48 protein-coding genes are annotated in these 57671 nt (G+C 58.5%); 18 read left to right on the plus strand and 30 right to left on the minus strand.

All coding sequences use genetic code 11. The annotated features are described in order from the left end of the window. Window positions 1–138: 138 nt before the first annotated feature. From ACA056_RS10130 to ACA056_RS10150, 5 genes are all read left to right on the plus strand, one after another. On the plus strand, window positions 139–1410 hold the full coding sequence (locus ACA056_RS10130) for a TolC family protein (protein ID WP_497272378.1): 1272 nt from the start codon (window positions 139–141) through the stop codon (window positions 1408–1410). A gap of 49 nt (window positions 1411–1459) precedes the next feature. After that, entirely contained in the window at window positions 1460–2659 is a 1200-nt protein-coding gene (locus tag ACA056_RS10135) for an efflux RND transporter periplasmic adaptor subunit (protein ID WP_497272380.1), read from the plus strand. A gap of 64 nt (window positions 2660–2723) precedes the next feature. Beyond that, window positions 2724–5876, plus strand: coding sequence for a CusA/CzcA family heavy metal efflux RND transporter (locus tag ACA056_RS10140; RefSeq protein ID WP_497272382.1), 3153 nt, complete (start codon window positions 2724–2726; stop codon window positions 5874–5876). A 131-nt stretch (window positions 5877–6007) separates the two neighbouring features. After that, entirely contained in the window at window positions 6008–6208 is a 201-nt protein-coding gene (locus tag ACA056_RS10145; RefSeq protein ID WP_497272384.1) for a co-regulatory protein PtrA N-terminal domain-containing protein, read from the plus strand. A gap of 79 nt (window positions 6209–6287) precedes the next feature. Next, window positions 6288–6620, plus strand: coding sequence for a DUF2790 domain-containing protein (locus ACA056_RS10150; protein WP_497272386.1), 333 nt, complete (start codon window positions 6288–6290; stop codon window positions 6618–6620). A gap of 172 nt (window positions 6621–6792) precedes the next feature. Here the strand turns inward: ACA056_RS10150 and ACA056_RS10155 are convergent, their stop codons facing one another. The 15 genes from ACA056_RS10155 to ACA056_RS10225 all read right to left on the minus strand — a co-directional run bounded on the left by ACA056_RS10155 (window position 6793) and on the right by ACA056_RS10225 (window position 25110). After that, window positions 6793–8118, minus strand: coding sequence for an OprD family porin (locus ACA056_RS10155; RefSeq protein WP_497272388.1), 1326 nt, complete (start codon window positions 8116–8118; stop codon window positions 6793–6795). Between the two features lie 759 nt (window positions 8119–8877). After that, entirely contained in the window at window positions 8878–10341 is a 1464-nt protein-coding gene (nuoN, locus tag ACA056_RS10160) for an NADH-quinone oxidoreductase subunit NuoN (protein ID WP_497272390.1), read from the minus strand. Window positions 10342–10348: 7 nt separating this feature from the next. Next, on the minus strand, window positions 10349–11881 hold the full coding sequence (gene nuoM / locus ACA056_RS10165; protein WP_497272392.1) for an NADH-quinone oxidoreductase subunit M: 1533 nt from the start codon (window positions 11879–11881) through the stop codon (window positions 10349–10351). Window positions 11882–11920: 39 nt separating this feature from the next. Then, window positions 11921–13774, minus strand: coding sequence for an NADH-quinone oxidoreductase subunit L (gene nuoL / locus ACA056_RS10170; protein WP_497272394.1), 1854 nt, complete (start codon window positions 13772–13774; stop codon window positions 11921–11923). Then, entirely contained in the window at window positions 13771–14079 is a 309-nt protein-coding gene (gene nuoK / locus ACA056_RS10175) for an NADH-quinone oxidoreductase subunit NuoK (protein WP_010458852.1), read from the minus strand. The genes nuoL and nuoK overlap by 4 nt, the downstream gene beginning before the upstream one ends. Window positions 14080–14081: 2 nt before the next feature. Further along, complete coding sequence (gene nuoJ, locus ACA056_RS10180) at window positions 14082–14585, minus strand: NADH-quinone oxidoreductase subunit J (protein ID WP_095631557.1); 504 nt, start codon at window positions 14583–14585, stop codon at window positions 14082–14084. Between the two features lie 9 nt (window positions 14586–14594). After that, window positions 14595–15140, minus strand: coding sequence for an NADH-quinone oxidoreductase subunit NuoI (gene nuoI, locus ACA056_RS10185; protein ID WP_200889382.1), 546 nt, complete (start codon window positions 15138–15140; stop codon window positions 14595–14597). Window positions 15141–15152: 12 nt separating this feature from the next. Further along, window positions 15153–16160: an NADH-quinone oxidoreductase subunit NuoH gene (gene nuoH / locus ACA056_RS10190; protein ID WP_008146046.1), complete on the minus strand. Its 1008-nt coding sequence runs from the start codon at window positions 16158–16160 to the stop codon at window positions 15153–15155. Further along, a complete protein-coding gene (gene nuoG / locus ACA056_RS10195) occupies window positions 16157–18871 on the minus strand; it encodes an NADH-quinone oxidoreductase subunit NuoG (protein ID WP_497272398.1) in 2715 nt (904 codons plus the stop codon). Before nuoG ends, nuoH begins: the two co-directional genes overlap by 4 nt. Window positions 18872–19007: 136 nt before the next feature. Continuing rightward, a complete protein-coding gene (gene nuoF / locus ACA056_RS10200; RefSeq protein ID WP_008146041.1) occupies window positions 19008–20363 on the minus strand; it encodes an NADH-quinone oxidoreductase subunit NuoF in 1356 nt (451 codons plus the stop codon). After that, window positions 20360–20857, minus strand: coding sequence for an NADH-quinone oxidoreductase subunit NuoE (gene nuoE / locus ACA056_RS10205; protein WP_008146039.1), 498 nt, complete (start codon window positions 20855–20857; stop codon window positions 20360–20362). Before nuoE ends, nuoF begins: the two co-directional genes overlap by 4 nt. Window positions 20858–20859: 2 nt before the next feature. Next, on the minus strand, window positions 20860–22644 hold the full coding sequence (gene nuoC, locus ACA056_RS10210) for an NADH-quinone oxidoreductase subunit C/D (RefSeq protein ID WP_008146037.1): 1785 nt from the start codon (window positions 22642–22644) through the stop codon (window positions 20860–20862). A gap of 72 nt (window positions 22645–22716) precedes the next feature. Continuing rightward, window positions 22717–23391 carry a NuoB/complex I 20 kDa subunit family protein gene (locus ACA056_RS10215; protein WP_008146035.1) on the minus strand — a complete coding sequence of 225 codons (675 nt, stop codon included), beginning with the start codon at window positions 23389–23391 and terminating at the stop codon, window positions 22717–22719. A gap of 10 nt (window positions 23392–23401) precedes the next feature. Continuing rightward, window positions 23402–23815: an NADH-quinone oxidoreductase subunit A gene (locus ACA056_RS10220; protein WP_003223812.1), complete on the minus strand. Its 414-nt coding sequence runs from the start codon at window positions 23813–23815 to the stop codon at window positions 23402–23404. Between the two features lie 533 nt (window positions 23816–24348). Then, window positions 24349–25110 (minus strand): SDR family NAD(P)-dependent oxidoreductase, encoded by a 762-nt coding sequence (locus ACA056_RS10225; RefSeq protein WP_497272401.1) that lies wholly within the window; start codon window positions 25108–25110, stop codon window positions 24349–24351. 518 nt (window positions 25111–25628) lie between these two features. Here ACA056_RS10225 and ACA056_RS10230 point away from each other — a divergent pair. The 8 genes from ACA056_RS10230 (at window position 25629) to ACA056_RS10265 (ending at window position 33477) form a co-directional block, all read left to right on the plus strand. After that, window positions 25629–26867 carry an aminotransferase class I/II-fold pyridoxal phosphate-dependent enzyme gene (locus ACA056_RS10230; protein ID WP_497272403.1) on the plus strand — a complete coding sequence of 413 codons (1239 nt, stop codon included), beginning with the start codon at window positions 25629–25631 and terminating at the stop codon, window positions 26865–26867. A gap of 9 nt (window positions 26868–26876) precedes the next feature. Next, entirely contained in the window at window positions 26877–27704 is an 828-nt protein-coding gene (locus tag ACA056_RS10235; RefSeq protein WP_497272405.1) for an HpcH/HpaI aldolase/citrate lyase family protein, read from the plus strand. A 10-nt stretch (window positions 27705–27714) separates the two neighbouring features. Continuing rightward, a complete protein-coding gene (locus ACA056_RS10240; protein ID WP_497272407.1) occupies window positions 27715–28239 on the plus strand; it encodes a MaoC family dehydratase in 525 nt (174 codons plus the stop codon). A 69-nt stretch (window positions 28240–28308) separates the two neighbouring features. Continuing rightward, window positions 28309–29358, plus strand: coding sequence for an ornithine cyclodeaminase family protein (locus ACA056_RS10245; protein WP_497272409.1), 1050 nt, complete (start codon window positions 28309–28311; stop codon window positions 29356–29358). 61 nt (window positions 29359–29419) lie between these two features. Then, window positions 29420–30397, plus strand: coding sequence for an NAD(P)-dependent oxidoreductase (locus tag ACA056_RS10250; RefSeq protein ID WP_497272411.1), 978 nt, complete (start codon window positions 29420–29422; stop codon window positions 30395–30397). Then, window positions 30390–31133: a class II aldolase/adducin family protein gene (locus tag ACA056_RS10255; protein WP_497272413.1), complete on the plus strand. Its 744-nt coding sequence runs from the start codon at window positions 30390–30392 to the stop codon at window positions 31131–31133. Before ACA056_RS10250 ends, ACA056_RS10255 begins: the two co-directional genes overlap by 8 nt. Continuing rightward, complete coding sequence (locus ACA056_RS10260; RefSeq protein ID WP_497272415.1) at window positions 31130–32287, plus strand: pyridoxal phosphate-dependent aminotransferase; 1158 nt, start codon at window positions 31130–31132, stop codon at window positions 32285–32287. Before ACA056_RS10255 ends, ACA056_RS10260 begins: the two co-directional genes overlap by 4 nt. Further along, on the plus strand, window positions 32284–33477 hold the full coding sequence (locus ACA056_RS10265; protein ID WP_497272417.1) for an MFS transporter: 1194 nt from the start codon (window positions 32284–32286) through the stop codon (window positions 33475–33477). The genes ACA056_RS10260 and ACA056_RS10265 overlap by 4 nt, the downstream gene beginning before the upstream one ends. Window positions 33478–33602: 125 nt before the next feature. Here ACA056_RS10265 and aceA read toward each other — a convergent pair whose 3' ends face one another. The 9 genes from aceA to ACA056_RS10310 form a co-directional block, all read right to left on the minus strand. Continuing rightward, on the minus strand, window positions 33603–34928 hold the full coding sequence (gene aceA / locus ACA056_RS10270) for an isocitrate lyase (protein WP_282377694.1): 1326 nt from the start codon (window positions 34926–34928) through the stop codon (window positions 33603–33605). A 512-nt stretch (window positions 34929–35440) separates the two neighbouring features. Continuing rightward, on the minus strand, window positions 35441–36202 hold the full coding sequence (locus ACA056_RS10275) for a secretin N-terminal domain-containing protein (RefSeq protein ID WP_497272419.1): 762 nt from the start codon (window positions 36200–36202) through the stop codon (window positions 35441–35443). A gap of 154 nt (window positions 36203–36356) precedes the next feature. Continuing rightward, the gene (locus tag ACA056_RS10280) at window positions 36357–36782 is read right to left on the minus strand and encodes a GNAT family N-acetyltransferase (RefSeq protein ID WP_017339601.1); all 426 of its coding nucleotides are present in this window, start codon (window positions 36780–36782) and stop codon (window positions 36357–36359) included. Then, entirely contained in the window at window positions 36775–37944 is a 1170-nt protein-coding gene (locus ACA056_RS10285; protein ID WP_497272421.1) for a ribosomal protein uL16 3-hydroxylase, read from the minus strand. Before ACA056_RS10285 ends, ACA056_RS10280 begins: the two co-directional genes overlap by 8 nt. Window positions 37945–38030: 86 nt before the next feature. After that, entirely contained in the window at window positions 38031–39401 is a 1371-nt protein-coding gene (purB, locus tag ACA056_RS10290) for an adenylosuccinate lyase (protein WP_027925117.1), read from the minus strand. Between the two features lie 126 nt (window positions 39402–39527). Then, the gene (hflD, locus tag ACA056_RS10295) at window positions 39528–40151 is read right to left on the minus strand and encodes a high frequency lysogenization protein HflD (protein WP_497272423.1); all 624 of its coding nucleotides are present in this window, start codon (window positions 40149–40151) and stop codon (window positions 39528–39530) included. Continuing rightward, window positions 40148–41293 carry a tRNA 2-thiouridine(34) synthase MnmA gene (gene mnmA / locus ACA056_RS10300; RefSeq protein ID WP_497272425.1) on the minus strand — a complete coding sequence of 382 codons (1146 nt, stop codon included), beginning with the start codon at window positions 41291–41293 and terminating at the stop codon, window positions 40148–40150. The genes hflD and mnmA overlap by 4 nt, the downstream gene beginning before the upstream one ends. Window positions 41294–41352: 59 nt before the next feature. Continuing rightward, window positions 41353–41799, minus strand: a complete 447-nt coding sequence (locus tag ACA056_RS10305) for an NUDIX hydrolase (protein WP_497272427.1) — start codon at window positions 41797–41799, stop codon at window positions 41353–41355. 216 nt (window positions 41800–42015) lie between these two features. Then, window positions 42016–44241 (minus strand): NADP-dependent isocitrate dehydrogenase, encoded by a 2226-nt coding sequence (locus ACA056_RS10310; protein WP_497272429.1) that lies wholly within the window; start codon window positions 44239–44241, stop codon window positions 42016–42018. Between the two features lie 495 nt (window positions 44242–44736). Here ACA056_RS10310 and icd point away from each other — a divergent pair, with 495 nt between their 5' ends. Continuing rightward, the gene (gene icd / locus ACA056_RS10315; RefSeq protein ID WP_008146904.1) at window positions 44737–45993 is read left to right on the plus strand and encodes an NADP-dependent isocitrate dehydrogenase; all 1257 of its coding nucleotides are present in this window, start codon (window positions 44737–44739) and stop codon (window positions 45991–45993) included. Between the two features lie 98 nt (window positions 45994–46091). Here the strand turns inward: icd and cspD are convergent, their stop codons facing one another. Then, window positions 46092–46358, minus strand: a complete 267-nt coding sequence (gene cspD, locus ACA056_RS10320) for a cold shock domain-containing protein CspD (RefSeq protein ID WP_497272431.1) — start codon at window positions 46356–46358, stop codon at window positions 46092–46094. A 225-nt stretch (window positions 46359–46583) separates the two neighbouring features. On the opposite strand from cspD, the gene clpS reads away from it, so the two are divergent. Beyond that, on the plus strand, window positions 46584–46967 hold the full coding sequence (clpS, locus tag ACA056_RS10325; RefSeq protein ID WP_140680026.1) for an ATP-dependent Clp protease adapter ClpS: 384 nt from the start codon (window positions 46584–46586) through the stop codon (window positions 46965–46967). A 30-nt stretch (window positions 46968–46997) separates the two neighbouring features. After that, a complete protein-coding gene (gene clpA / locus ACA056_RS10330) occupies window positions 46998–49268 on the plus strand; it encodes an ATP-dependent Clp protease ATP-binding subunit ClpA (protein ID WP_497272433.1) in 2271 nt (756 codons plus the stop codon). Between the two features lie 172 nt (window positions 49269–49440). Here the strand turns inward: clpA and ACA056_RS10335 are convergent. The 5 genes from ACA056_RS10335 to trxB form a co-directional block, all read right to left on the minus strand. After that, a protein-coding gene (locus ACA056_RS10335; RefSeq protein ID WP_497272435.1) for an IS3 family transposase occupies window positions 49441–50978 on the minus strand; the annotation gives its coding sequence in 2 pieces (ribosomal slippage) (window positions 49441–50510 and window positions 50510–50978; 1539 coding nt in all). Between the two features lie 374 nt (window positions 50979–51352). Next, a complete protein-coding gene (infA, locus tag ACA056_RS10340; protein WP_002553999.1) occupies window positions 51353–51571 on the minus strand; it encodes a translation initiation factor IF-1 in 219 nt (72 codons plus the stop codon). A 111-nt stretch (window positions 51572–51682) separates the two neighbouring features. After that, a complete protein-coding gene (locus tag ACA056_RS10345; RefSeq protein WP_497272437.1) occupies window positions 51683–52390 on the minus strand; it encodes an arginyltransferase in 708 nt (235 codons plus the stop codon). A gap of 57 nt (window positions 52391–52447) precedes the next feature. Beyond that, the gene (gene aat / locus ACA056_RS10350) at window positions 52448–53128 is read right to left on the minus strand and encodes a leucyl/phenylalanyl-tRNA--protein transferase (RefSeq protein WP_497272439.1); all 681 of its coding nucleotides are present in this window, start codon (window positions 53126–53128) and stop codon (window positions 52448–52450) included. Between the two features lie 64 nt (window positions 53129–53192). Beyond that, on the minus strand, window positions 53193–54152 hold the full coding sequence (gene trxB, locus ACA056_RS10355) for a thioredoxin-disulfide reductase (protein ID WP_497272441.1): 960 nt from the start codon (window positions 54150–54152) through the stop codon (window positions 53193–53195). A gap of 306 nt (window positions 54153–54458) precedes the next feature. Between trxB and ACA056_RS10360 the strand changes: the two genes are divergently transcribed. Both ACA056_RS10360 and lolA read left to right on the plus strand, forming a co-directional pair. Then, on the plus strand, window positions 54459–56861 hold the full coding sequence (locus ACA056_RS10360; protein ID WP_282480688.1) for a DNA translocase FtsK: 2403 nt from the start codon (window positions 54459–54461) through the stop codon (window positions 56859–56861). A gap of 65 nt (window positions 56862–56926) precedes the next feature. After that, window positions 56927–57550: an outer membrane lipoprotein periplasmic chaperone LolA gene (gene lolA / locus ACA056_RS10365; RefSeq protein WP_223430568.1), complete on the plus strand. Its 624-nt coding sequence runs from the start codon at window positions 56927–56929 to the stop codon at window positions 57548–57550. Window positions 57551–57671 lie beyond the last annotated feature (121 nt).

The raw sequence follows: 57671 nt of genomic DNA on the forward strand, positions 1-57671 counted from the left end.
TTTGCACTTTGCATGCTAGAGCAAAACAACTTGGCGCGACCGTGGATAACGGATTTGTAATGTTTCAGTCACCTTGTCGATAAGTTCAAAACCCTACCGTGGCGGCATCGAAGATTCTTGATTAAAGGAAGTACTCCATTGCCCGGTTTAAGAGAACTGACGGCGCGGTCACGCCTGAAAAAAACTGCGTGGGTGGTCATGGTCAGCGGCGGTTTGTTGCTGGCCGGCGTGCCTCTTGCGAATGCATCGACCCTGACCCTCGATCAGGCCCTGCAAACCGCATTCGCCGGCAACCCGGATCTGGCAGCGGCGCAATGGGAAGTCGGCATCGCCGAAGGTGACCGCCAGCAGGCGGGTCTGATCCCCAACCCCGAAGTGTCTTGGGAAGCCGAGGACACCCGCCGCGATTCGCGCACCACCACAGTGATGCTCAGCCAGCCGATTGAACTGGGCGGCAAGCGCGGCGCGCGGATCGATGTCGCCAGCCGTGCCCAGGACGCCGCCGGGATCGAACTGGAGCGCAAGCGCAATGCCTTGCGCGCCGATGTGATTCAGGCGTTCACCAGCGCCCAGACTGCGCAGCAACGCTTGCAGTTGTCTCGCCAGTCGCTGCAACTGGCCGAGCACGGTTTGCGCGTGGCGCTGGGGCGGATCGAGGCGGGCAAGTCGTCGCCGGTCGAAGGCACACGGGCGCAAGTGCAACGCTCCGAAGTGCGACTGGAACTGAGCCGCGCCGAACGCGATCAGGCCAACGCCTATCAGCAACTGGCGCAGGTCATGGGCGCACCGTTACCGACTTCGACCACCGTGCAGACGGCCACGCAAAGCATGCCCGCCGTGCCGCCGCCGACCCGCTTGTTGGAGCGCCTGAACGAGACCGCCGAGCTGCGGCTGGCCAAGTTGCAGATCGATCAGCGCGAGGCGTCGTTGGGGCTGGAGAAGGCGCAACGGATTCCCGACCTGACCGTCAGCATCGGCAGTCAGTACAGCGAACTGGAGCGTGAGCGGGTCAACGTGGTCGGGCTGTCGATGCCGATTCCGCTGTTCAATCGCAATCAGGGCAACGTGCTGGCAGCAGCGCGCCGTACCGATCAGGCGCGGGATCTGCGCAACGCCACCGAGCTGCGCTTGCGCACCGAAATCCAGACCACCCTTGAGCAATGGCAGACCGCCAACGGCGAAATCCAGGCGTTCAACCAGACCATCCTGCCCGCCGCACAAAGTGCAGTGGACAGCGCCATGCGCGGCTTCGAAATGGGCAAGTTCGGTTTCCTCGACGTGCTCGACGCCCAGCGCACCCTGATCAGCGCCCGCACCCAATACATCCAGGCTGTTGCCGAGGCGACGGACGCGCGGGTGCGCATCGAACGCATTTTCGGCGACCTCGGCGCACTCACCGTCAGCCCTTGAATTTCACCTTTCAGATCACTGCGCGATGACATGGCGCAGAGGAGTTTCCATGGATAAAAAACTGATCGTTGTCGCGGTGGCGACGTTGGCGCTGGGCATTGGTATTGGCTCGATGTGGGCGGGGAACGGGTCCATCGATGCCCACGCCGATGAAGCGGTGGAGCATGCGGACCACGCCGAAGTAGGCGCTGCAGCCGACGGCGAACATGCCGAAGGCGAAGAGGGGCATCTGACGTTGAGTGTCGAGCAGATCGCGGCGGCGGGCATTCAACTGGCCGAAGCGCGGGCGCAAAGCATCAGCCTTGGTTTGTCGTTCCCGGGCGAAGTGCGCTTCGACGAAGACCGCACCGCCCACGTCGTACCGCGGGTGCCAGGGGTGGTCGAGTCGGTGTCGGTCAATCTCGGGCAGTGGGTGAAGAAGGGCCAGCTGCTGGCGGTGATCGCCAGTCAGCAGATCTCCGATCAGCGCAGCGAACAGGCTGCGGCGCAACGGCGCTTGGCCTTGGCGCGCACCACCTACGAGCGCGAGAAGCAGTTGTGGCAGGACAAGATTTCCGCCGAGCAGGATTTGTTGCAGGCGCGCCAGGCGCTGGAAGAAGCCGAAATCGCCGTGAACAACGCCCGGCAAAAGATCAGCGTGCTCAGTGGCAGCGTGGTTGCCACCGGCGGCAATCGCTATGAACTGCGCGCGCCGTTCGACGGCATGGTGGTGGAAAAGCACCTGACGCCAGGGGAGGTGGTCGACGAAACCACGGCGGCGTTCACGCTCTCGGACTTGTCGCGAGTGTGGGTGACCTTCGGTGTTTCGCCCAAGGATCTGAACAAGGTGCAAGTGGGCAAAGCAGTCACCGTCAGCGCCCCGGAACTCAATGCGGAAGTCGCCGGCACGGTGGCTTACGTCGGCAGTTTGCTCGGCGAACAGACCCGCACCGCCACCGTTCGCGTCACCTTGGAAAACCCTCAAGGTTCGTGGCGTCCCGGGTTGTTCGTCACCGCACTGGTCGCCACCGACAGCCGTCAGGTCAAAGTGGCGGTGCCGGAAGCTGCGATCCAGACCGTCGAGGACAAACCCACGGTGTTCGTGCGCACCGACGACGGCTTCGAGGCGCGGGCCGTGGAGCTGGGCAGTCGTGCAGCGGGGCAGGTGGAAGTCACGCAGGGGCTGGAGGCCGGTGCGCAAGTCGCTGCGGCCGGCAGCTTCGTTCTCAAATCGGAACTGGGCAAGGCCTCGGCCGAGCACTCTCATTGAAGAAGTCGTTGAAGACTCCCACTAAAGACGCCCATCGATTCGCCCCCTCGACGAGAAGGTTCCCATGTTCGAACGCCTGATCCAGTTTGCCATCGAGCAGCGCATCATCGTGCTGCTCGCCGTTCTGCTCATGGCCGGCCTCGGGATCGCCAGTTATCAAAAACTGCCGATTGACGCCGTGCCCGACATCACCAACGTCCAGGTGCAAATCAACACCGGCGCCGCCGGGTTCTCGCCGCTGGAAACCGAACAGCGCATCACCTTCCCGATTGAAACCGCCATGGCCGGTCTGCCGGCGCTGGAGCAGACCCGTTCGCTGTCGCGTTCGGGGTTGTCGCAGGTCACGGTGATTTTCAAGGACGGCACCGACTTGTTCTTCGCCCGGCAATTGGTCAACGAGCGGTTACAGATCGCCAAGGAGCAATTGCCCGAGGGCACCGAAGCGGTGATGGGGCCGATTTCCACCGGCCTCGGCGAGATCTTCCTGTGGACTGTGGAAGCCAGGGACGGCGCGCTCAAGGACGACGGTAGCGCCTACACGCCGACGGATTTGCGGGTGATTCAGGACTGGATCATCAAGCCGCAACTGCGCAACGTCCCTGGTGTGGCCGAGATCAACACCATCGGCGGCTTTGCCAAGGAATACCAGATCGCCCCCGATCCGAAACGGCTGGCAGCCTACAAGTTGACCCTCACTGACCTGATCACAGCGCTGGAGCGCAACAACGCCAACGTCGGCGCCGGGTACATCGAGCGCAGCGGCGAGCAGTTGTTGATTCGTGCACCGGGGCAAGTGGCGAGCACCGAGGACATCGCCAACATCGTCATGGCCAACGTCGATGGCACGCCGATCCGGGTGAAGAACGTCGCCACCGTGGACATTGGCCGCGAACTGCGCAGCGGCGCGGCCACGGAAAACGGCCGTGAAGTGGTGCTCGGCACCGTGTTCATGCTGATCGGCGAAAACAGCCGCACCGTGTCCCAGGCCGTCGCCAGCAAACTGGAACAGATCAACCGTTCGCTGCCCAAAGGCGTGATCGCGGTGCCGGTGTACGACCGCACGCACCTGGTGGACAAAGCCATTGCCACGGTGAAAAAGAACCTGATCGAAGGCGCGATTCTGGTGATCGCGATTCTGTTCCTGTTCCTCGGCAACATTCGCGCGGCATTGATTACCGCGATGGTGATTCCGCTGTCGATGCTGTTCACCTTCACCGGCATGTACAGCAACAAGGTCAGCGCCAACCTGATGAGCCTGGGCGCACTCGACTTCGGCATCATCGTCGACGGCGCGGTGGTGATCGTCGAAAACACCCTGCGACGGCTGGCCCATGCGCAGCAGCATCACGGGCGTTTGCTGACCCGCTCCGAGCGTTTCCATGAAGTGTTTGCGGCGGCCAAAGAGGCTCGGCGACCGCTGATTTTCGGCCAGTTGATCATCATGGTCGTGTACCTGCCGATCTTCGCCCTTAGCGGCGTCGAAGGGAAAATGTTCCACCCGATGGCGTTCACCGTGGTCATCGCCTTGATCGGCGCCATGCTGCTGTCGGTGACCTTTGTGCCGGCCGCGATTGCGCTGTTCGTCACTGGCAAGGTCAAGGAAGAAGAGGGCATGGTAATGCGCGGTGCGCGCCGGGTGTATGCGCCGGCGCTGGCGTGGGTGATGAGCCATCGGGCAGTGGCGGTGGGCGTGGCGTTGGGCGTGATTGTGCTCAGCGGCGTGCTGACCAGCCGCATGGGCAGCGAGTTCGTGCCGAGCCTCAGCGAGGGCGATTTTGCCCTGCAAGCCTTGCGCGTGCCGGGCACCAGCCTCACGCAATCGGTGGACATGCAGCAGCGTCTGGAAACCCTGATCCTCGGCAAAGTACCGGAAGTCGAGCGCGTGTTCGCCCGCACCGGCACTGCGGAAATCGCCTCTGACCCGATGCCGCCGAACATCTCCGACAGCTACGTGATGCTCAAGCCAAAAGAGCAATGGCCGGACCCGGGCAAGTCCCGCGAAACCCTGATGGCGGAACTGCAACAGGCCGCCGCGATGTTGCCGGGCAGCAACTATGAACTGTCGCAGCCGATTCAGTTGCGCTTCAACGAACTGATCTCCGGCGTGCGCAGTGACGTCGCGGTCAAGGTGTTCGGCGATGACATGGACGTGCTCAACGCCACCGCGGCGAAGATTGCCGCTGCCATGCAGAAGGTCAATGGCGCCTCTGAGGTCAAAGTCGAACAAACCACCGGCCTGCCGGTGCTGACCATCAACATCGACCGCGACAAGGCGGCGCGTTACGGGCTCAACGTCGGCGATGTGCAGGACACCATTGCCGTCGCGGTGGGTGGGCGTAAGGCCGGCACATTGTATGAAGGCGACCGGCGTTTCGACATGGTGGTGCGGTTGTCCGATGCCATGCGCAAGGACATCGAAGGTCTGTCGGCGCTGTTGATTCCGGTGCCGGCACCGCTCAATGGCGCGGCTGATCAGATTGGTTTTATTGCCTTGAAGGAAGTCGCCAGCCTTGATCTGGTGCTGGGGCCGAATCAAGTCAGCCGCGAAAACGGCAAGCGCCTGGTGATCGTCAGCGCCAACGTGCGCGGGCGCGATATCGGTTCGTTCGTCGAAGAGGCGGGCGAGGTGATCGAGCGAGATGTGCAGGTGCCTGCGGGTTACTGGACAAGTTGGGGCGGGCAGTTCGAGCAACTGCAATCGGCGGCCAAGCGCCTGCAGATCGTGGTGCCGGTGGCGTTGCTCCTGGTGTTCGGGTTGCTGTTCATGATGTTCAACAACCTCAAGGACGGCTTGCTGGTGTTCACCGGGATTCCGTTTGCGTTGACCGGCGGGGTCATGGCGCTGTGGCTGCGGGACATTCCGCTGTCGATTTCGGCGGGCGTGGGTTTTATCGCGCTGTCGGGGGTAGCGGTGCTCAACGGGCTGGTGATGATCGCGTTCATCCGCAACCTGCGGGAGGAGGGGCGTTCGCTGTCTGATGCGATCAACGTAGGCGCGCTGACACGTCTGCGCCCGGTGTTGATGACGGCGCTGGTGGCGTCCCTGGGCTTTATTCCGATGGCGTTGGCGACCGGTACTGGCGCGGAAGTGCAGCGACCGTTGGCGACGGTGGTGATTGGCGGGATCCTGTCCTCGACCATCCTGACGCTGCTGATCTTGCCGGCGCTGTATCAGCTCGCCCATCGCCGAGATGAAGACACAATCCCGACCCAATAGGTGATCTCCCACAGGTTTTATTTCTGACTCAGAGCTGCGCCTACATAACGGATATGTAATTCCCCCGCCACCGTTACGAAAGGTTCGGATTGTTACCTTGATCCCGTCAGCTACTAAACGAGGAATCAAACATGAAATTCGCACAAATCAGTGCCTTTACAGCAGCGTTGGCGATGTCTTCTCTGGCCTTGGCCGAAGGCGGCGGCGATCGGACCTTCGAAAAAATGATGACCGCCAATGACCGCTCCGTAGAGCTGTTCGTCGCCAAGGAACAAGCTCGCGACCCAGTCGTCGTCAATGAAAAGAAAGACGGCAACACCAAAGACTTGTAAGCGCTTCGCACTTGAACAAGCCCGTCATCGAGTCCCGATGCCGGGCTTTTTTATGAGCCAGGATTGGAAGGAAATGGATATGAAAGTGCTTAAGTTAATGACGTTCGCCGGCGTGCTGGCGATGTCCCTGAATGTGTTTGCCGAGGGGGGTGGTGACCGGACGTTCGAGCGGGCGCTGAGTGCCAATACCAAAGCCATGGAGCAGTACGCGGCCAGCCAGGGCAAACCGGCGCCGTTGGTCCAGGACTACGAATACGGAATGAAGCTGGACGTGGTGAAAGTGGTGAGCATTGTGCGCCCGCCAGTTGCCTGTGCCGTAGTCCCCACCGCCATGACCTACGAAGACTCCAAGGGCCAACTTAACACCATCAAATACACCGTGGCGGGGGATTGCCGCAATCGCGGCGGCTGACGCCGCCCTAATGGCCAGGACCGGATTCCCCGTAGGTGCTGCCGAACCTTCGGCAGCACCTACGGGTTTTATTCAGGCGCACATAAAAAAGGCGCCCCGAAGGACGCCAAAGATTCACCTCTTACCAAAGGAGCAAGGAGCTTCTAAAGGTGAATTGGTATCAACCGCTCGATCAGAGAATTGCCAACGGGTACTCGACAATCACCCGCACTTCATCCAGATCCGATTCAAACGCCGTGGCGCGAGTCGTGGCTTGGCGCAAACGCAGCGACAGGTCTTTCATCGAACCACTCTGCACCACGTATTTGACTTCGACATCACGCTCCCAGCGCTTCTGGTCGGTCAGTGGATTGCCGTCAGCATCGCGGCGCATGTACACGGCGTTGGCGTTGGAGTAATCGGCGTCGGTGCCTCGGGCGTAACGAGTCATGAACGATAGCCCCGGCACACCGTAAGTGGTCATGTCGAGGTCGTAGCGCACCATCCACGAACGTTCCTTGGGCGAGTTGAAGTCGCTGTACTGGATGGAGTTGTCGAGGAAGATCGAGTCGGATTGACGCAGGTAATCGAAGTCGTCATTGCCGTTGTTGCGCTGGTGCGAAAGAGCAACGGAGTGCGCGCCGAGTTTCACCCCGACCCGACCGCTCCAGATGTTGTTGTCGAACTTGCCGAGCAGTTGTTTGCCTTCGTCGACAGCCTTGTAATAGTTCAGGCCGCCAAACAGCGACAGGTCATCCGATAGCGGATAGGTCCAGGCAGTGCCGGCGTAGTACTGATTCCAGGCATCCTTGAGACGGCTGGAGTACAGGCTGAAACTGAGGTTCTTGTTCAGTACATAGTCGCCGCCGCCATAAGCGATCCACGGCGAATTGACCGGGCCGGCATAAAACGTGGCGAAGTTCTCGCGCATGTCGCTGGACACTGGTTGGCTCATCGCATGCAACCGACCGCCCTGAACCGACAGACCCTCGATGCTGGTGTTGACCGCCGTCACACCGCGAAAGCTCTCCGGCAGCAATCGCGAGTCACCTGCCGCCACCACCGGGTTGGCCGGGAACACGTCACCGACCTTGACCACCGTATCGAAGGCTCGCACTTTGGCGGCACCACCAATCTTGGTGTACTCATTCCGCGCCTCGCCATCACTGTTGACTGGCAGCACATCAAACGAACTACGGCCACCGTTGCGCCCGTCACCGGTGTCGAGCTTCAAGCCGATCATCGCAAACGCATCGACACCGACGCCGACGGTGCCTTGGGTAAACCCGGATTCGAACTTGCTGATCACCGCATGGGCCCAGGCTTCGGAATAACCATTGCCGGTGGGGCTGGACTGGCCGTCGCGGTGATCACGATTGAAGTAGAAGTTACGGTTGAGCGCCGTCAGGCTGCTGCCCTCGATAAACCCTTCGGCTTTATCATCCGCCATCACCATGGACGGCCCGGAGCCGACCACCACCGCTAAAGCGGCCATCGACATTTTTGTATTGTTAACCATCAATCACTCCTTGGGTTCGGCAGAACGGGAACGTGCTTCGGCGTGGGTTTTATTGTTCGGCGGAGAAGGCCCGCCGGCATGGTCGCCGGGTGACATCGTTGCAAGCTGCGGATAACGCCAAGGTGATGCGGGAATTACAATTTCGTCATGTGGCTGGAACGCCAAGCCATGCGGGTGCATCTCTGAAACCTGTGGGAGCGAGCTTGCTCGCGAAACGGAGTGTCGGGCAATGATGATGTCGACTGACCAGGCGCTTTCGCGAGCAAGCCCGCTCCCACAGTGATCCGGGGTGGCCACAGAATTAGCGAACGGCACACAACCTGTAGGAGTGAGCCTGCTCGCGATAGCGGAATGTCAGGCAATGACGATGTTGAACATGCCGACGCCTTCGCGAGCAGGCTCGCTCCCACATTGGTCAGTGTGGGTCTGATAGATCCATGTACGCAGATGTGGCTTCTACCTTTCGTAGGTATCTAGCTGACTGTCTGACAGATCTCCACTCGATAGGTGATCTTCAAATTTAGCGGCAAATGCCTTCTGCGGAATGTCAGCCATTGCTCACCGCTTTGCAGGCAAATTCCTGGAAAGGAGAGGGCGTTGAAGATCAAAAGATCGCAGCCTGCGGCAGCTCCTACAGAGCGCACGCCATCCCAATGTAGGAGCTGCCGAAGGCTGCGATCTTTTGATCTTGAAATCCCAGATGCAAAAACGGCACCCGAAGGTGCCGTTTCTGTTTTCTACCGAGTGTCGCTTAAGCGATCAACCCGCCAACCCCGCCTGCTGAACCAGGATCAGCAACGGCTGCGGATACAGCCCGAGGAAGAACGCCAGTGCAGCGATGGCCAGCAGCATCACGCCGCCTGCACGTTGTTCCCAGTGCAGTTGCGCATCGTGGCGACGCAGGTTCGGCTCGATCAGGTACAGGGTGACCATCACACGCAGGTAGTAGAAGACGCCGATGGCGCTGCCCAGTACCAGGGAACCGACCAGCCACCATTGATGCGACTCGACACCGGTAGCGATGATGTAGAACTTGCCGATGAAGCCCGCGGTCAGCGGGATACCGGCCAGGGACAGCATCATCACGGTCAGTACGGCGGTCAGGTACGGACGTCGCCAGAACAGGCCGCGGTATTCGTACAGGGCATCCGCATCACGGCCGTTGTACGGCGAGGACATCAGGGTGATCACGCCGAACGCGCCGAGGCTGGTGATCACGTAGGTGACCAGGTACACGCCGATGGCTTCCACGGCCAGACCCTTGCTCGCCACCAGAGCGATCAGCAGGTAACCGAAGTGAGCGATGGACGAGTAACCCAGCAGACGCTTGAGGTTGCTTTGGGCCAGTGCCAGCAGGTTACCGAACAGGATCGACGCAATGGCGATGATGGTCAGTACGTCGCTCAGTACACCGCTGCTTGCGGCTGGCGAGATCTGGAACAGACGCACCATCACTGCGAACACAGCGACTTTCGAAGCGGTGGCCAGGAAGGCAGCTACCGGTGCCGGAGCACCTTCGTAAACGTCCGGGGTCCAGAGGTGGAACGGTACCAGCGACAGCTTGAACGCCAGACCGATCAGCATCATGCCCAGGCCCAGTTGCGCCAGCGAGCTTGGCAGACCGGTGGCCGCGAGGGCCTGGCCGATGCCAACGAAGCTCAGGCTACCGGAGTCGGCGTAGAGCAGGGCCATGCCGAACAACAGAAACGCGGAACCGGCGGCCGACAGCACCATGTACTTGATACCGGCTTCCAGCGAACGCTTGTTGAAGAAGGCATAAGCCACCAGACCGTAGACCGGTACCGAGAGCAGTTCCAGACCGATGAACAACCCGGCCAGGTGCTGCGCGCTGACCAGCACCAGGCCACCGGCGGCGGCCATCAGGATCAGCAGGTAAAGTTCTTCACGGTTGCCCGGGTAACCCGAGCCGCCATCGCCGAGGTAGGCGTGGGCGAGGGTCACACAAGCGAGGGTGGCGACCAGGATCAGCGCCATGTACAAGCAAGCGAAGGTGTCGATTTGCAGCAGTGGAGTCACAGCCAGAGGCGCGACTTTCAGGGCTGGCAGGATCGACAGCAACGCCAGGTTCAGACCCGCCACGGAAATCAGGAAGGTCTGCGAGTGGTTGCGGCGCCAGGCGATCGCCAGCATCACCACGATGATCGTGGCGCTGGTGATCAACAACGGCGCAAGCGCGATAAAGTGTTGAGTCGTGAATTCCATAGCGCTCTTACCGGGCCGAAGCGAGTTGAGTGAAGGCGGTGCCGAGCCATTGCTGCACGCCATGCATCGTCGCAGCAGAGGTATCGAGGAACGGTTGCGGGTACACGCCGATGTAAATCAGCAGCGCCGCCAGACCGACCACCATGATCAGTTCGCGACCATCCATGCCATGCAACACCGCGTCCGATTTGGACGGGCCGAAGTAGGCACGGTGGATCATGATCAGCGAGTAGACCGAACCGAACACCAGACCGGACGTCGCGATGATAGTGATCCATGGAGCGCTCGGGAACGTGCCGATCAGGATCAGGAACTCACCCACAAAGTTACCGGTCCCCGGCAAGCCCAAGGACGCGGCTGCAAAGAACAGGCTGATGGCCGGCAGGTAAGCGATCTTCGACCACAATCCACCCATCTCACGCATATCGCGGGTGTGAGTGCGCTCGTACAGCTGACCACTGAGGATAAAGAGTGCCGCGGCCGACAGACCGTGCGCCAGCATCTGCATCACCGCGCCCTGCAGCGCCAGTTGGCTGCCGGAGTAGATGCCGATCAACACGAAGCCCATGTGGGAAACGGAGGAGTAGGCAATCAGACGCTTGATGTCGGTTTGTGCGAAGGCCAGGAACGCACCGTAGAAGATCCCGATCAGACCGAGGGTCATGGCGATCGGCGCAAACTCGGCCGAGGCATTCGGGAACAGCGGCAGGGCGAAACGCAGCAGACCGTAAGCAGCCGTTTTCAACAAGATACCGGCCAGGTCGACCGAACCTGCGGTTGGCGCCTGGGCGTGAGCGTCAGGCAACCAGGAGTGGAACGGCACCACTGGCAGCTTCACCGCGAAGGCGATGAAGAAGCCGAGCATCAGGATGTACTCGGTGGTCAGCGACATCTTGGTTTTCAACAGGTCGGCGTAGTTGAAGGTAATCACGCCGGTGTCGTTGAAGTTGACCAGTACCAGGCCCAGGATCGCCACCAACATGATCAGGCCGGACGCCTGAGTGAAGATGAAGAACTTGGTCGCCGCGTAGATCCGGGTTTTCTTGCCGTCCGAAGAACTGTGACCCCAGAGCGCGATGAGGAAGTACATCGGCACCAGCATCATTTCCCAGAAGAAGAAGAACATGAACAGGTCGAGGGCGAGGAACACGCCGACGACACCGCCCAGGATCCACATCAGGTTCAAGTGGAAGAAGCCGACGTGACGCTGGATTTCTTTCCACGAGCAGAGTACCGAGAGGATACCCAGCAGACCGGTCAGCAGGATCATCAACAGCGACAGGCCGTCGAGGGCCAGGTGCACGCTGATGCCGAAGCGCTCGATCCAGATGTGCTTGAACTCAAGTACCCAGGTCGGATCGGCGCCAGGGGCCGGAGCAAATGAATAATCACCGTGGGCCCACAGCCAGAGGCCGAGCGCGAGTTCCAGGGTCATGGTCAACAGCGCAATCCAGCGGGGGAGGGTAGCGCCGAAGCGCTCACCCATCCAGCACAGCAGGCCGCCGATGAAGGGGATCAGGATTAGCCAAGGCAGAATCATGACGGGCTCAATTCCTTTCGCAAGTTCGCAAGGTTCATATCAGACCGCTACCAGCACGATGGCGCCGATGACCAGCACGGAGCCGGCTGCCATCGATGCCGCGTACCAACGCAGTTGACCGGTTTCGGTACGGCTCAGGGCGGTGTGACCGCCTTTGGCCATACGCGGGATCAGACCGATGGTCTGGTCTAGCGGGTCTCTGCGCAGTGCGTGGCTGATCGCAAGGTATGGCTTGACGAACAGTTTGTCGTAGATCCAGTCGAAGCCCCAGGCAGCGAACCACCAGGCCGAAAGGAAGCGGCCGATGCCGCTGTTGGCGATTGCAGTGACGAAACGGCGCTTGCCGAGGAACAGCAGCGCGGCAAGCAGGATACCGGCCAGGGCAATGGCGCCCGAGGCGATTTCCAGACTGTGCTTGGCTTCGCCGCCGGCATGGCCGACGCTTTCCGGCAGCACGCCGTGCAGCGGTGGAACGATCATCGCGCCAATGGCGGTAGACAATACGATCAGCACCGACAGTGGCAGCCAGTGAGCGATGCCGTGACCGGCGTGCGCTTCGGTCTTCACTTCACCGTGGAACGCGATGAAGATCAGGCGGAAGGTGTACAGCGACGTCATGAACGCACCGACCAGACCTGCGTAGAGCAGACCGTGGTTGCCGCTGGCAAACGCTTCCCAGAGGATTTCGTCCTTGGAGTAGAAGCCTGCGGTCACCAATGGCAGGGCCGACAGAGCCGCGCCGCCGACGATGAAGCTGGCGTAGGCCAGTGGCAGCTTCTTCCACAGGCCGCCCATCTTGAAGATGTTCTGCTCGTGGTGGCAGGCAACGATCACCGCACCGGACGCAAGGAACAGCAGCGCCTTGAAGAAGGCGTGGGTCATCAGGTGGAAAATCGCGCCATCCCATGCGCCAACGCCCAGCGCCAGGAACATGTAGCCGATCTGGCTCATGGTCGAGTAGGCAAGGATACGTTTGATGTCGGTCTGAACCAGTGCGGCAAAACCGGCCAACACCAGAGTCACGCCGCCGACAACGCCCACCAGGTGCAGGATATCCGGCGCCAGGGTGAACAGGCCGTGGGTTCGGGCGATCAGGTAGACACCGGCGGTCACCATGGTTGCGGCGTGGATCAGTGCCGAAACCGGAGTAGGACCGGCCATCGCGTCCGCCAGCCAGGTTTGCAGCGGCAGTTGCGCGGATTTACCGACAGCGCCGCCCAGCAGCATCAGGGTCGCCATGACCATCCAGAAGTCGCCGGCCTGGAATTTCTGTGGCGCCAGCACCAGCAGTTCCTGGATGTTCAGCGTGCCCAGTTGCGCGAACAGGATGAACAGGCCGATAGCCATGAACACGTCGCCGATACGGGTGACGATGAAGGCTTTGAGTGCCGCGTTGCCGTTGTTGCGGTTGCTGTAGTAGAAACCGATCAACAGGTACGAGCACAGGCCCACGCCTTCCCAACCGAAGTACAGGAACAACAGGTTATCGCCCAGGACCAGGAACAGCATGCTGGCGATAAACAGGTTGGTGTAGGCGAAGAAGCGCGAGTAACCGGCTTCACCGCGCATGTACCAGGACGCGAACAGGTGGATCAGGAAGCCGACGCCGACCACTACACCGAGCATGGTCAGGGACAGACCATCCAGGTACAGCGCGAAGTTAGGCGTGAAGCCTTCCACCGCCATCCACTGCCACAACACCTGGGTGTAGTGGCCGCCTTCAGGTGGCGCGACGTTGAATTGCCAGATCACGTAAGCCGTGACGATGGCAGACAGGCCGATGGAACCGACGCCAATCAGCGCCGACAGGTTTTCCGAGAAGCGGCCGCGTGAGAACGACAGCAGCAGGAAACCTATAAGAGGGAATACGAAAGTCAGATAGAGAAGATTCATCCGCGCATCTCGCTGGCAGCGTCGATATCGAGAGTGTGGAAGCGGCGATACAGCTGCAACAGAATCGCCAGGCCAATACTGGCCTCGGCGGCTGCCAGGCTGATCACCAGGATGAACATGATCTGTCCATCCGGCTGGCCCCAGCGGCTACCGGCGACGATGAAGGCCAAAGCGGAGGCATTCATCATGATCTCCAGGCTCATCAGCACGAAGAGAATGTTGCGGCGGACCATCAGGCCGACCAGACCGAGGCAGAACAGGATGCCGGCGACCGCCAGACCATGCTCCAAAGGGATAGCAGGCATCGTCATTGCTCCTTGGCTTCGTTGCGGCCCAAGTGGAACGCCGTGACGGCTGCGGCAAGCAGCAGCATCGAGGCGAGTTCGACCACCAGCAGATAAGGACCGAACAGGCTGATGCCCACGGCCTTGGCGTCTACGGTGGTGTGGCCGATGGCTTGGCCGCTGGCGTCGCTGAACAGCACGTACAGCAGTTCAACCAGCAGCAGGGCCCCGAGTGCGACCGGGCCGAGCCAGATGCCAGGCTTGAGCCAGACGCGCTCTTGCTGAACCGAGGCGGGCCCCAGGTTCAGCATCATCACCACGAACACGAACAGCACCATGATGGCGCCAGCGTAGGCGATCACTTCCAGCACACCGGCAAACGGTGCGCCGAGGGCGAAGAACGTCATCGCCACGGCAATCAGCGAAATGATCAGGTAGAGCAGGGCGTGCACGGGGTTGGTGTTGGTGATCACGCGAAGCGTGGACACAACAGCGATACCCGATGCGAAATAGAAAGCGAATTCCATCTTTCTTCCTTAAGGCAGCAAGCTCTTCACGTTGATCGGTTCGGCTTCATTCTGCGCGGAGCCTTTTGGCTTACCGGCAATCGCCATACCTGCAACACGATAGAAGTTGTAATCAGGGTTTTTGCCGGGGCCGGAGATCAACAGATCTTCTTTCTCGTACACCAGGTCCTGACGTTTGAACTCGGCCATCTCGAAATCCGGTGTCAGCTGGATTGCGGTGGTCGGGCAGGCTTCCTCGCAGAGGCCGCAGAAAATGCAGCGCGAGAAGTTGATACGGAAAAACTCCGGGTACCAGCGACCGTCATCGGTTTCAGCTTTCTGCAGCGAGATGCAACCGACCGGGCACGCCACGGCGCACAGGTTGCAGGCTACGCAACGCTCTTCGCCGTCGGGGTCGCGGGTCAGCACGATACGGCCACGGAAACGCGGCGGCAGGTACACCGCCTCTTCCGGGTATTGCAGCGTGTCGCGCTTGCGGAAGGCGTGGCCGAAGATCATCACCAGGCTGCGAAGCTGGGTGAAGAAGCCATGCACGATGTCAAATATGTACTTCATGATTCTCTATCCTCACTGAGCCGCGACGGCGGGCGTGTTGAGCAACACGATCGCAGCGGTCACCAGCATGTTGACGAGGGTCAGCGGCAGGCAGAACTTCCAGCTGAAATCCATCACTTGGTCATACCGTGGGCGCGGAATCGAGGCGCGCAGCAGGATGAAGAACATGATGAAGAACGCGGTTTTCAGTGCGAACCAGATGAACGGGATCTGCGGCAGAATGCCGAACGGACCGTGCCAGCCACCGAAGAACAAGGTCACCAGCAGCGCCGAAATCAACACGATGCCGATGTACTCGCCGACGAAGAACATGCCCCATTTCATGCCGGCGTATTCAATGTGGTAACCGTCGGCCAGTTCCTGCTCCGCTTCCGGCTGGTCGAACGGGTGACGGTGAGTCACGGCGACGCCAGCGATGAAGAAGGTCAGGAAACCGAAAATCTGCGGAATGACGAACCACAGGTTCTGGGCTTGATATTCAACGATGTCGCGCATGTTGAACGAGCCAACCTGGATCACGATGCCCATCAGCGACAGGCCCATGAACACTTCGTACGACACGGTTTGTGCCGAGGCCCGCAAGCTGCCCAACAGGGCGAACTTGTTGTTACTCGACCAGCCGGCGAACAGCACCGCGTAGACCGACAGACCGGCCATGGCGAAGAAGAACAGGATGCCGATGTTGATGTCCGCCACACCCCAGGTCGGGGTGATCGGGATGATCGCGAACGCAATCAGCAAGGCGCTCATGGCCACGACCGGTGCCAAGGTGAAGATCACTTTGTCGGCGAACGGCGGGGTCCAGTCTTCCTTGAAGAACATCTTGATCATGTCGGCCGCGATCTGGAACGCGCCGAACGGGCCAACGCGGTTCGGACCGTAACGGTCCTGCCAGAGGGCGAGCAGACGACGCTCGACCCAGCTCAGCAGCGCGCCGCACACCACCACGGCGAGCAGAATCACGATGGCCTTGAGGACCGCGATGATCACGTCAATCACTTCAGGCGTGAACCAGGTCATTGAGCTGCCTCCTGCAGACCGTCAACGGATTTGCCAAAGATCGCTGGCGGAATGCCGGCGATACCGGCCGGCAATGCGACCAGGCCGGCACCCAGCTCTTCGTTGATGCGCAGCGGCAGACGCAGGGTCTGGCCAGCAACGCTCAAACTGAGCAGTGCACCGTCATTGACACCCAAACGGTCGGCCTCGGATTTGGCCAGCGACACGTAAGCGGCCGGGATGCGTTCCTGAACCGGCGCGGCTTTGGAAGAGTTCTCTTCGCTGCCGAACAGGTGGAAGAACGGCACAACCTGCCAGGTGCCCGGAGCCGGGTTGAACGCGCGAGGAACACTGGCGAACCAGTTCAACGAGTCGCCGGTGCTTTCGATCAGGCGAGTGCCCGGGTCGCCAGCGCGGATGTGACCACCGACTTCGTCCTGGAACTTGTTCCAGGCTTGCGGCGAGTTCCAGCCCGGCGACCAGGCGAATGGCACTTGCTGACGCGGTTCAACCGAGCCCGAGTAACCTTCCATGGAGAACGAGAACGCGGTGTCGTTATCCTGGGAAGTACGCGGTTCGTGCACGCTGATGTCGGCGCGCATGGCGGTACGACCCGAGTAACGCAGTGGTTCGCGAGCCAGTTTCAGGCCCTTGATGCGGAACGCGGCGGACGGAGCGGCGCTAACAATGCCGGCCAGTTGCGGAGTGCTTGCGGCACAGGCAGCGGTGACGTGGTCCAGTTGGGTCCAGTCGATCGGCTGGTTCAACAAGGTAGCGCGCAGGGCATGCAGCCAGCGCCAGCCTTCGTGAACCATGATGCTTGCGTCGAGGTAAGTCGGGTCGAAGACCTGGAAGAAGCGCTGGGCGCGACCTTCCTGGCTGACCAGCGTACCGTCGCCTTCCGCGAAGCTGGCGGCTGGCAGAACCAGGTGCGCGCGATCGCTGGTGGCGGTCTTCTGATGGTCCGCCACGATCACCACTTTCGCGGCGTTCAGGGCAGCATCGACACGGGTTTTGTCGGTACGGGTGTACAGATCGTTTTCCAGCACGACGATGGCGTCGGCCTTACCGTCGATCACCGCTTGCAGCGCTTCGTCAACCGAGTTGCCGCCAAGCATGGCCAGGCCGAGGCTGTTGGCCTCTGGCACGATCAGGCTGATGGAACCGTTCTTCTCGCGCAGCTTCAGGGCTTTGGCGATGTTTGCCGCGGCTTCGATCAGCGCCTTGGAACCCAACGAGGTACCGGCAATGATCAATGGACGCTTGGCGGCGAGCAGGGCGTCGGCAATGCGCTTGGCCAGCTCAAGAGCTTCAGCGTCCAGACCTTCAACGGCAGGCGCGCTGGCGTCGAGGGCGTGAGCCACGGCGAAACCGATGCGGGCCAGGTCGTCTGGCGCGGCGTGTACGCATTCTTCTGCGATGTCGTCGAGCTTGGTTTCAGCCAGGCTGGCGATAAACAGCGGGTTCAGAGCGTTCTGACCGATGTTCTTCACGGCGGCGTCGAGCCAAGGCTGAACGCGCATGGCGTCGGCCATGTCTTCGGCTTTGCCTTTGACCGATTGACGCAGGGACAGGGCCATACGCGCAGCGGTCTGGGTCAGGTCTTCGCCGAGGACGAAGATCGCGTCGTGGTCTTCGATGTCGCGCATGTTCGGGATCGGCAGAGGGCTGTCTTTAAGCACCTGCATGACCAGACGAATGCGTTCCAGCTCAGCGGCTTCGATACCGGAGTAGAAGTGCTCGGCGCCGACCAGTTCGCGCAACGCGTAGTTGCTTTCGAGGCTGGCACGCGGCGAACCGATACCGACGATGTTGCGACCGCGCAGCAGGTCGGCGGCTTTATCCAGCGCTTCGTCGAGGGTCAGCTTGGCGCCGTTGGCCAGCAATGCCTGACGCGGGCGATCCTTGCGGTTGACGTAGCCATAGCCGAAACGGCCACGGTCGCACAGGAAGTACTGGTTGACCGAACCGTTGAAGCGGTTTTCGATGCGACGCAGTTCACCGTAGCGTTCGCCCGGGGAGATGTTGCAACCGCTGGAGCAGCCATGGCAGATGCTCGGCGAGAATTGCATGTCCCACTTGCGGTTGTAGCGCTCGGAGTGAGTCTTGTCGGTGAACACACCGGTCGGGCAGACCTCGGTGAGGTTGCCGGAGAATTCGCTTTCCAGGGTGCCGTCTTCAACGCGACCGAAGTACACGTTGTCGTGGGCGCCGAATACACCGAGGTCGGTGCCGCCGGCGTAATCCTTATAGAAGCGCACGCAGCGGTAGCAAGCGATGCAGCGGTTCATTTCGTGGGAAATGAACGGGCCCAGTTGCTGGTTCTGGTGAGTACGCTTGGTGAAGCGATAACGGCGCTCGTTGTGGCCGGTCATCACGGTCATGTCTTGCAGGTGGCAGTGACCGCCTTCCTCACAGACCGGGCAGTCGTGAGGGTGGTTGGTCATCAGCCATTCAACGACGCTGGCGCGAAACACTTTCGCTTCGTCGTCGTCGATGGAGATCCAGCTGCCGTCGGTGGCGGGGGTCATGCAGGACATGACGATCCGACCACGCTTGTCGTTTTCGTCGGTGTACTGCTTGACCGCGCACTGGCGGCAAGCGCCAACGCTGCCTAGGGCTGGGTGCCAGCAGAAATAAGGGATATCGAGGCCTAGCGACAGACATGCCTGTAACAGGTTGTCTGCCCCATCGACTTCGAGCTCTTTGCCGTCTACGTGGATAGTGGCCATGGTTCAAAGTTCTTCGTTGGCCCGGTGTCAGCGGGCGTGGCTAATGGAATCTTGTTATTCGCGTGAATCAACACAGCCGCTTGCGGCGTCATCACACGAAAAGCTGCGGGCACGGACCCTTCGCTTTTTTAAGCGTTTACGCGCCGACTACGATCGGCCTTGCCAGAGGCGGGACGACGGCGCTGGTAGGCGCGATGCCGGCTTCGAACTCATGGCGGAAGTATTTGATTGCGCTGCCCAACGGCTCCACGGCGCCCGGTGCGTGAGCACAGAAGGTCTTGCCTGGGCCGAGGAAACCGACCAGACCCAGCAGGGTCTCGATATCGCCGGCTTGCCCTTCACCGTTCTCGATCGCGCGCAGAAGCTTGACGCTCCACGGCAGACCGTCACGGCACGGGGTGCAGAAGCCGCAGGATTCGCGGGAGAAGAACTCTTCCATGTTGCGCAGCAGGGAAACCATGTTGACGCTGTCGTCCACCGCCATGGCCAGGCCGGTACCCATACGGGTGCCCACTTTGGCGATGCCGCCGGCGTACATTTGTGCGTCCAGGTGTTCCGGCAACAGGAAACCGGTACCGGCGCCGCCTGGCTGCCAGCACTTGAGCTTGTAACCGTCGCGCATACCGCCGGCGTAGTCTTCGAACAACTCGCGACCGGTGACGCCGAACGGCAATTCCCACAGGCCCGGGTTCTTGACCTTGCCGGAGAAGCCCATGAGCTTGGTGCCCATGTCTTCACTGCCTTCGCGGGCCAACGATTTGTACCAGTCCACGCCGTCGGCAATGATCGCCGGCACGTTGCACAGGGTTTCAACGTTGTTCACGCACGTCGGCTTGCCCCACACGCCAACGGCGGCAGGGAAGGGCGGCTTGGAGCGCGGGTTGGCGCGGCGACCTTCGAGGGAGTTGATCAGTGCGGTTTCTTCACCACAGATGTAACGCCCGGCGCCGGTGTGGACGAACAGCTCGAAATCGAAGCCGCTGCCCAGAATGTTTTTACCCAGCAGGCCCGCTGCCTTGGCTTCTTCCACCGCACGGTTCAGGTGCTTGGCGGCGGTGGTGTATTCGCCACGCAGGAAGATGTAGCCACGGTAGGTTTTCAGCGCGCGAGCACTGATCAGCATGCCTTCGATCAGCAGATGGGGCAGTTGCTCCATCAGCATGCGGTCTTTCCAGGTGTTCGGTTCCATCTCGTCCGCGTTGCACAGCAGGTAGCGGATGTTGATGGATTCGTCTTTGGGCATCAGGCCCCACTTAACACCCGTGGGGAAGCCTGCACCGCCGCGACCTTTAAGACCGGAGTCTTTCACGGTCTGGACGATGTCGTCCTGAGCCATGTCGGCGAAGGCTTTGCGCGCAGCCGCGTAACCGTTCTTGGCCTGGTACTCGTCGAGCCAGACAGCTTCGCCGTCGTCACGCAGACGCCAGGTGAGCGGATGAGTCTCGGCCGAACGCTTGATGCGGTTGGCAGGACCGAAGGAAGTCAGGGTCATACGTAGCCCTCGAGCAATTTGGCAACGCCGGCAGGCTGCACATCACCGAATGTGTCGTCGTCGATCATCAACGCCGGCGCCTTGTCGCAGTTGCCGAGGCAGCAGACCGGCAGCAGGGTGAAACGACCGTCGGCGGTGGTCTGACCCAGGCCGATGCCCAGATTGCTCTGGATTTCGCTGACCACGGATTCATGGCCGCCGATGTAGCAGACCATGCTGTCGCAGACGCGAATGATGTGACGGCCGACCGGCTGGCGGAAAATCTGGCTATAGAACGTCGCCACGCCTTCAACGTCGCTGGCCGGGATGCCGAGGATCTCGCCGATGGCGTAGAGCGCGCCATCAGGCACCCAGCCACGTTCCTTCTGGACGATCTTCAGGGCTTCGATCGACGCCGCGCGCGGGTCTTCGTAGTGATGCAGCTCGTGCTCGATGGCCGAGCGCTCGGTTTCGCTCAGGGCGAAACGGTCTGTCTGGATAAGCGTGCTGTTCATGCTTAGCGGTCCACGTCGGCCATAACGAAATCGATACTACCCAGGTACGCGATCAAGTCCGCGACCATGCTGCCTTTGATCACCGAAGGGATCTGCTGCAAGTGCGGGAAGCTTGGGGTGCGAATCCGGGTGCGGTAGCTCATGGTGCCGCCATCGCTCGTCAGGTAATAACTGTTGATGCCCTTGGTCGCTTCGATCATCTGGAAGGATTCGTTGGCCGGCATGACCGGGCCCCACGAAACTTGCAGGAAGTGCGTGATCAGGGTCTCGATGTGCTGCAGGGTGCGCTCTTTCGGTGGCGGCGTGGTCAGCGGGTGATCCGCCTTGTACGGGCCTTCCGGCATGTTGCGCATGCACTGCTCGATGATCTTCAGGCTCTGGCGCATTTCTTCGACACGCACGATGCAACGGTCGTAGGCATCGCCATTGGCCGCCAGCGGCACTTCGAATTCGAAGTTCTCGTAACCGGAGTACGGTCGAGCTTTACGCAGGTCGAAATCGCAACCGGTCGAACGCAGGCCGGAACCGGTGACGCCCCATTCCAGGGCTTCTTTGGTGTTGTAGGCGGCGACGCCGATGGTCCGGCCACGCAGGATGCTGTTGTCCAGTGCGGCTTTCTGGTACTCGTCCAGACGCTTTGGCATCCACTCGATGAAGTCTTTCACCAGTTTTTCCCAGCCGCGCGGCAGGTCGTGAGCGACGCCACCGATGCGGTACCAGGCCGGGTGCAGACGGAAGCCTGTAATGGCTTCGATCACCGTGTACGCCTTCTGACGGTCGGTGAACGTGAAGAACACCGGGGTCATGGCGCCCACGTCCTGGATGTAAGTCCCCAGGAACAGCAGGTGGCTGGTGATCCGGAAGAACTCGGCCATCATGATGCGGATGACGTCGACCTTCTCAGGCACCTTGATGCCGGCCAGCTTCTCGACCGAGAGCACGTACGGCAGGTTGTTCATCACGCCGCCGAGGTAGTCGATACGGTCGGTGTACGGAATGAAGCTGTGCCAGGACTGACGCTCGGCCATCTTCTCGGCACCACGGTGGTGGTAACCGACGTCCGGTACGCAATCGACGATCTCTTCACCGTCCAGCTGCAGAATGATGCGGAATGCACCGTGCGCGGAAGGGTGGTTAGGACCGAGGTTGAGGAACATGTAGTCCTCGTTCGCACCGGAACGCTTCATGCCCCAGTCTTCAGGCTTGAAGCGCGCGGCTTCTTCCTCAAGCTGTTGCTTGGCCAGGGTCAGGCTGAACGGGTCGAACTCGGTGGCACGGGCCGGGAAGTCCTTGCGCAGCGGGTGACCTTCCCAGGTCGGCGGCATCATGATGCGGGTCAGGTGCGGGTGACCGGCAAAGTTGATGCCGTACATGTCCCACACTTCACGCTCGTACCAGTTGGCGTTCGGCCAGATGCCGGTCACGGTCGGCACGCTGAGGTCGCTCTCGGACAAGGCGACCTTGATCATTACGTCACTATTACGTTCGATCGACATCAAGTGATAGAACACAGTGAAGTCGGCGCCGCTAGGCAGCCCTTGACGCTTGGTGCGCAGACGCTCGTCCACGCCGTGCAGGTCATAGAGCATGACGTACGGCTTGGGCAGGTTGCGCAGGAAGGTCAGGACTTCGACGAGTTTGGCACGGGCAACCCAAAGCACCGGCATGCCGGTGCGGGTAGGCTGGGCGGTGAACGCCTCGGGGCCAAAACGGTTATTCAGTTCGACGACCACATCCTGGTCGTCTGCCTTATAAGGCGGGATGTACAGAGCACTGCCTGTAGTCATGGTTATTTATCGCTTTCGGTCAACGTAAAGAATGAAGCCAGTTTCTCGTTCTATAAAAGAAGCAGATCTGGATCAGACTTCGTCGGGGCTGCGCAGGTTGGTGACTGCGATTCGCTGTTCGCGGCGCTGTTCCTTTTGCGAAGGCATCTCGGCGCGATAAACGCCTTGATCGCCGACGACCCAGGAAAGCGGGCGACGCTCCTGTCCAATCGACTCCTGCAAGAGCATCAAACCTTGCAGAAAAGCTTCAGGACGGGGCGGGCAGCCAGGCACGTAGACGTCCACGGGCAGGAACTTGTCCACCCCTTGAACGACGGAGTAGATGTCGTACATGCCACCGGAGTTGGCGCACGAACCCATGGAGATAACCCATTTAGGTTCGAGCATTTGCTCGTAGAGACGCTGAATGATCGGCGCCATCTTGATGAAGCAGGTACCGGCGATAACCATGAAATCCGCCTGACGCGGCGATGCCCGGATAACCTCGGCGCCAAAGCGCGCGATGTCGTGGGGCGCCGTGAAGGCGGTGGTCATTTCCACGTAGCAGCACGAAAGACCGAAGTTGTACGGCCACAGGGAGTTCTTGCGCCCCCAGTTGATCGTGCCGTTAAGCACGTCTTCGAGCTTGCCCATGAAAATGTTTTTGTGGACTTGATCTTCTAACGGATCGGAAACGGTTTCCCGTTCGCCAATCGGATACTGCTCGTTAGGAGCATCGGGGTCGATCCTGGTGAGATTGTATTGCATTGCCAAAGCCTCATTGTTTCAGCTTCGCCTGCCGCTTGCGACGAGCTTCCGGAGCCCAGTCAAGGGCGCCCACTCGGAACAGGTAGACAAGACCTGCCAACAGAATTGCTATGAAAACGAGAGCTTCGACGAATCCGGTCCAGCCGCTTTCGCGGACGGACACAGACCAGGCAAAGAGAAAGAGGGCTTCGATATCGAAGATCACGAAGAGCATCGCGACCAGATAGAATTTGGCTGAGAGCCGCAAGCGGGCGCCACCTGTAGGTAGCATGCCGGACTCGAACGGTTCGTTTTTGCTGCGGCCCCAGGCTTTTGACCCGAGGAGGCTGGAGACGCCGAGCATGAAGGCACAAAGGCCGACGACGCCCAGAAGGAAAATGGCAAAGCCCCAGTTGTGGGCCATGAGTCCTGTCGCTTCGGGCATGCTGGTAATCCTTAACAGAGAGCAAAGGTCTCTGAGCTTGAAAAGAAACAAAGCAGTGACGATATGTCGCAGCAATCAATCCCGCTGATTTTATGGCACAACACCGTGCAAGTAAAATTCCTATAGCGAAATTATTTATAGGAATAAGGACATAGCGCACCTCCAAAGTCCCGCAGCCCATGCGGCTCGGGCATTAGCCGGGATTTCATCAATATTGTTTTGTTGGGAATGTAACGAACATTGCCATGGCTAAATGATAATCAATATTGTTTGGGTCTGTTTTTAAACTGTTTAACGGGTGGATGGCCGGGAAGTTGTCATATATGCGCGTTACTGCAAGTAGCGCACGGAGTAGTTTTACCTTCTTTTCCTGGTCGAAAAACTGCTCTGGATCAATGATTTTCAGCGCTTTTTGTGGGAGCGTGCGCGTGAAATAGCGGGCAAAAAACGCCCCGAACCCGTCGGGGCGTCAGATGTGCGGCGTTGCGATTAGCTTTTTAGTCGGTCCACAACGGCCGGCCGACCTCCGGGGCTCAAATGGAGCTGTGGCCCCCATCAATGACCAGATCAGCACCGGTCATCCAGGATGACTCGTCAGATGCCAGGAGGATGGCCGCGCCTGCCATATCTGAAGGAATTCCAGCACGCTGCATGGGAATCTCCTTTTTTCTGTTCTGCCATATCGCTGGGGCGTCCCGCCATTGGTGGGCGTTACCACTGGTCGCGGTCAGCCCGGGTGAAATCGTATTGACTCTGATGCCATGGGGGGCCAGTTCCACCGCGCAGCTTCGTGTAAGCATCGAGAGCGCCGCCTTGCTTGCTTGATAAGCCGACATTCGGCTGACCGCCTTGAAAGCGCTGACGGATGAAATGTTAATGACACTGCCGCCCTGACTGCGTGCAATACAGTCTTTCGCGAAGCGTTGAGTCGCAAAAAAAGGAAAGCGCAGATTGACTGCCAGGGTTTGTTCGTACTCGTCGCCGCTCAGTTCCAGAAATGGAGTACGGGTGATAAACGCGGGATTATTAACGAGTATATCTATGGGGCCGATGGCAGCGTGGGCTTCCTCAAAGAGTGTCTCAGTGCTGATGCTCGCGGCATCCATGAGGGTGAAACTGGCGTGCTGACCCAGGTGCTCAGCTAACTCAATGACTTCACGGGCCGCAGCTTCATCGGTGCGAGCGGTAATGAAAACATCGGCGCCCTCGGCAATGAAGGCTTCGGCTATCGCCCTTCCAATACCTGACGATGCGCCTGTTATAAGCGCTCGTTTACCTCTTAGTCTTCCATTCATGAGTCGTTCTCCGTAATACAAGCCTGTAGGGCGTACGCCTGAAAATTGAATGCGGCGCAATGCTTGAACATAGGTCGTGATGGGTTTTCGCTAGCGTGAAATCTAATAATAGTACCTGTGGTTGTTTTTTCTTGTTGTGAGTTGAAGTTTGGTTTTGTTTTTTTCGAGGCTCTGTCAAAGCTGGTTAATGTGGTCGGACAGGTATGTGGTGGCTTTTAAGAGTGTTCCTACAGACCATTCATTTGCAAATGAAGGAAATTTCTTTAGTGCGAGTAAAAGCTGAAATTGTGACGCTGGTGGTGAGCTGTTGTTAGGTAAGCTCTGATCAGTCAGGTGGTGTTGTATTGGGTGTTTGTTTTATGGGTGTGTCATGGAGGTGCTTGATTAATCACCCTTGTGATGTTTATGCCCTTGGCGTCGAGAAAATGTGTAACGCTATATATGGTTTTTTCGTTGAATTAGTGATGAGTGCCAGTTTGTAAGTGTTCCTGTTATATAGGCTTATATTGAGGTCGTGTATGTCAGAGCAACAAAATAAGTATATTAATACCGCCAGGTCCGTCGAAATTGGTAATCCGTCCTGGGCGCTGGCGCAAAATTCGGGGTTGACCGATTTGAGTGTCAAGCATACTCAGCAGGGGCGTATGCAGGACCAGAACGGCCATTTGTTCATGAATATGTGCTCTTGTTCATATTTGGGTCTTGAGGTCGATGAGCGTCTGGCGCGACGCGCCGCGGATTATGTGCTGAGTAGCGGTACTGTAAATCTGCCCACCTCGCGTATCAGAATAAGATTGAAAGAGCTCGACGAGCTTGAAGACGCCTTGTCTGCCCATTTCAATTGTCGAGCCTTCACAGCGACTTCCTGCAGCGCGGGCATCGTCGCGTCTCTGCCCCTGCTGGCAGCGGGCATGTTCACCGATGGCCAGCGCCCCGTTTTGATCTTTGATAAATATGCCCATTTTGCACTGAACCAGGTCAAGGCCATCTGTGGTGATGAAACGCAGGTTGTCACGTGCAATCACAATGATGTCGATTTTATTGAGGATATGTGCAAGCGTCATTCCTTGGTCGCGTATGTTGCTGACGGTGCATACAGCATGGGAGGAAGTGCACCTATTGAGCGGTTGTTGGCGTTGCAGGATAAGTATGGACTGTTTCTCTATTTCGATGACTCTCATTCATTAAGTGCCTACGGCGAGCGGGGTGAGGGCTATATTCGTACTTTTATGCCTGAGCTCAATCCACGGACGATACTTGTTTATTCATTGGCCAAGGCATTTGGCGCCAATGGTGGCGGCATATTCATGTCAGAGAAGGCCAACTACCAGAGCATTTTTCGTCGGTTTGGCGGGCCGATGTCCTATTCGCAATATCTGAATCCTGCGGCTATAGGCGCGGCCATGGCTTCCCTGGATATTCATAAGACCAGTGAGCTTGGCGTTTTACAGCAGAAACTTAGTTCCAATATTCGTCTGTTCGACAGCTTGTTTGAGACGGAGCACGCGGGGTCGGGTCTACCGATTCGGGTTATTCCATTGGACAGTCCGGATATGGCGATTGCTGTTTCCGAGGGCGTCTTCAAACGAGGTTATTACACCTCGGCAGTATTCTTCCCCATCGTGGCCAGGAACAAATCCGGTTTGCGCGTGATGATGCGTGCCGATATGTCGCAAGAAGATGTCCGGAGTTTTTGTTCCGCTGTCAGGGCTGAGGTCGAAGAGACCCGCTTGAACCTGAAACCTGTCCAGCGTTGAGAGGTTGCGATGACTAATCCGATACCAAGAAGTTTATTGTATTGCTCCGCCTTGCACCCTGAGCAATACGCAAAGAGTGCTATGACGGATGTCATGGTGATTGATCTGGAGGACGGTGTTCCGCTCCCCAGGAAAGCTGAAGCCCGGTTGTGTGTCGAGCAGTTCTATCGGTCCTCAGTTGCACAGCGTACGGCACTGCGTATCAATCCTCTGCGTGATAATCAAGGGTTGCTAGATCTGTTGCTGGTGCAATCGCTTGAACAGCGGCCCGAGTTCATCGTCTTGGCCATGACCGAAGCGGCGGCCGAGATAGAGGTAGTGCGCGCCAATTTAAGTCGTCATGGAGAAAGTCCGAAAATCCTGGTCACCGTCGAAACACCGGCCTGTCTGCGGGATATTTACGCCATTGCATCCAGCGCCGACGGACTGATCTTTGGTTCCGCCGACTATGCGGCCAGCCTGGGTGTGCGGATTGGTGGCTGGAGCAACATCCTGCATGCGCGTGGGAGCATCGTCGCGGCTGCCAGCGCAGCGGGTATTCCCGCGTTCGACACCGCTTACTTCAATCTCGATGACGAATCAGGGCTAATGAAGGAATGCCAGGACACCCGGGAGTTGGGATTCAGTGGCAAGACCTCCATTCACCCAAGGCAGATCCCCATCATCAATGAGGTGTTCACCCCTTCCATCGCGGAGTACGAACATGCCCTGGCCGTTGTGCAGGCTGCGCAAAACAGTGGTGAAAAAATCACCCGGTTGAAGAATCTGATGGTGGGGCCGCCATTCGTGAAGCAAGCCCGCAAACTCATCCAGCGCGCCCAGGAACTGGGTCTTTGAGGAGAACGCCATGGAGCCGATGATTCCGGCCCACGAACGGATCGGTGCTAACCGCTACCGTGAGTCCTATGGGCTGCATTACGAGGAGTTTGTGGTGGGGGATGTATTCGAACACCGCCCCGGCCGAACTGTGACTGAGCTGGACAACATCTGGCAGTCACTGATGAACATGAACAACCATCCGGCACATATCGATGTTGCTTATGCACAGCGCACCGAGTTCAAAAAGTTGCTGGTCAACAGTTCGGTGACCTTGTCGATTATCAGCGGCATGACGGTAGCGACAATGAGCGCCCGGGCGATCGCCAACCTGGGCTGGGACGAAATTCGCCTGCCAAATCCGGTCTATGTCGGCGACACCTTGTACGCCGAGAGCGAGGTTGTCTCCAAGCGTGAATCCCGATCGCGTCCGGGCCAAGGCATCGTCACCATCAGGGTCATTGGTCGTAAGCAGGATGCCACTCCCGTGATCACTTACTTGCGCACCTTTCTGGTTCCAAAGCAGGGATATTCCCAGGACTACCCCGTCGGCTAGACGTCTGTCTTCAGCGGTGTTTCAGCCACCGGGATTGCGATGCCGGTGACTGGAGGCACTCAAGTACGAGTGCTGCCGGCCCGAGGATGGCCGGTACCTTCGAAAAGCTTTGATGGAAAAGGAAAAGCCATGCTGCTTCTTAATCGCGAAGATATCGGGCGTTGTGTCGAGTTGCCAAGGCTTGTCCGCGCACTCGAAAAAGCCCACCAAGGCTTTTCACTCTCGCCCCCCGTGGTTCCGCAACGCTCGATCATCACTCACGAGCGACAAAAAGCATTCTCTTTGTTCATGCCGGCCTTTTTGCCCGCAAGCCAGACGCTGGGTATCAAAGTGTCGTCGTTTCATCCCGGCAACGCAGTGCACGGGCTCTCGGCGGTCAATGGCGCGGTCTTGCTGATCGATATCGAAAGAGGGAGGTTATTGGCGATGCTCGACAGTGCCGCCCTGACGGCGATTCGTACCAGCGCCATGAGTGCGCTGGCGACGGACAAGCTCTGCCTGCGGGTGCGGCTCAATCTGGCGGTGATAGGGGCCGGAGCTCAGGCCGCGACGCATATCAAGGCGATGGCCGCTATCAGGGATCTTGGGCAGGTCAGGATATTTTCCCGTTGTCTGGCCCGCAGTGTCGCTTTGGCCGAGCGCCTGTCCATTGAGCTTTTGCAGCCGGTCGAGGCTGTCGAACGCATGGAGGATGCGCTGGCTGACGCGGACATTGTCTGCACGACAACTTCCCATGACAGCCCGCAGCCTTTGATTGGGGCGCATCAGCTCAAACCCGATGCCCATATCAATGCCATTGGGGGCAGTACGCTGCAGGCGTGTGAAATCGATCCCCGGTTGCTGGGCAATGCTCAGGTTCATGTCGATCATTTGGACGCCGCGTGCCGCGAGTCGGGCGAAATTGCCCAGGCGTTGGCGTTGTCGGTGATTGATCGCAAGGACGTCCGTGAGATCAGTGCCTTGACTGTCGAGCAGCGTTCGCCGGTAACCCGCAAACAAGGTCTGAGTTACTTCCGCAGCGTTGGACATGCCAGTCAAGACATGGTCGTTGCTGCCTGCCTATATGACGTGGCCAGGGCCGGGCACATCGGCAAACAGTGCGACTACTTCAGCGCCTGAAGTCGCCAGGCGCGAAATTTTGCATCGGGAATGCTACCGACTAGGGAAGGAAGAGATGCCTATGAATATTCTGATGATCGATTCGCAGAGAGTGAATTATGTCGACCCTGGGGAGTATGTCCGGGGTTCGGAGCATCAGCGCTATAGCCTAGAGGTGACATCCAGGCCCTCGGATGAGCAATTGGCCCGGGCCGACGGGATCATCGCCTTTCATTCGGTGGTCGTCGATGCGCCGCTGGTTGCCAGGATGCATCGTTGCCGCGCATTGGTTAAGGCAACCATCGGCCTCGATGATGTGGATGTCGAGGCATTGAGCGCGAAAGGCATTCTTTGCTCCAACATCGGCTCTGTGGGGGCGGAGGAAGTCGCGGAGCACGCCATGGCGTTGATCCTCTTCGCCCAGCGTAAGCTTTTCGACTACGCCAGGCACACTCGGCAAGGCGGCTGGAGCTGGCGAGCCCATACCGGCGAGGTGAAAGCCTGTGCAGACACGGTTCTGGGGTTGATTGGTTATGGCGCGACAGGGCGAGCATTGGCGCGCAGAGCGGCGGCTCTGGGTTACCGGATCTGCTTTTACGATCCCGGGGTCGAGCGCTGTGTCGAAGGTATTGCTCAGGGTGGCACGCTGGATTCGTTGCTCGATACGGCAAATGTCATATCACTGCATCTGCCTCTCACCCCGGACACCGTGCATTTAATGAACGATGCGAGATTTTCACGGATGAAGCACGGTGCGACCCTGGTCAATACCGCGCGAGGAGGCATCGTCGATACCGATGCTCTGCTCCGGGCCTTGCAGGCCGGGGTCGTGTCCATGGCACTGCTGGATGTCGTACAGGAGGAACCGGCACCTCCCCAGGCCCTGATCGAACATGAGCGTGTGTTATTGACGCCGCATGCCGCATTTTACAGCGAGCGTTCTCTGGCCCAATTGAAGGCCAATGCCTTGGAAACGATGCTGGGTCTGATACAGGGAAAAATAGCCAAAACAGTGGTTAATCCCGATTGCGTATCGGGGGAGGCAAAGGGATATGCCTGAATTGAAACTGGCGGGACTTGAATCTTCCCGAGCCGGGTTGCCGGCCTGGTTCGACGTGAAAATCGGCAACAGCATTGTTCAATACGGTCAGCGCCTGGCGGCGCGACAACTGCTGGTCAATACGCTGGGCAATGTCGCTGTACGCAGCCACTGCTCGTACTGGCAGCGCGAAGTGATCTACACCAAACACCGCGGCATCTCCCTGGAAGAGTGCGGTCTTGAACATCTGTCTGTGTTGGATATGCAATCCGATGAGCTTTTGCACGGTTGTTTCAGACCCAGCCTGGGGCACCAGATGCACCGGGAAATCATGCGTTGTCGCGCCGATGTCAATGCGACGGTGCATCTTCATCCCAATGAAGTCATTTCCTTCTTCGCTGTCATGCAGTGGCGTGAGATGGAGTATGTGTCGAACGACACGGCACTGGTAATGGGCAAGCCGCCGTGCATTCTCGGCGCGGGTATGAATGTCGAGCTGGATGTCAGTGCGATTGGCCGCTGCGCCAATGACACCAACTGCATTGTCATGCCCAGTCATGGCATTACCTGTTTTGGCCGCGACCTGTCCGAGGCGTTTCATCGTGCCGTGGCATTCACTGCGGAAATCACCCGGTTGATTACCAGCCAATACCTGTCGGCGGCTACGGGGAAGTCGGTGGTGTATGCCAGCGGTGAAGAGGTCAGGCAGATGTATGAGCTTGGCGAACAGGTGATCTATGGAGGGATGCACAAATGAAGTTTCACGATCACATCTCGTGTTCCGGATTATGGAAGGCGCCGGAGCGCGATCTTTCATCGGTATTGCTGGATCTGAATGAAAACCAGTTTTTACATAAGTTTCTGGCAGGGTTTATTGCCACCGAATTGAAGCCCCAGGATCTGTTTACCTACCCCAATTATCAGCCGCTCCTTAACGAGCTGGCAAAGTACTGCAAGGTTTCGACCGACAGTTTGCTGCTGACCAATGGGGCGGATCAGGCAATCGATCTGGTGATACGGTTACTGTTTTCGCCTGGGGATCGGGTGGTTGTTCCCTCTCCGGTTTTTTCCTTCTATTACCAGATGCTCGACGTCAATGGCGTGGTGCCGGTGATCGTGGGTTTCGAGAAACAAGCCGAAAAATTCGTGCTGCCCACCGAGGCTGTACTCGAATCCTTGCGAACCAGCCAGGGACTGATCCTGTGTAATCCCAACAATCCCCTGGGCGTATGCACCGATCCTGAGCAATTGAAAGTTCTTGTCGAGGCTTGTGTAAGGCAAGACAAGCCGATGATCGTTGACGAATGCTACTTTGAGTACCTGCAACAATCATGTCTGGATACGTTCAGCGCGGTCAGGCAGCTATTTGTCATTCGTTCGTTCTCCAAGTACTTCGGTCTTGCCGGGTTGCGCCTGGGGTATGTGGTCACGCGACCGGAATCAATTCGTGAATTGATGAAGGTGCGCGGCCCCTGGGATGTAAACCATGTGGCCGTGAAAGCTGCGCTGTTTTGCTTGCAGAACCAGGAAACCTTGCAGCAGGCGCACGACAATCTCGCGCAGATCAAGAGTGAAATTATCGAAGTCTGCCGGGCCAACTCGATCGTCGTGTACGAGAGCGATACGAACTTTCTGTTGCTGCAAGATGAGCACGATGGTCGTCTGGCCGACGCTTTCGCTCAGGCCAATATCCGCGTCAGCAACTGTTCACAGTACCCTCACAGCTTCGGCCTGCTCCACAATATGCTGCGTGTGGTTGTTCCTTCGGCGTCGGATCTCAAAACATTCCTGATGGCAATATTGCGAGAGCGCGGCAGTGCGGCTTGCTTGAGCGATGTGAAAATAAAGCGCCGGATGGCCGAAAGGGCCAGCGTTTCGAACTTGCGGAGCGTCAAGGTGATCCTCAAGTGACGGTGTGGCTGAAAAAGATTGGTCTGGCGGCAGGGATGCGCAATATCGTTTTTCTCCGATTGCTGTTCGTCATGGCCAACGCGTTGGGGCCTTTTGCTGCCTTGTTTTTCCAGTGGCACTACCAGCTCGACAGTTCTGCGGTGGCTTGGGTGATCACGCTGATGTCGGCGTTTTATCTGCTGGGCAATCTGTTGGGCGGGGCGCTGATCGGTCGTTGTTCCTTCCGGACACTTTTGATCTGTACCTCGTCCTGTTCATCGCTGTTTTTGTTGTTCGCTGCTGTATTCAGTTCATCGATTGCATCCATTGCGATGGTGCTGTTGTTCATGCTGTGCGCGGGCCTGATCACGCCGGTATTCAGTGTTCTTACGTCCCTGGCGGCGGACGAAAGTAATCGCATCGCCTCTTTTGGCTATCTGCACCTGGCCAGCAATTTGGGGGGAGCGTTGCTGTTCGTGATTGGTGGGTACTTGCTCGGCCTCGATAGCCACTATCTGATGCTGTTTGCGATGGTCGCCAGTGTGTTGTGCCTTTTAGCCAGTGTCTTTCTGGCGCTGCCGGAACGCCAGAGCACTGTGGCTGAAGCCAGAAGGGCTTCCATCGGCGCATTAGTCGATGTGCCAAGGATCGTGATCGTTGCAGGCGCCATGTTCTTTGCATTGTCGGTGCTGGATGCACAGCGCGAGTATCAGTTGCCTCTATGGCTTGATGGGGTGACGGCGGGGAAGGCCGCCGGCCTGTTCGGCGCGGTAGGTATCGTCAATGCGTTGCTAGTAGTCGTGTTGACGCAACCACTGATTGCAGTGACGTCGCGTTTCGGGGCGCTGACCAATCTGTCCCTGGCGGCGGTTTTTTACGGTATCGGATTTGGCGCCTATGCCTTTTTCGAGCAGACCATTGTGATCCTCTCGTTTGTTTTCTTCTGGACGCTGGGTGAGATTCTCGGCGTTACCTATGTCACTGCGTTGATTGCGCAGAAAACCACATTACAAACCCAGGCCAGTCTGTTCTCCCTTATTCCTATCCTGCTGGCGGGGGCGAGGATGGTGTCCGTAGGTATTGGTGCCTCGCTGATCACCGGGATCGGTTTCCAGCTGAGCTGGAGTATCTACGGGCTGTTGGGCATCTTGTTCGGGGGAGGTTGTCTACTGCTTGCTGCCAGGAGGAACCGCTACGCGACCTCAGTATGATCCGTCGAAGTGATGGAAAAAACGCGGACAAAAAAACGCCCCGAACCAGTCGGGGCGTTAGATGTGCGGCGTTGCGGTTAGCTTTCTATTCGGTCCGCAACGGCCGTTTGCTCAGGTGAAGCAGATCAGTGGAACTGTTCTTCTTCAGTCGAACCGGTCAGCGCGGTTACCGAAGACGAGCCACCTTGAATAACGGTGGTCATGTCGTCGAAGTAGCCGGTGCCCACTTCCTGCTGGTGAGCCACGAAGGTGTAACCCTTGGCAGCGTCAGCGAACTCTTGCTCTTGCAGCTTCACGTAGGCAGTCATGTCGTTGCGGGCGTAGTCGTGCGCCAGGTTGAACATGCTGTGCCACATGTTGTGAATGCCGGCCAGGGTGATGAACTGGTGCTTGTAACCCATGGCGGACAGTTCGCGCTGGAACTTGGCGATGGTCGCGTCGTCCAGGTTTTTCTTCCAGTTGAAGGAAGGCGAGCAGTTGTACGACAGCAGTTGGTCCGGGTATTCCTTTTTGATCGCTTCAGCGAAGCGACGAGCCTCGTCCAGGTCCGGCTTGGCGGTTTCGCACCAGATCAGGTCGGCGTACGGAGCGTAAGCCAAGCCGCGGGAGATGGCCTGGTCGAGACCAGCGCGCACTTTGTAGAAACCTTCCTGAGTACGTTCGCCAGTCACGAACTCTTTGTCGTACGGGTCGCAATCGGAAGTCAGCAGGTCAGCCGCGTTAGCGTCGGTACGAGCCAGAATGATGGTCGGAGTACCGGCAACGTCAGCCGCCAGACGAGCAGCGGTCAGCTTCTGTACAGCTTCCTGGGTAGGAACCAGTACTTTGCCGCCCATGTGGCCACATTTTTTCACGGAAGCCAGTTGGTCTTCGAAGTGAACGCCGGCAGCGCCTGCTTCGATCATGCTCTTCATCAGCTCGTAAGCGTTCAGTACGCCGCCGAAACCGGCTTCGGCGTCCGCCACGATTGGAGCGAAGTAGTCGATGTAACCTTCGTCGCCCGGACCTTTGCCGGCTTTCCACTGGATCTGGTCAGCACGACGGAACGAGTTGTTGATGCGCTTGACCACGGTTGGAACCGAATCCACCGGGTACAGCGACTGGTCCGGGTACATCGATTCTGCGGAGTTGTTGTCCGCAGCGACTTGCCAGCCCGACAGGTAGATCGCCTGGATACCGGCTTTAACTTGTTGTACAGCCTGGCCGCCGGTCAGGGCGCCCATGCAGTTGACGAAATCTTTCTCAGGACGGAAGGACGGCTTGGCGCCCTGGGTCACCAGGTTCCAAAGCTTCTCGGCGCCCAATTTTGCAAAGGTGTGCTCAGGTTGAACCGAGCCACGCAGGCGGACGACGTCAGCAGCGGAGTAAGCGCGTGTCACGCCTTTCCAGCGTGGGTTTTCAGCCCAATCTTTTTCGAGGGCTGCAATTTGCTGTTCGCGTGTCAGTGCCATGGGGATAAACCTCGTCGCGTCTTTAATCGAAAGTGGTTCTGGGTGGACAATTCCTGCGTGCCAAGTACGCCTTTCAAGGGGGGGCGTAAAAGGCTGCTCGCTGACCAGAAGCTTAGGTGGTCAAGTCGGATTCGGCGGGGATGGCGACGGGATGAACGATGGGCTCGAGGGGAAGTGAGCAGGTAAGGGCGAACTGGCGAGCGCATTCGGGCGTCGTGGGCCTTGGTGCGAACTTCAGTGTGGAGCCGGGTTACCTAATTACGCTTCCGTCCCTCGGGACAACTTCGTTCCAGTCGGCAACCTCGTCAAACACACCTTGTGGGCGGTACAGACACGAAGCGGCTCGCGGGGTACTTGCGAGCGTCGCCTCGAAGGCCCTTGCCAGGGCCCCTGATTAGCGGGAGCGAGGCCATCATGCCTTTGCTTTTTTGTATCGTCAAACGTTTTGTAGTGCTTTTTTTATGGCACTACATCTTTGGTCTAATACGACTAATCAGTCAGTTTTTGGTGGTTTAGTCCAAAGTATCGACTTTCACCCGCAGGGTCATGTCGTCACGGCCCTGAGTCGAGTAGCTGCGGGTCTGGCCCTGTTTGTCGGCCTGAGTCTGGCGGTTCACGCCGGCCAGGGTGATCCATTCACCCAGTCGCCCCGTGACAGTTGTGTCGGTACTTTGCACATTCACTACATCGGGACGTTCCTGGCTCAGGCGGTCACGATTAGTACTGATCGCCAGGTGAACGATGTCGCCGGTGACGCTGGCCGTGACGTAGAAACCTTGGGTGACGTTGCGGTATTCGGTCTGGCTTCGCAGATCGCCGTAGGAATCGGTCTGAGTGCTGGTGAGCGGAACGCTCTGGCCGACCTGGATCAGTGCCGGCGCCCCTTCGCTGGCCTGGATCTGCTGAATCCCGCCGTCACGGCTGTCGGTGCTGCGGTTGATGATGCGGGTCTGACTCGGTTTTGCGCCGTTTACCGAGTAACCCTGATCACCCTGAAAGTTGTTTTCGTTGGTGTCGACAGTGATCAACAGACGTTTGGCGGCCACATCGAGTTGCGTGATCAAGGCCTTAAGTTCGTCGATCTTGCGCTGATCGGCATTGACAATTAGCTGGTTGCCGTAGGCGCTGACCTGGCCATCCTTGCCGATGAAATCCTGCGCCATCGGCAGCATGTCGTCGCTGGTGCGGTAGTTCAGCGGCACGATCTCGGTGGCTGCCATGGCCGAAAAACTGCAGCTCATCAGCAGCGTGGTGAGCAGGGTGCGTAGGGACATATCCGTTATCTCCGACATCTTGAAGTGTTGATATTGCCAGTTTGTCGGCCCGGCGTGGGGCAAGTTGAATCGTAGACAGCAAAACGCCCCGGCATCCGAAGACGGCGGGGCATTTTGTGGTGTTCTCTGTGGCGAGGGGGCTTGCCACAGGGTGTCAGGCTGAGTGCCGCACCATGTCCACATGCGGAATGCCTGCTTCCAGGAATTCCTCACTGACCAGGCTGAAGCCCAAGCGCTCATAGAACGCGGTGGCCTGCACTTGCGCGCTCAACATCTGCTGCTTCAGTCCGCGCTTTTCGGCTTCACCGATCACCGCTTGCATCAGCGCATCGCCGACTTTCAAGCCTCGCCAGTCTTTCAGCACCGACACCCGGCCGACGTGGCCATCGGGCAGCAGGCGGGCGGTGCCAATCGGAAAGTCGCCTTCGAAGGCCAGAAAATGCACCGCCGTTGCGTCATCAGCATCCCATTCCAGCTCAGGCGGAACGGATTGCTCGGCGATGAACACCGTCTCACGAATGCGCCGGATCTCGGCGTTGTCCTTTTGCCAGTCTGCGACACGTACGTGAATTTTATTCATCAGCAAACCCCAGACTTCCTTGCTTGATCAGTTCACACAGCAGGCCGCGACCGTCTTCGTCGCTCAGCCAGTCACCGAGGTTGTCGGTGTGCAGGGCGTCGGCGGCGCAGATCATTTTCAGCAGTTCGCGCAGTTTGCCCGGCAGGTAACGGCTCTGACCGCTGGCGAACAGCAACAGGTCGTCATCCACTTCAGACCAGGCCATGCGGGCGCTCGGGTTGCGGATCAATACCGCGCCTTGCTCAAGACTGGTGAGCAGGTCTTCTTCTTCGATTTCTTCCGGGCCAGCCACCAGTTCCGGATAACGCGGTTCGGTCATGAACTGGCCAAACCAGGTCAGCAGCAGGCGTTCGTCGCTCATGTGTTCGGCCAGCAGGCCTTTCAAGCGATCAAGAGCGTCGTGCTGGATCTGATGCGGATCGACAGCAGGCAGAGCGTCGGCGTCGGTGTAGCGTTCTTCGTCCGGCAGGAACTGGCTGAGGAAGTCGGTGAAGTGAGTCAGCACTTCAGCGGCGCTCGGCGCACGGAAACCGACCGAGTAAGTCAGGCAGTCATCAACGGCAACGCCGCAATGGGCCAGGCGCGGCGGCAGGTAGAGCATGTCGCCCGGTTCCAGAACCCATTCGTCGGTCGCTTCGAAGTCGGCAAGGATGCGCAGGTCGGCGTGTTGCAGCAGCTTGCTCTCGGAATCGCACATCTGGCCAATTTTCCAGTTGCGCTTGCCGTGACCTTGCAGCAGGAACACGTCGTAGTTATCGAAGTGCGGACCGACGCTGCCACCCGGGGCGGCGAAGCTGATCATCACATCGTCGATACGCCAGCTCGGCAGGAAGCGGAAGTTTTCCAGCAGCTCGGCGACTTCCGGTACGAATTGGTCGACGGCTTGAACCAGCAGGGTCCAGTCGCGTTCCGGCAGTTTGCTGAATTCGTCTTCGGCAAACGGGCCGCGGCGCAATTCCCAAGGGCGCTCGCCGTGCTCGATCACCAAGCGCGATTCGACTTCTTCTTCCAGCGCCAGGCCGGCCAGTTCGTCGGCATCGATCGGGCTTTCGAAGTCAGGAATCGCCTGGCGGATCAGCAGCGGTTTTTTCTGCCAGTAGTCGCGCAGGAATTCGCGCGCCGTGATGCCGCCCAGAAGTTGAAGAGGAATATCAGGATTCATGTGTAACCTATTGAAAAAAAGTACTTTTCAGACGGGAATAAAAACGCCCGGCGCTGCCGGGCGTCTCAAAAGGGTAAAGCGGTCGATCAGATGCGCTTGGCTTGCTCTACAGCGTTACCGATGTAGTTCGCCGGGGTGAGCAATTTCAGCTCGGCCTTCGCGGCTGCTGGCATGTCCAGACCGTCGATGAAAGTTTGCAGTGCTTCGGGGCTGATGCCCTTGCCACGGGTCAACTCTTTCAGCTTTTCGTACGGGTTTTCGATGTTGTAGCGACGCATCACGGTCTGGATTGGCTCAGCCAATACTTCCCAGCATGCGTCCAGGTCGGCAGCAATCTTCTGAGCGTTGAGCTCGAGTTTGCTGATGCCCTTGAGGCTGGCTTCGTACGCGATCACGCTGTGGGCGAAGCCGACACCAAGGTTGCGCAATACGGTGGAGTCGGTCAGGTCGCGTTGCCAGCGGGAGATCGGCAGCTTGCTCGCCAGGTGCTGGAACAGTGCGTTGGCGATACCCAGGTTGCCTTCGGAGTTCTCGAAGTCGATCGGGTTGACCTTGTGCGGCATGGTCGACGAACCGATTTCGCCAGCGATGGTGCGCTGCTTGAAATAGCCCAGGGAGATGTAGCCCCAGATGTCGCGGTCGAAGTCGATCAGGATGGTGTTGAAGCGCGCGATCGCGTCGAACAGCTCGGCGATGTAGTCGTGCGGTTCGATCTGCGTGGTGTACGGGTTGAAGCCCAGGCCCAGCTCGTCTTCGATGAAGGCGCGGGCGTTCTCTTCCCAGTCGATCTCAGGGTAGGCCGACAGGTGAGCGTTGTAGTTGCCGACAGCGCCGTTGATCTTGCCCAGCAGCGGAACGGCAGCGACTTGAGCGATTTGACGCTCCAGACGGTAAACCACGTTCGCCAGCTCTTTGCCCAGGGTGGTCGGCGAGGCCGGTTGACCGTGGGTGCGCGACAGCATCGGCACGTCGGCGAAACGGATGGCCAGTTCGCGGATGGCTTCGGCGGTCTGGCGCATCAGCGGCAGCATCACGTCATCACGGCCTTCGCGCAGCATCAGGGCGTGGGACAGGTTGTTGATGTCCTCGCTGGTGCAGGCAAAGTGGATGAATTCGCTGACAGCGGCCAGTTCCGGCAGCTTGGCCGCTTGCTCTTTGAGCAGGTACTCAATGGCTTTGACGTCGTGGTTGGTGGTGCGCTCGATCTCTTTGACACGCTCGGCGTGCTCCAGAGCGAAATTTTCCGCCAGGGTATTCAGCACAGCGTTGGCTTCGGCGGAGAACGCCGGCACTTCGCTGATGCCAGGGTGAGCGGCCAGGCGCTGGAGCCAGCGCACTTCAACCAGAACGCGAGCACGGATCAGGCCGTATTCGCTGAAAATTGGGCGCAGGGCCTGGGTTTTGCCGGCGTAGCGGCCGTCAACAGGGGAAACCGCAGTGAGCGAAGAAAGCTGCATGGGGTGTTCTCGGACAGTCGGGCAACGAAATGGGGCGCGTATCATACATGAAAAAATCCGCCGGTCCGTTGCCAACTGACCAGCGTCTTACGCGTTACAAATTACAAATGGTCTTGCGGGCGCGGTTCAGCTGCTGCGCATCAGCGGGTAAAGCTCTTTCAGCAACTTGCGACGGCTGATCACCAGCTGCCAGCGATGACCGCCCAACTGCCGCCACAGGCGTGCCGAACGAATTCCAGCCAGTAACAGGGCGCGGATTTTCGAAGCGTTGCTTGGTTGCTGCAGGTTGCGCATGTCGCCATGGACCTGAATTCGCTGGCGCAGGGTGCTCAGGGTGTCCTGGTACAGCGCACCGCAGGCGGCAATCACGTTTTCGTGCGCCGGACCGAAGTGCTCGACCTGGGACTGAATCTGCGGCAGGCGCTTGCCGATCTCGTCCAGCATGTCGCCGCGCTTGGCCAATTGACGCTCCAGGCCGAGCATCGCCAGCGCATAGCGCAGCGGTTCGCGCTGAAGGGTGCTCGGGTCGCGCTCCAGGGCGCCGATCAATGCGCGATAGCCTTCACGCAGATTGATGTCGTCGCCACCGTACACTTCCAGGGTGTCCTTGGGGTCGCGAATCAGCAGGCTGCCGAGCATGCACGTCAGGCCGGCTTCGGCGGTCTGGCCGGTCTTGGCGATCTTGTCGACCAGCACGGCGGCGAGGAACACGCCGCCCAGGGCCGTCAGTTGCTCCTGAGTCGGGTTCATTGCTGCTCGCCTTGAGCCGTGACTTTGCTGGTCCACGGCTCCGCGACTTCAATCACGCCGCCGCCGAGGCAGATTTCACCGTCGTAGAACACCACGGACTGGCCTGGGGTGACCGCGCGTTGCGGGTCATCGAAGGTTGCGCGGTAGCCGGTGGCGGTTTTTTCCAGTGTGCAGGGTTGATCGCTCTGGCGATAACGGACCTTGGCGGTCAGCTTGCGCGGCTCGGTCAAATCGACCGGGTTGACCCAATAAATGTCTGAAGCGAGCAGGGCGCGGGAGAACAGATACGGATGGTCATTGCCCTGGCCAACGATCAATTCGTTGTGTTCCAGGTCTTTGATCAGCACGTACCAAGGCTCGTCACTGGCGTCTTTCAGGCCGCCGATGCCCAGGCCCTGGCGCTGGCCGATGGTGTGGTACATCAAGCCGTGGTGACGGCCGATGACTTCGCCTTCGGTGGTCTTGATCTCGCCTGGCTGGGCCGGAAGATATTGCTTGAGGAAGTCGCTGAAGCGGCGTTCGCCGATAAAGCAGATTCCGGTGGAATCCTTTTTCTTCGCGGTGGCGAGTTCGTGTTTCTCGGCAATCGCGCGCACTTCGGGTTTTTCCAGCTCGCCGACCGGGAACAGGGTCTTGGCGATCTGTTCGCCGCCGACGGCGTGCAGGAAGTAGCTCTGGTCCTTGTTCGGGTCCAGGCCCTTGAGCAATTCGGTACGGCCATCGATATCGCGGCGACGCACGTAGTGGCCGGTGGCGATCAGGTCGGCGCCAAGCATCATGGCGTAGTCGAGGAACGCCTTGAACTTGATCTCGCGGTTACACAGGATGTCCGGGTTCGGCGTGCGACCGGCCTTGTACTCGGCCAGGAAATGCTCGAACACGTTGTCCCAGTACTCGGCGGCGAAGTTGGCGGTGTGCAGCTTGATGCCAATCTTGTCGCACACGGCCTGGGCGTCTGCCAGGTCATCCATGGCGGTGCAGTATTCCGTTCCATCGTCTTCTTCCCAGTTCTTCATGAACAGGCCTTCCACCTCATAACCCTGCTCGATCAGCAGGAGAGCGGAAACGGAAGAGTCCACGCCGCCGGACATGCCGACAATGACGCGCTTCTTTTGTGTGTCAGAAGGGGCTGGATCACGCATAGGGATTCAATGAGTGTCTTGAAAAAGGACGCGATTCTAACAGGCCGAAGCCCGCAAGGCTAAAGAGAAGGGCGGATCAGTTCGAGGCCGAAGCGTTTGCCGTCCAGATAATCATCAATACAGCGGATGATCAGCTCACTGCGCCAGTTTGCGCGCTGTGCCAGCAGTTCGTCACGCGTCAGCCATTTTGCGCCGACGATGCCGTCGTCCAGCTGATAGTCGGGGTGATGTTTCAGCGGGTTTGCAGTGAAGCAGACCCGCTGATAAGTCACGCCGTTGCTCGGGGCGGTGTAGAGGTAAATGCCCACCACGCCAGTCGGCTCGACGTCCCAGCCGGTTTCCTCGAGGGTTTCGCGCACGGCGGCTTCGATCAGGGTTTCGTCCGGGTCGAGGTGGCCGGCGGGCTGGTTGAGCACCGTTCGTCCGCCCTTGGATTCTTCGACCATCAGGAAGCGGCCGTTGTCTTCGACGATAGTCGCGACAGTGATGTGGGGTAGCCAATCCATAAAGCTTCCTCAATTTCAAATGTTGGAATAAAGATCAATGTGGGAGCGAGCTTGCTCGCGATAGCGGCGGGTCAGTCGACATCAATGCTGAATGATATATCGCTATCGCGAGCAAGCTCGCTCCCACGGGGTTCGGTTTCGGCAGATAGATATGTGTGAACGCCACAAACACAAACCCCGGCACGGGGCCGGGGTTTGTGATGTTCCCTTACAACCTTAAACCAGCGCAGCGATCGCGGCGTTGAAGGTGTTGCTCGGGCGCATGGCCTTGCTGATCAGTTCGGCATTGGCGTGGTAGTAACCGCCGATGTCCACTGGCTTGCCCTGTACGGCGTTGAGCTCGGCAACGATGGTTGCTTCGTTCTCGGTCAAGGTCTTGGCCAGTTCGCCGAACTGCGCTTGCAGTGCAGCGTCTTCGGTCTGGGCAGCCAGGGCTTGAGCCCAGTACAGCGCCAGGTAGAAGTGGCTGCCGCGGTTGTCGATGTTGCCGACTTTGCGCGATGGCGACTTGTTGTTGTCCAGGAACTGGCCAGTGGCCTGATCCAGGGTCTTGGCCAGTACCAGCGCCTTGGGGTTGTTGTAGGTAACACCCAGGTGCTCAAGGGAGGCGGCCAGGGCCAGGAACTCGCCCAGAGAATCCCAGCGCAGGAAGTTCTCTTCCAGCAACTGTTGAACGTGCTTCGGTGCCGAACCGCCGGCGCCGGTTTCGAACAGACCGCCGCCGTTCATCAGCGGAACGATCGACAGCATCTTGGCGCTGGTGCCCAGCTCCATGATCGGGAACAGGTCAGTCAGGTAGTCGCGCAGTACGTTACCGGTCACCGAGATGGTGTCCTTGCCTTCGCGAGTGCGGCCCAGGGTGAAGGCCATCGCGTCGACTGGCGACATGATGCGGGTGTCCAGGCCGGACGTGTCGTGATCCTTCAGGTAAGCCTGAACTTTCTCGATCACTACACCGTCGTGGGCGCGCATTGGGTCCAGCCAGAAGATCGCTGGAGTTGCGCTTGCGCGAGCACGGTTGACGGCCAGTTTGACCCAGTCCTGGATCGGCGCGTCTTTGGTCTGGCACATGCGGAAGATGTCGCCGGCTTCAACCGACTGTTCCAGCAGGGTGCGGCCAGCGCCATCGGAAACCCGAACTACGCCGTTTGCCTTGATCTGGAAAGTCTTGTCGTGGGAACCGTACTCTTCGGCTTTTTTCGCCATCAGGCCAACGTTTGGCACGCTGCCCATGGTGGTTGGATCGAAAGCGCCGTGCAGCTTGCAGTCTTCGATTACCGCCTGGTAGATGGTGGCGTAGCAGCGATCCGGGATCACAGCCTTGGTGTCGTGCAGCTGACCGTCAGTGCCCCACATTTTGCCGGAGTCACGGATCATCGCCGGCATCGAGGCGTCGACGATAACGTCGCTCGGCACGTGCAGGTTGGTGATGCCTTTGTCGGAGTTGACCATGGCCAACGACGGACGATCGGCGTAGACCGCCTGGATGTCCGCTTCTATCTGCGCTTGCTGATCGCTAGGCAGGGCCTTGATGCGAGCGTAAAGGTCGCCGATGCCGTTGTTCAGGTTGAAGCCGATCTGCGCCAGCACGTCAGCGTGCTTGGCCAGTGCGTCTTTATAGAACTCGGCAACGATCTGGCCGAACATGATCGGGTCGGAGACCTTCATCATGGTGGCTTTCAAGTGAACCGACAGCAGCACGCCTTTGGCTTTGGCGTCGTCGATCTCGGCAGCAATGAAGCTGCGCAGGGCGTTTTTGCTCAGTACGGCGCAATCGAGGATCTCACCGGCTTGCACGGTGGTTTTTTCTTTCAGGACGGTGGTGGTGCCGTCTTGAGCGATCAGTTCGATTTTGACGGCGTCAGCGGCGTCGATCAGGGCAGCTTTTTCGCTGCCGTAGAAATCGCCGGTGCTCATGTGCGCAACGTGGGACTTGGAGTCCGCAGCCCAGGCGCCCATTTTGTGCGGGTGCTTGCGCGCGTAGTTCTTGACCGACAGTGGTGCACGACGATCAGAGTTGCCTTCGCGCAGAACCGGGTTCACGGCGCTGCCCTTGATTTTGTCGTAACGCGACTTGGCGAGCTTGTCGGCGTCGCTGGTCACGGTTTCCGGGTAGTCAGGCAGTGCGAAGCCCTGGGCTTGCAGTTCCTTGATCGCGGCTTGCAGTTGCGGAACCGAGGCGCTGATGTTCGGCAACTTGATGATGTTGGCTTCAGGCGTAACGGCCAGGTCGCCCAGTTCGGCGAGGTGGTCGGCTACGGCTTTGTCACCCAGTTGCTCGGGGAAGCTGGCCAGGATGCGCCCTGCAAGAGAGATATCGCGGGTTTCCACGGCGATATCAGCGGAGGCGGTGAAGGCCTCTACGATAGGCAACAGTGAATAGGTGGCGAGGGCGGGAGCTTCGTCGGTGAAGGTATAGATGATCTTCGAGCGGGTGGGCATATTCGGATTAACTCTCTCTTCTTTGCTAAAGCGTGCGCAGAAAAACTCGAGGGGCGCCGGGTAAGCGCGTTCGTTCAAAGTCATCCATGAGCCGAATGTCGAGATTTCTTCGCGGTGATGTTGGGTGCATCAGTCGAGCGTCAAGCGGGTGGACTGCGGTAACAGTCCGGCTTTTTCGGGCCGAGGTCTCGTCATAGAGCGGTCGGCCGTCGTGACTCTGTGGTCAGCGGGCGGCATTATACATAGGTAGCTGGCAATCTGCCGATGGTTCATATGCAACGATTGTCGTCCATTGGTCTAAAGGTCGCAGGGGCGAGTGGGGCGTAGAGTCTTGCACCGTGCTTGAGTTTGGCGCTTTTCCCTTTGCTTTCAGGCTTGTACGTCGCGAACTGTGCAGCTTTGCGGCAGATGGTTGGAACATAGGGTTTGCGTGCCGATTTAACTGGGGTACGCTCGAACGAAGCCAGATGTTCAATCCAAACAATGGAGTTCAGCATGGGATACAAGAAGATTCAGGTTCCAGCAGTCGGCGACAAAATCACCGTCAACGCGGACCATTCTCTCAATGTTCCTAACAACCCGATCATCCCCTTCATCGAAGGTGATGGTATTGGCGTTGATATCAGCCCGGTCATGATCAAGGTTGTCGATGCTGCTGTTAAGAAGGCTTACGGCGGCGAGCGCAAAATTTCCTGGATGGAAGTCTACGCCGGGGAGAAAGCGACTCAGGTTTACGATCAGGACACCTGGCTACCTCAGGAAACCCTGGACGCGGTCAAGGATTACGTGGTTTCCATCAAGGGCCCTCTGACCACCCCGGTCGGTGGCGGCATCCGTTCCCTGAACGTGGCCCTGCGTCAGCAACTCGACCTATATGTCTGCCTGCGCCCTGTGCGCTGGTTCGAAGGCGTGCCTAGCCCGGTCAAGAAGCCAGGCGACGTCGACATGACGATCTTCCGTGAGAACTCGGAAGACATTTACGCCGGTATCGAGTGGAAAGCCGGTTCGCCGGAAGCGACCAAGGTCATCAAGTTCCTTAAAGATGAAATGGGCGTCACCAAGATCCGTTTCGACGAAAACTGCGGTATCGGCATCAAACCGGTTTCGCTGCAAGGCACCAAGCGTCTGGCGCGAAAAGCTCTGCAGTATGTGGTCGACAACGACCGCGACTCGCTGACCATCGTGCACAAAGGCAACATCATGAAGTTCACCGAAGGTGCCTTCAAGGAATGGGCCTACGAAGTGGCAGCTGAAGAATTCGGCGCGACCCTGCTCGATGGCGGTCCGTGGATGCAGTTCAAAAACCCGAAAACCGGCAAGAACGTTATCGTCAAAGACGCCATCGCTGACGCCATGCTCCAGCAGATCCTGCTGCGCCCGGCCGAATACGATGTGATCGCGACCCTGAACCTGAACGGCGACTACCTCTCCGACGCCCTGGCGGCGGAAGTGGGCGGTATCGGTATCGCACCGGGTGCCAACCTGTCTGACACCATTGCGATGTTCGAAGCGACCCACGGCACTGCGCCGAAGTACGCTGGCAAGGACCAGGTCAACCCGGGTTCCCTGATCCTGTCCGCAGAGATGATGCTGCGCCACATGGGCTGGACCGAAGCTGCCGATCTGATCATCAAGGGCACCAACGGCGCGATTTCCGCCAAGACAGTGACCTATGACTTCGAACGTCTGATGGAAGGCGCGAAACTGCTGTCTTCGTCCGCGTTTGGTGATGCGCTGATTTCGCATATGTAAGCGAAATCCAGGCCACACGTTCTCCAGCCTAAAAAAAACCGCCCGACTCAAGTAATTGAGTCGGGCGGCTTTTTTATGACTGGATGGTAAGTGCGATCTCAGGCCGTAACAGTATGTTCACCAGCGGGAGCGGTGACTGCCTGAGCATCAACAGGCGCGCCGATGTTCACGGCATGCAGGCCTTTTGGGCCCTGAATGATCTCAAAGACGACGGCTTGCCCGGCTTTCAGGGTTTTATAACCTTCCATCTGGATGGCCGAGTAGTGGGCGAACAGATCTTCGCTCTTGCCTTCCTCATTGATGAAGCCGTAACCCTTGGCATTGTTGAACCATTTGACCTTGCCGCTGACCTTGACACCTGACATACCCATATCCCTCTGCAACAGACTCCATCACTGGAGTATCATCCAGTTCATCCGCAGTCATTTCCTGGAAATAAGATTGACTCCGCGGACCTTTTTTACCCACTGTGGGCTCTATTGTTTGTAACACCGTTTTCCCGATAGTCAAGGTGACCGGGCAGTCGGAGTTGAAATCGACGATGGCCGCCCCCACCACTGTATTCGCACAACTGACGAACCTTTCTTTCCATGCATGCAATCAGCCAGATTCGACTAACATTCAATCAGGATCGCCCGGCTCTCCAAAAAGATCACCCGGGGGCACACGAGGACGATTCCGCAGGCATTGCTGTTCAGGAGGCAAAGCCTGCTTTACAGGCGCCGCCGATGTACAAGGTGGTTTTGTTCAATGATGACTACACACCGATGGATTTCGTCGTCGAAGTGCTCGAGGTGTTTTTTAACCTGAATCGCGAGCTGGCGACCAAGGTCATGCTGGCCGTCCACACAGAAGGACGGGCAGTATGTGGAGTGTTTACCCGCGACATCGCCGAGACTAAGGCCATGCAGGTCAACCAGTACGCCAGGGAAAGCCAGCATCCGCTACTCTGTGAAATCGAGAAGGACGGTTAATCGCCGACCACTTGGGTATGAGGTGAAGCTATGTTAAACCGCGAGCTCGAAGTCACCCTCAATCTTGCCTTCAAGGAGGCACGTTCGAAGCGTCATGAGTTCATGACCGTCGAACACCTCCTTCTGGCCCTATTGGACAATGAGGCTGCCGCCACCGTTTTGCGTGCCTGCGGCGCAAACCTCGACAAACTCAAGCATGACCTGCAGGAGTTCATCGACTCCACCACGCCGTTGATCCCCGTCCATGACGAGGATCGCGAGACCCAACCAACCCTGGGCTTTCAGCGTGTTCTGCAGCGTGCTGTCTTTCACGTACAGAGCTCGGGCAAACGCGAAGTGACTGGCGCCAACGTGCTGGTCGCAATCTTCAGTGAGCAAGAGAGTCAGGCAGTGTTCCTGCTGAAGCAGCAGAGCGTTGCGCGCATCGATGTCGTCAATTACATCGCTCATGGCATTTCCAAAGTGCCGGGGCATGGCGATCACTCTGAAGGTGAGCAAGATATGCAGGACGACGAGGGCGGTGAGTCTTCTTCTTCAAGCAATCCTCTGGATGCTTATGCCAGCAATCTCAACGAACTCGCGCGCCAGGGTCGTATCGATCCATTGGTAGGCCGTGAGCTGGAAGTCGAGCGCGTTGCGCAGATCCTGGCGCGTCGTCGCAAAAACAATCCGTTGCTGGTGGGTGAGGCGGGCGTGGGTAAAACCGCGATTGCCGAAGGCCTGGCCAAGCGCATTGTCGACAACCAGGTGCCGGACTTGCTGGCCAACAGCGTGGTGTATTCCCTCGATCTGGGGGCCTTGCTGGCCGGGACAAAATACCGCGGCGATTTCGAGAAGCGCTTCAAGGCGTTGCTCAATGAGTTGAAAAAACGTCCGCAGGCGATCCTGTTTATCGACGAAATCCACACCATCATTGGTGCGGGTGCCGCGTCCGGTGGGGTCATGGATGCCTCGAACCTGCTCAAGCCGCTGCTGTCGTCGGGTGATATCCGTTGCATCGGCTCGACCACGTTCCAGGAATTCCGCGGGATCTTCGAGAAGGACCGTGCTTTGGCCCGGCGCTTCCAGAAGGTCGACGTGTCGGAACCTTCGGTGGAAGACACCATTGGCATCCTGCGCGGCCTGAAAGGTCGTTTCGAAGCGCATCACAACATCGAATACAGCGATGAAGCGTTGCGTGCGGCGGCTGAACTGGCCTCGCGGTATATCAATGACCGGCACATGCCGGACAAGGCCATTGACGTCATCGACGAGGCGGGCGCCTACCAGCGTCTGCAGCCAATCGAGAAGCGCGTGAAACGCATCGAAGTGCCTCAAGTCGAGGACATCGTCGCGAAAATCGCGCGGATTCCGCCTAAGCACGTCACCAGCTCCGACAAAGAGCTGCTGCGTAACCTTGAGCGTGACCTGAAGCTGACAGTATTTGGCCAGGATGCCGCGATCGACTCGCTGTCGACTGCGATCAAACTGTCCCGTGCCGGCCTCAAGTCGCCTGACAAGCCCGTCGGTTCGTTCCTGTTCGCAGGGCCTACCGGTGTCGGTAAAACCGAAGCGGCGCGTCAGCTGGCCAAGGCGTTGGGCATCGAGCTGGTTCGCTTCGACATGTCCGAGTACATGGAACGCCACACCGTATCGCGTCTGATCGGTGCACCTCCAGGCTATGTCGGGTTCGATCAGGGCGGTCTGCTGACCGAAGCCATCACCAAGCAGCCTCACTGCGTGTTGTTGCTCGATGAAATCGAGAAGGCGCATCCGGAAGTCTTCAACCTGCTGCTGCAGGTGATGGACCACGGTACGCTGACCGATAACAACGGGCGCAAGGCGGACTTCCGTAACGTGATCGTCATCATGACGACCAACGCCGGTGCCGAAACGGCAGCTCGCGCTTCGATCGGTTTCACCCATCAGGACCACTCGTCCGATGCGATGGAAGTGATCAAGAAGAGCTTCACGCCGGAGTTCCGCAACCGTCTGGACACCATTATCCAGTTTGGTCGCCTCAGTCATGAGGTCATCAAAAGCGTGGTGGACAAGTTCCTTACCGAGCTTCAGGCGCAGCTGGAAGACAAGCGCGTGCAGTTGGAAGTGACGGACGCGGCGCGCACCTGGTTGGCAGAAAGCGGCTACGACACGGCAATGGGCGCTCGACCAATGGCGCGTTTGATTCAGGACAAGATCAAGCGTCCGCTGGCGGAAGAGATTCTCTTTGGCGAATTGGCCGACCATGGTGGTGTGGTTCACATCGATCTCAAGGACGGCGAGCTGACCTTCGACTTCGAGACCACGGCTGAAATGGCCTGACAGTTATCGCAAGAAAGCAAAAGGCGCCGAAAGGCGCCTTTTTGCTGTCTATTAGATTGGGTGTATATCCGTTGCTGCGGTAACGGCTACTTAGGGTTTCGCCCTTACGGCGACTCACTTTTTTTTCAAACCGGTACGTGTCAAGGTACCTGTCACCTTGTTCCAACTGTTGTTAGCCAGCTGCACCCTTAACCTCAGGGCGCTCTGGGTTTAAATACACCGCATCTGCCAGCTTCCAGTTGCGTGTCCGAGTACTCCAGCGGCTCGGATTAGCGTCCCTGGCGTCTTCATAAAGCACTGCTCTAGCTTGTAATAGAACCGTCGCCTTGCCTTCGTGGCGTTCGTTCGGCGTGACGTATTTCAAGGCGCTGTGGCGGTGATCTTCGTTGTACCACTCGATAAATTTCTGCACCCAAAGCCTTGCTTCAGTGACCGTATCAAATGGTTGATCCGGCCAGAGTGGGCAGTACTTGGCGGTACGGAAAAGCGCCTCGGCATAAGCGTTGTCATTGCTCACCCTCGGCCGGCTGAAGGACGGCTCGACGCCCAGGGCGATCATGCTTTCACGTAATAAAGAGCCTCTCATAACGTGGCCGTTATCCGAGTGCAACACCAACGGACGACCCGCTGTGTGCTCCCGCAAGCATCCCTTTCTGAGCAACTCACACGCGTGTTCGGCACATTCCACCTCATGCACTTCATTAGCGACCAGCTTGCGGCTGTAGACATCCTTGACCATGTACCAGTAGAAAAAACGGCCTTTGACGGTGCTGGGCAGCCAGGTGATATCCCAGCACCACACCTGATTGGGTGCGTCAGCACGGTGCGTCGTCAGTACTCTGCGTTTCGGGGTCTTGGTACGACCACGGCGCACGTTTTGATTGGCGGCTTTTAACACACGGTAAAACGTCGACTCCGAAGCCAGATAAATGCCTTCATCCGCTAGTTTTGGAACGATTTGGTGCGGGGTGAGGCTGGCGTAGCCAGCCTGATTGGCAGCATCAAGCACCGCTTGGCGTTCTGTCTTACTGAGCTTATTAGCCGGAGCTGCCCGTTGAGCCAGCCGTCGTCCGTCACAGTCAGCGTGTCGCCAGCGTTGGACTGTGCGCAGGCTCAGCCCCAACTCATTGCAGGCTCGATATCGACGAGCGCCATTGAGTACCGCGTCTGCAATCAACTTCATGGCTTGCGTACGATCAGAGGCGTCGATCAGTCTTCCTTGTCCTTGCCCCAGATCGCATTGGCTTTTTTTCTGAGATCCAGCAAGGCCACCGCCTCCGCACGTCCGGCATCAGACTGAATCAATTGACGCTCAAGTATTTTGATACGCCGTTGCTCGGCCGTCTTAGAGGTTCGAGAGTTGAGATCAACGACCGGATTGGCGTTTTGGCATGCCATTCGCCACTGTTGGATTTGCTCAGGGTAAATGCCTTTGATTCGGCAATACTGAGAGATCTCCACCTCGCTCAACGGCGCGGTTTCCATGACAGCATTGAATTTATCGGCGCTAGACCATTGGTCACTGGTCTTGCCGTTTCCCGGAACGATCAAGCCTTTATCTCTAGCCATTTGTCTCCAATTTCGCAGTGACTGTGGCGTGAGATTGAGCGCAACGGCAAGTTCTGCCACTGATCGATTGAGGGGCGGCATCATTTGCAAAACGACCCAATCTTTGAAGTCGTTGTCGTAGCGTTTGCCTAGCTTGGACATCGATATGTACCTTCGCCCTCTTGAATGAACGAGTCAATCAACAAGGGCGACAGGTAGCCTGACACGGAGGGAAACGCCAAAAAAAGTAAGCCAAAAAAGGCTCGCCCCGAGCGTCCGGCCCCTCGCCTAGGCTCGGCGTTCCTTCGTTCCGGCATTCATCTGAGGGCACCGTAGCGAGGGAACGCGGAGCTTTAGCGAGGCGCCGTACGCCGGGGCGAAGCCTTTTGGTTCCTTTTTGGCGTTTGAAAAAGGGACTCGCTGTAAGAGCGAAACCCTAATCAGCCATCACCGCAACAACGGATATACACTCGAACCCAAAAAAACCGCACACACAAAAACGCCCGGCATAAACCGGGCGTTTTGTATTGACTTGATTAACGAGCGCGGTAAGTGATGCGCCCTTTGCTCAAGTCATAGGGCGTCAGCTCGACGCGCACTTTGTCACCGGTAAGAATACGAATGTAGTTCTTGCGCATCTTGCCGGAGATATGCGCGGTTACGACGTGCCCATTTTCCAACTCCACACGAAACATGGTGTTGGGCAGGGTGTCGACGACAGTGCCTTCCATTTCGAAGCTGTCTTCTTTCGACATGCAGTAAAGCCCTCGGTGTCCAATGAATGGCCCGGTGCAACTGCGCCAGGCAAAAGCGGCGTGCATTGTGCCCGAAAAATGGGGTTTAAGCCAAGGGGTTTACGGCTTGCTCTAGTTCAGGATGACCCAGCGCTGATTAATCAGCAGTTCGATAGGGCGATATTGAGTCTTGTAACTCATCTTTTTGCAGTTTTTGATCCAATAGCCCAGATAGACGGCTTCCAGCCCCAGACGCTGAGCTTCGGCGATTTGCCAGAGAATCGCATAACGCCCCAGGCTGCGGCGTTCTTCAGCGGGCTCGTAGAAGGTGTAGACCGCCGACAGACCGTTCGGCAGCAAGTCGGTGACGGCCACCGCTACCAGTCGTCCTTCGAGGCGGAATTCGTAAAATCGGGAAAACGGCAGGTCACGTACCAGGAACGTCGCAAACTGATCGCGACTCGGCGGGTACATATCGCCATCGGCGTGACGCTGTTCGATATACCGCTGATAAAGGTCGAAATACTCTTCGCTGAATTGCGGCCTGGCAGGGCGCACCTGCAGGTCGACGTTGCGTTTGAAGATGCGTTTCTGCTGACGGTTAGGCTCAAATTGCGCCACAGGGATACGCGCCGGTACGCACGCATTGCAATTCTGGCAATGGGGCCGGTAGAGATGATCGCCGCTGCGGCGGAAACCCATTTCAGACAGGTCTGCGTAGACATGCACATCCATGGGCTGACTAGGGTCGAGAAACAGGGTTGTGGCCTGCTCCTCGGGCAGATAACTGCAAGAGTGGGGCTGAGTGGCATAAAACTTCAAACGCGCCAACTCGGTCATGATCAACCCTCGGGAATTAGCTTTGAATTAAGTGTAAGCCAAGCTCGCCAAAGTCGCTCAGCAAACCCAGGTTGCGCGGCTGGGTCGGTCCAGATGCTGCGCAAGGTAGTCGGCAAACTCGCGGCGGGGAATCGCTCGGGCGCCGAGGCTGTGCAGATGGTCGGTAGGCATCTGGCAGTCGATCAGCACAAAACCTGAGTCTTTCAGATGTCGGACCAGTGTGGCAAAGCCATATTTCGAGGCGTTGTCGGCGCGGCTGAACATGGACTCGCCGAAAAACAGTTGACCCATCGCCAGGCCATAGAGCCCGCCGACCAGTTCGTCCTGGTCCCAGACTTCCACCGAATGGGCGTAGCCACGCCTGTGCAGCTCGAGATAGGCATTCTGCATGGCTTCTGTGATCCAGGTGCCATCGGCGTAATCCCTAGGCGCGGCGCAAGCGCGGATGACCGCAGCAAAATCCTGATCAAAGGTCACTTGATAGCGTTGCTGGCGCAGCAATTTGTTCAGGCTGCGCGAGACATGCAGTTCGTCGGGAAACAGTACGGTGCGTGGATCCGGCGACCACCAGAGAATCGGCTGGCCTTCCGAGAACCACGGAAAACAACCGTGGCGATAGGCCTGAATCAGACGATCGGCGGACAGATCGCCGCCCGCGGCCAGCAGCCCGTTGGGATCGCGCATGGCTTTTTCCAGGGGCGGGAAGGTCAGGGTATTGCGTTGTAACCAAGTCAGCATGGCATCCGGGCTTGCAGAAGGGGAGGGCGGTGGTGGGCGGGTGGGCCCACCGTGAAGTGTGCCGTCAAACGACTGGAATGTCGTCGAGATACTTCTCAGCGTCCAGCGCGGCCATGCAGCCGGCCCCGGCAGACGTCACGGCCTGGCGGTAAACGTGATCGGCCACGTCGCCGGCGGCAAACACGCCCGGGATTTCGGTGCTGGTAGCATCGCCTTCGCTGCCGCCCTTGACCAGCAAGTAGCCGTCACGCATTTTCAGCTGACCCTCGAACAGGTCGGTGTTGGGTTTGTGGCCAATAGCGATGAACACGCCAGTTAGCGGCAATTCACTGGTTTCGCCACTATGGCTGTCCCGCAGGCGGGCGCCGGTCACACCGCTGGCATCACCCAGCACTTCATCCAGATTCTGGTTCCAGTGCAGGCGGATATTGCCTTTGGCGGCTTTTTCGAAGAGCTTGTCCTGAAGAATCTTTTCCGAGCGCAACTTGTCGCGCCGGTGAATCAGGTGGACTTCCTTGGCGATGTTTGACAGGTACAGCGCTTCTTCAACGGCCGTGTTGCCGCCGCCAACGACTGCAACCACCTGATTGCGGTAGAAGAAACCGTCGCACGTCGCGCAGGCCGACACCCCTTTGCCGGCAAATGTCTCTTCCGATGGCAGCCCCAGGTATTGCGCCGAGGCGCCGGTGGCGATAATCAGCGCATCACAGGTGTAAGTGCTGCTGTCGCCGATGAGTTCGAACGGGCGCTGTTGCAACTTGGCGGTATGGATGTGGTCGTAGACGATCTCTGTGTGAAAGCGCTCGGCGTGTTTTTGCATGCGTTCCATCAGCACCGGGCCGGTGAGGCCTTCGACATCACCGGGCCAGTTGTCGACTTCGACGGTGGTGGTGAGCTGGCCACCTGCCTGTATGCCGGTAATGACAACGGGATTGAGGTTGGCGCGGGCGGCATAAACGGCAGCGCTGTAACCGGCAGGGCCGGAACCCAGAATGATCAGGCGGGAATGCTTCGCTTCGCTCATAAAAACACCTCATAAGCCTTTGTCACAAAAGAGAATGCATGCTCAAATTGAACCGCGCGTAATGTGCTGTTGGCTATGCTACACCTTGGGTTTCAAGCATGGCATCGGACGAACAAACCCGTACAATGCCTGCCTGTTACAGTGTTTGTAATAAAATAAGCGCCACGCGCCGTGTTTATAAAAACCGGAGCGTAGTGTTAAAAGTAGTCCCAGTTACACCCGTTAACTTTTTTACCTGCCTGGATTGGGCAGTTTTTATAGTCATTCAACAGATGGACGCGCCTTAGGCGCAGGAAAAGAAGCGTTTTGAAGAAATCCACCGCAGCACCAAAAACAGTCGTTCCGCTCTGGCGCCAGCAATTGCACTACCGGCTCAAGGAAGGTGCATTGATCGCCATCGGCGGCTTGTGCCTGTTCCTGATGATGGCCTTGTTGACTTACGGCAAGGACGATCCGGGCTGGAGCCATAACAGCAAGATCGACGATGTGCAGAACTTCGGCGGACCGGTCGGCTCCTACAGCGCCGATATCCTGTTCATGGTGTTGGGTTACTTCGCCTACATCTTCCCGCTGTTGCTGGCGATCAAGGCATATCAAATCTTCCGTCAACGCCACGAGCAGTGGGAGTGGAGCGGCTGGCTGTTCTCCTGGCGCCTGATCGGCCTGGTGTTCCTGGTGCTGTCGGGCGCGGCCCTGGCCCATATCCATTTCCACGCTGCGACCGGTCTGCCGGCCGGCGCTGGCGGCGCGTTAGGCGAAAGCCTCGGCGATCTGGCCAGGAACGCCCTGAATATCCAGGGCAGTACGCTGTTGTTCATCGCGTTGTTCCTGTTTGGCCTGACGGTGTTCACCGACCTGTCGTGGTTCAAAGTGATGGACCTCACCGGCAAGATCACCCTCGACCTGTTCGAATTGTTCCAGGGCGCGGCCAACCGCTGGTGGGCCGCCCGCAGCGAACGCAAGCAACTGGTCGCCCAGCTGCGTGAAGTCGACGACCGCGTCCATGACGTGGTGGCTCCGACCGTCACCGACAAACGCGAGCAGGCCAAGGTCAAGGAACGCCTGATCGAGCGTGAGCAGGCCCTGAGCAAACACATGTCGGACCGCGAGAAGCAGGTGCCGCCGGTGATTGCCCCTGCGCCGCCCAAGCCATCGGCGCCCAGCAAGCGCGTGGAAAAAGAGAAACAGGCGCCGTTGTTCGTCGACAGTGCCGTCGAAGGCACCTTGCCGCCGATCTCGATTCTCGACCCGGCAGAAAAGAAACAACTCAATTACTCGCCTGAATCCCTGGCTGCGGTCGGCCACTTGCTGGAAATCAAGCTCAAGGAATTCGGCGTCGAAGTCTCGGTGGATTCGATTCACCCGGGCCCGGTGATTACCCGTTACGAAATCCAGCCAGCGGCCGGCGTCAAGGTCAGCCGCATCTCCAACCTGGCGAAAGACCTGGCACGTTCCCTGGCCGTGACCAGCGTGCGCGTGGTGGAAGTGATTCCGGGCAAGACCACCGTCGGTATCGAGATTCCTAACGAAGACCGCCAGATCGTGCGCTTCTCCGAAGTGCTGTCGACCCCGGAATACGACAATTTCAAATCCCCGGTGACCCTGGCCCTGGGCCACGACATTGGTGGCAAGCCGGTCATCACCGACCTGGCGAAAATGCCTCACTTGCTGGTAGCCGGTACGACCGGTTCCGGTAAATCGGTGGGCGTGAACGCGATGATCCTGTCGATCCTGTTCAAGTCCGGCCCGGAAGACGCCAAGCTGATCATGATCGACCCGAAAATGCTTGAGCTGTCGATCTACGAAGGCATTCCGCATCTGCTCTGCCCGGTGGTCACCGACATGAAGGACGCAGCCAACGCCCTGCGCTGGAGCGTGGCGGAGATGGAGCGTCGCTATAAACTGATGGCGAAAATGGGCGTGCGTAACCTGTCGGGCTTCAATGCCAAGGTCAAGGAAGCCCAAGACGCCGGTACGCCGTTGACCGATCCGTTGTACAAGCGCGAAAGCATTCACGACGAAGCGCCGCTGCTGACCAAGCTGCCGACGATTGTCGTGGTGGTGGACGAATTCGCCGACATGATGATGATCGTCGGCAAGAAGGTTGAAGAACTGATCGCCCGTATCGCCCAGAAGGCGCGTGCGGCCGGTATCCACTTGATCCTTGCGACCCAGCGGCCGTCGGTTGATGTGATCACCGGTCTGATCAAGGCCAACATTCCGACGCGTATGGCGTTCCAGGTGTCGAGCAAGATCGACTCCCGGACCATCATCGACCAGGGCGGTGCCGAACAACTGCTGGGCCACGGTGACATGCTTTACATGCCGCCGGGCACCAGTCTGCCGATTCGTGTCCACGGTGCCTTTGTGTCCGATGACGAAGTTCACCGGGTGGTCGAAGCCTGGAAACTGCGCGGCGCGCCGGAATACAACGACGAGATTCTCGCCGGTGTCGAAGAGCCGGGTAGTGGCTTTGAAGGCGGCAGCGGTGGCGACGAAGACAGTGAATCCGACGCGCTCTACGACGAAGCGGTGCAGTTCGTACTGGAAAGTCGTCGTGCGTCCATCTCTGCGGTTCAGCGCAAGCTGAAAATCGGCTACAACCGCGCCGCGCGCATGATCGAAGCCATGGAAATGGCCGGGGTCGTGACGTCCATGAACACCAACGGTTCGCGTGAAGTCCTGGCTCCGGGCCCGGTACGCGACTGAATTGATTGAAACGCGGTGGCGTAATGACGCGCCATCGCACCCCCACGAATGTTATGAGGACTCCCATGCGTCTTATCCGCATGCTGTTGCTGCCGGTTTTGGCTTTGACCACGCTCTCGGCCCACGCCGATGACAAGGACGTGGCACGTCTGACCCAACTGCTGGAAAAATCCCAGACCCTGACCGCGCGCTTCTCCCAGCTGACCCTCGACGGCAGTGGCACCCGGTTGCAGGAAACCGCGGGCGAAATGTCCTTGCAGCGTCCTGGCTTGTTTTACTGGCACACCAATGCGCCGGCCGAACAAACGATGGTCTCCGATGGCAAAAAGGTGACGTTGTGGGATCCGGACCTGGAGCAGGCCACCATCAAGAACCTCGATCAGCGCCTGACTCAGACTCCGGCGTTGCTGCTGTCCGGTGACGTGTCCAAGATCAGCCAGAGCTTCGACATCAGCGCCAAGGAAGCCGGTGGCGTGATCGACTTCACCTTGAAGCCGAAAACCAAGGACACCCTGTTCGACAGCCTGCGCCTGTCGTTCCGTAACGGCCTGGTCAATGACATGCAGATGATCGACAGCGTCGGTCAGCGCACCAACATCCTGTTCACCGGCGTGAAGGCCAACGAGCCGATTCCGGCGTCCAAGTTCAAGTTCGACATCCCGAAGGGTGCCGATGTGATCCAGGAATAAAAGCAGACACATAACCTGTGGGAGCGAGCTTGCTCGCGATGGCGGTATTACATTCAGCATCAATGTTGACTGACACACCGCTATCGCGAGCAAGCTCGCTCCCACAGGGGCCGGCGGTGTT

It is taken from the genome of Pseudomonas sp. LBUM1666 (assembly GCF_059695775.1).

What these genes read in the sequence shown, in the direction of transcription:
- ACA056_RS10250 (WP_497272411.1), top strand. Translation starts at nt 29,420, where the DNA reads ATGAATATTCTGATGATCGATTCGCAGAGAGTGAATTATGTCGACCCT.
- ACA056_RS10305 (WP_497272427.1), bottom strand. Translation starts at nt 41,799, where the DNA reads ATGGATTGGCTACCCCACATCACTGTCGCGACTATCGTCGAAGACAAC.
- icd (WP_008146904.1), top strand. Translation starts at nt 44,737, where the DNA reads ATGGGATACAAGAAGATTCAGGTTCCAGCAGTCGGCGACAAAATCACC.
- aat (WP_497272439.1), bottom strand. Translation starts at nt 53,128, where the DNA reads ATGCTGACTTGGTTACAACGCAATACCCTGACCTTCCCGCCCCTGGAA.
- ACA056_RS10135 (WP_497272380.1), top strand. Translation starts at nt 1,460, where the DNA reads ATGGATAAAAAACTGATCGTTGTCGCGGTGGCGACGTTGGCGCTGGGC.
- nuoC (WP_008146037.1), bottom strand. Translation starts at nt 22,644, where the DNA reads ATGACTACAGGCAGTGCTCTGTACATCCCGCCTTATAAGGCAGACGAC.
- ACA056_RS10235 (WP_497272405.1), top strand. Translation starts at nt 26,877, where the DNA reads ATGACTAATCCGATACCAAGAAGTTTATTGTATTGCTCCGCCTTGCAC.
- nuoE (WP_008146039.1), bottom strand. Translation starts at nt 20,857, where the DNA reads ATGAACAGCACGCTTATCCAGACAGACCGTTTCGCCCTGAGCGAAACC.
- infA (WP_002553999.1), bottom strand. Translation starts at nt 51,571, where the DNA reads ATGTCGAAAGAAGACAGCTTCGAAATGGAAGGCACTGTCGTCGACACC.
- nuoJ (WP_095631557.1), bottom strand. Translation starts at nt 14,585, where the DNA reads ATGGAATTCGCTTTCTATTTCGCATCGGGTATCGCTGTTGTGTCCACG.
- aceA (WP_282377694.1), bottom strand. Translation starts at nt 34,928, where the DNA reads ATGGCACTGACACGCGAACAGCAAATTGCAGCCCTCGAAAAAGATTGG.
- clpS (WP_140680026.1), top strand. Translation starts at nt 46,584, where the DNA reads ATGCATGCAATCAGCCAGATTCGACTAACATTCAATCAGGATCGCCCG.
- ACA056_RS10155 (WP_497272388.1), bottom strand. Translation starts at nt 8,118, where the DNA reads ATGGTTAACAATACAAAAATGTCGATGGCCGCTTTAGCGGTGGTGGTC.
- clpA (WP_497272433.1), top strand. Translation starts at nt 46,998, where the DNA reads ATGTTAAACCGCGAGCTCGAAGTCACCCTCAATCTTGCCTTCAAGGAG.
- nuoG (WP_497272398.1), bottom strand. Translation starts at nt 18,871, where the DNA reads ATGGCCACTATCCACGTAGACGGCAAAGAGCTCGAAGTCGATGGGGCA.
- ACA056_RS10150 (WP_497272386.1), top strand. Translation starts at nt 6,288, where the DNA reads ATGAAAGTGCTTAAGTTAATGACGTTCGCCGGCGTGCTGGCGATGTCC.
- nuoN (WP_497272390.1), bottom strand. Translation starts at nt 10,341, where the DNA reads ATGGAATTCACGACTCAACACTTTATCGCGCTTGCGCCGTTGTTGATC.
- cspD (WP_497272431.1), bottom strand. Translation starts at nt 46,358, where the DNA reads ATGTCAGGTGTCAAGGTCAGCGGCAAGGTCAAATGGTTCAACAATGCC.
- nuoM (WP_497272392.1), bottom strand. Translation starts at nt 11,881, where the DNA reads ATGATTCTGCCTTGGCTAATCCTGATCCCCTTCATCGGCGGCCTGCTG.
- hflD (WP_497272423.1), bottom strand. Translation starts at nt 40,151, where the DNA reads ATGAACCCGACTCAGGAGCAACTGACGGCCCTGGGCGGCGTGTTCCTC.
- ACA056_RS10285 (WP_497272421.1), bottom strand. Translation starts at nt 37,944, where the DNA reads ATGAATCCTGATATTCCTCTTCAACTTCTGGGCGGCATCACGGCGCGC.
- mnmA (WP_497272425.1), bottom strand. Translation starts at nt 41,293, where the DNA reads ATGCGTGATCCAGCCCCTTCTGACACACAAAAGAAGCGCGTCATTGTC.
- ACA056_RS10310 (WP_497272429.1), bottom strand. Translation starts at nt 44,241, where the DNA reads ATGCCCACCCGCTCGAAGATCATCTATACCTTCACCGACGAAGCTCCC.
- nuoH (WP_008146046.1), bottom strand. Translation starts at nt 16,160, where the DNA reads ATGACCTGGTTCACGCCTGAAGTGATTGACGTGATCATCGCGGTCCTC.
- ACA056_RS10255 (WP_497272413.1), top strand. Translation starts at nt 30,390, where the DNA reads ATGCCTGAATTGAAACTGGCGGGACTTGAATCTTCCCGAGCCGGGTTG.
- ACA056_RS10345 (WP_497272437.1), bottom strand. Translation starts at nt 52,390, where the DNA reads ATGACCGAGTTGGCGCGTTTGAAGTTTTATGCCACTCAGCCCCACTCT.
- ACA056_RS10240 (WP_497272407.1), top strand. Translation starts at nt 27,715, where the DNA reads ATGGAGCCGATGATTCCGGCCCACGAACGGATCGGTGCTAACCGCTAC.
- ACA056_RS10220 (WP_003223812.1), bottom strand. Translation starts at nt 23,815, where the DNA reads ATGCCCGAAGCGACAGGACTCATGGCCCACAACTGGGGCTTTGCCATT.
- ACA056_RS10275 (WP_497272419.1), bottom strand. Translation starts at nt 36,202, where the DNA reads ATGTCCCTACGCACCCTGCTCACCACGCTGCTGATGAGCTGCAGTTTT.
- purB (WP_027925117.1), bottom strand. Translation starts at nt 39,401, where the DNA reads ATGCAGCTTTCTTCGCTCACTGCGGTTTCCCCTGTTGACGGCCGCTAC.
- ACA056_RS10260 (WP_497272415.1), top strand. Translation starts at nt 31,130, where the DNA reads ATGAAGTTTCACGATCACATCTCGTGTTCCGGATTATGGAAGGCGCCG.
- ACA056_RS10145 (WP_497272384.1), top strand. Translation starts at nt 6,008, where the DNA reads ATGAAATTCGCACAAATCAGTGCCTTTACAGCAGCGTTGGCGATGTCT.
- ACA056_RS10140 (WP_497272382.1), top strand. Translation starts at nt 2,724, where the DNA reads ATGTTCGAACGCCTGATCCAGTTTGCCATCGAGCAGCGCATCATCGTG.
- nuoF (WP_008146041.1), bottom strand. Translation starts at nt 20,363, where the DNA reads ATGACCCTGACTTCCTTCGGTCCTGCCAACCGCATCAAGCGTTCGGCC.
- ACA056_RS10280 (WP_017339601.1), bottom strand. Translation starts at nt 36,782, where the DNA reads ATGAATAAAATTCACGTACGTGTCGCAGACTGGCAAAAGGACAACGCC.
- nuoL (WP_497272394.1), bottom strand. Translation starts at nt 13,774, where the DNA reads ATGAATCTTCTCTATCTGACTTTCGTATTCCCTCTTATAGGTTTCCTG.
- lolA (WP_223430568.1), top strand. Translation starts at nt 56,927, where the DNA reads ATGCGTCTTATCCGCATGCTGTTGCTGCCGGTTTTGGCTTTGACCACG.
- ACA056_RS10215 (WP_008146035.1), bottom strand. Translation starts at nt 23,391, where the DNA reads ATGCAATACAATCTCACCAGGATCGACCCCGATGCTCCTAACGAGCAG.
- ACA056_RS10225 (WP_497272401.1), bottom strand. Translation starts at nt 25,110, where the DNA reads ATGAATGGAAGACTAAGAGGTAAACGAGCGCTTATAACAGGCGCATCG.
- ACA056_RS10230 (WP_497272403.1), top strand. Translation starts at nt 25,629, where the DNA reads ATGTCAGAGCAACAAAATAAGTATATTAATACCGCCAGGTCCGTCGAA.
- trxB (WP_497272441.1), bottom strand. Translation starts at nt 54,152, where the DNA reads ATGAGCGAAGCGAAGCATTCCCGCCTGATCATTCTGGGTTCCGGCCCT.
- nuoK (WP_010458852.1), bottom strand. Translation starts at nt 14,079, where the DNA reads ATGCCTGCTATCCCTTTGGAGCATGGTCTGGCGGTCGCCGGCATCCTG.
- nuoI (WP_200889382.1), bottom strand. Translation starts at nt 15,140, where the DNA reads ATGAAGTACATATTTGACATCGTGCATGGCTTCTTCACCCAGCTTCGC.